Raw genomic sequence first — 56,501 nt, forward strand, 5'->3', positions numbered from 1 at the left:
TGTAGATACCCCAAAAACTAGGGCAGTAAGTTTAATCATTAAATTTACTGAATATGACACGAAGAAAGTTTACCCCGAAGTTCAAGACCAAAGTGGTCCTGGAAGCCTTGAAGGAACGGCATAGCCTTGCCGAACTTGCCCAGAAGTACGAGATACACCCTACCCAGATCAGCGCTTGGAAGCGCGATTTCCTTGATGGGGCCGAGCAGGTGTTCGAATCGGGCAAGAAGGATGCCCGCAGCGAGACCGAAAGGGAGAAGGACAAACTTCTAAAGGCCATAGGCCAGTTGAAGGTCGAGAACGATTTTTTAAAGGACGCCTTGCGCTGAGACCACTCTCCGAACGCAGAAAAATGATACGCAAGGGTCATTCCAAGATGAGCATTGCAAGGCAGTGCAGAACATTGTCGGTCCATCGCTCGGGGCTCTATTACAGGCCAAGGGGCGAGAGCGAACTGAACCTGAGGCTCATGCGCGAGATGGACGAGCATTACCTCCACCATCCCTTCAAAGGGGCCAAGCGGATGCACATCTGGCTGACCAGGGACAGAGGGTACAAGGTGAGCAGGAACCGTATCGAACGGCTCTATTACAAGGTAATGGGCCTCAGGGCCGTCCTTCCGGGAAAACATACCTCCCGAAGGTGCAAGGACCACAGAACGTATCCGTACCTGCTGAGGAACCTGACCGTTGACAGGCCCAATCAGGTCTGGGCCACAGATATTACCTATATCCCCATGCAACAGGGATATCTCTATCTGGTGGCCATCATCGACCTGCACAGCCGCTATGTCCTGAACTGGAGCGTGTCCAATTCCATGGATGCCCAATGGTGCAGGGAAACATTGGAAGAGACCATAGGTGAGCACGGGACACCGGAGATCCTCAATACGGACCAGGGGAGCCAGTTCACTGCCGAGGAGTTTGCCAACTATGTTTTGGGTCAGGGAATACGCCTGAGCATGGACGGCAAGGGAAGGGCCACCGACAATGCCTTTATCGAAAGGCTTTGGAGGAATGTAAAGTATGAGAAAATCTATCTGAACCCTCCAAAGGATGGTATGGAACTCTATCTGTTATTGGCAGAGTACTTTGATTATTACAACCATGAAAGAAGACATCAGTCCATCGACTATGAAAGACCCATCGATCTATTCAAGAGAGCAGCTTGATAATTATATTGGTTTTGTAGAAAAACTGTCCTAAAGATCGGGGTATCTACACATTATATTTTTGAATCTTCCATAATCTTCAAAAGAACTCCAACCATTAGCTTTTATGTATGTATAATTTGGAACATTTCCTAAAAAGTCATTAAAAGTCGTTCCATCAGTAGTCAAAGCATTATTTAAGTCTTTTAAAACATTTTTGTCGGTCAATTTATTTTCTACCTCATTCAATAATTCGTGATAGAGTTCAATTCTTTCCGTTTTTATTGTTTTTTCATCTGCCGAAGCTCCAACTTTTGCCTTTAACAATTTTATGTCAAAACCAACTTCAGATTGAAGCCCACCTTGCTCTTCGATTGCTCGGGTTATTTCGCTTATAATACCACCACTCAACTGACTGTTAAGTGATTTTGCTTTATCATAATCGAAGTAAATTAGATCTTTTACCGAATTCATCATTTTTCTCAAATGTTACCCAACTTATATGCAGGTCTGCATTTCATTATATAGGAAATACACTGAGCGAGCCCAATATTTTGTTTTCTATAGGAATTGGCACCCCATATTGTTTAAAAGTAGGAAATAACCACTTACATTCAAATTATCAGAATAATTTCCAATTTCAATAAGTTTTGATGTACTAGGCTTCATTGGCTGTTCATAACATCGTTAAAAACTATTGCCGCCCCAAAAATTGTACGGTTTTTGAATATGTAACTTTAATAAAACTTACAGCCATGGATTCACGATCCAAGAGTCTTTTGGACATCCGTCCAGACATTCCACAGTCACATTTCAACAATGCAATGGGTTTTGATGAACGTTTTCAGAACCAAACCTTGCGGCCCGTCATCAAGCTTCAGAACTTTTTATTGGTAGAGGCTTTCAAGAACTACATCGCCAAGCACAAGGGGGCATTCCATGACCTTTCCCTTGAGAAAAAACTGCAGTTCATAGAAGGGGCCATCCAAAAGGACATCAAGTTCAGGAATTCCCTAAAGGGAATGGTGATAGGACAATTTACGGTGGAGGAATACCAAGAGTATATTTCCAATTCATCTGCCCTTAACAAGCGGATGATGAACATGGTCATCGAACGGTTGAAAGACCAGGTCCTGTTGTTGGACCATCAGGCCCTATTACAGGATTGATTCTCCGTTCAGGTTGGTGGTAAGGATGTCGCTCATAAGGTCAAAGTACGGCCTTATGGCACGATACGATTGGTCCACCTCCTCCAAAAAAGAATCGGAAAGCACTTCCTTGTCGGTCAGGTCCCTGACAAATACATATTGTTTGTGCTTGATCAGGTCAATGTCAGGATGTTCCCTATCAAAACCTTTTGGAGCTGTTTTTACGGTATCACCCTTTAGGTTGCCCCAAATAGATTTCAAGGATTTTTGTCCGATGACCTCCCTAAATTCGGAAGCATCCATTTCCAGTTCCTTGCGTATACGGAAAAGATCCTCTTTGTTCGGGTCCCAAAATCCGGTGGCCAAAAAAGACCCGCCCGGTTTTAAATGAAGATAATACCCTCCTCTCAAATGACTGCCCAATCGGGAAAAAGATCCTCCAAAGTGGGTCTTGTACGGGGTTTTGTCCTTGGAGAAACGCACATCCCTATAAATGCGGAACATTTTCATCTTTTCGATCTCGTCGTGATGGTTCAACTTGTCCTTAACAGACTCGTAAAAGGCCTTCACCGAAGCCTCATGTTTTTTGAAAACTTTCTTGTTCGCTTCAAACCACTCTTTATTGTTATTCTTTTCAAGTTGCTTTAAAAAATCAAATACTTCTTTGGAAATCGTGTTGTGGGCCGCCATATACCGATAATATGTTATTTTTAAACTAAAGTTAGCCTTTTCCCATAGGGTATGGTAAGGATTTGTCTAATTTTAAGACAATAAAAGTAGTATGGACAAGGAAAAAATTATCTCGGAGCTGAACAGGCACAAGAAGTTGCCCTATCTGGATTTCAGATTGAAGCAAGAAACAGAAGACTTTACGGATACACTTTTTTATACCTTATTTGACGCCAATACCCCAGTTGCAGTGAATCTGGAGCTGTTGGAAAACAAGTTCAATGGGTTGATCGATATGGCTTGTTGGGAATTGGAACGCCCCAGCACACAAGTATGGAACAACTATCTTTCCGAACTTCCAGGGATTTTGGAAAAATTGAACCTGGATGCGGAGGCCATTCTCAATTGCGACCCGGCTTCACTGTCCATACGGGAGATTTACATGGCCTACCCTGGTTTTTATGCCATTGCCATTTATCGATTGGCGCATGAACTTTATGTTCAGGATGTGCCGTTGATTCCAAGGTTGATGACAGAATATGCACACAGACAGACGGGTGTGGACATTAACCCCGGTGCCAAAATTGGGAAGTCGTTCTTTATCGATCACGCTACGGGTGTGGTCATTGGCGAAACCGCCATCATACACGACAATGTAAAAATTTATCAGGGTGTAACGCTTGGAGCCTTATATGTGGCCAAAAATCTGGAAAAGACCAAAAGGCACCCCACGATTATGAGCAATGTTACCATTTACGCCAATGCCACCATTTTGGGGGGCAAGACCGTTATTGGTGAAAATTCCATCATCGGCGGTAACGCCTGGGTGACCGCTTCGGTGCCACCAAATTCCACAGTTTTCCACACACCTGAAATCAAAATAAAGACAGCTCCAAATGTCTAAAAGCATCCTAGACCTTATTGGCAACACCCCTTTGGTGGAGTCCATAGTATTGAATTCCAATCCGAACGTCAAAGTACTTTTTAAGCTTGAAGGCAATAACCCTGGTGGAAGCGTAAAGGATCGCCCTGCCTACAATATGATCAAGAGTGGCTTGGAACGTGGTGATTTTACCAAGGCATCCAAATTGATAGAGGCCACCAGCGGAAATACGGGCATTGGTCTGGCAATGATCGCAAGTCTGTTCGGTTTGGATATTGAATTGGTAATGCCCGAAAACTCAACGAAAGAACGTGTACAGACCATGCGTGCCTATGGCGCAAAAGTTACCTTGACTCCTGCCGATGTAGGGATTGAAGGTGCTCGGGATTACGCTGAATCCAAAGTGAAGAATGAGGGATTCATCATGATGAACCAGTTTTCCAATGATGATAACTGGAAAGCCCATTACAAAACAACGGGGCCTGAAATTTGGAGGGATACTGAAGGACAAATCACCCATTTTGTATCCAGTATGGGAACCACAGGAACCATCATGGGTACTTCTACTTTCTTGAAGGAAATGAATCCGAATATTCAGATTGTGGGAGTGCAGCCCACGGATGAATCCAAAATACCGGGCATCCGCAAATGGCCCCAAGAATACTTGCCCAAAATCTTTGATCCAAGAAAAGTGGATACCGTAATGGAAGTAAGCGAGGCGGATGCTACCCTAATGGCCAAAAAATTGGCCAAGGAAGAAGGCATTTTTGCAGGTATGAGCAGCGGAGGTGCCGCCACTGTAGCCTTTAGATTGGCAGAAATGTTGGACCATGGAACCATTGTATCCATTGTATGTGATCGAGGTGATCGCTATCTGTCTTCCGACCTTTTCGACTGATCTAAAATCAACTTTTATTTGATGAATAATTAGGTTTTATTATCAGATTTTTCTGATTATCTGACATTGCCCACTGTTTGTCGATTAGATTAAATCCTTTCATTTTTATCTGCTTACTTTATATCAAATTAGACTCCCAAATCACAGTTTAATATGAATACAATTTCAAAAATCATCACCTGGAAAAGAAACATACTGGCTTCTTTAGCTATTTTATTGGTCTTGATTGTCCTAAATTTTTATGGTGTGTACACCAACAAATTTTATTTCCTAAAACCGGACAATTACATATTCCCAATTCTTTCCACGGTGCATTTTTTATACCTGTATGTGGTTTGGTTCAAGATTTCTGAAGAAGAATTGCCAGATCCCAAAATGCGTAATATTGAGTATGTGCTCTACGCCATCATGATTGTATACGTCTTCAAGATCTATGACAGTATCATGGTGCTCAATTCCGTTAAGGAATATAGGGAACATGTGATTCCGGCTACCTTTAAACCTATAGCTACGGTTACCTTGGTGCTCTACAGTATATTGCCCATTCTAACTATTTACACTTTTTGGCTAAGAAGGCGATATGTAGGCATCTACAACTTTGAAAACTATAACGACAACCTTAACATTTGGCAATAAAACTAAGGCTATAACCCACGAATATAGCTGCCATATAAGTCTTTGAACTGGAATCCTTGTTCAAAACGGTGTTTGCTGAGTTTTTTATGGATGACCAGTCCCCAAAGTAACAGTTCCTTCAAAAAATAGGAATCCTCTTTGGAAATTTCGGGTTGGTATTGTTTGATAAGTTGATTGAGCGGGCCAATGGAGTCGAGTTTTGATTTATAGGAAGTCTCGGATTCATCATCCAAAAGATCAAAGCCTTCGCTGTCAAAAAACCAATTGACGAGTTCATCATATTCGGTTTCCTGTTCCTTGCGCTGTAGTTTGTCTATCTTCGGAAAAAAATTGGGAAACAACGATTTGATGGCATCTTCGATCAAGGTTTCGGCCACAAAGCCTGCTCCCTCCTGCTCTCCTTCATAAACCAATTCAATTTTTCCGGTAATGGATGGGATAACTCCCATAAAATCACTCAAACGAACAGAGGTTTTAGAATCTCCTGCCAATACGGCTCTGCGTTCTGCCGTGCTCAATAAATTTTCAAAAGCGGTAATGCTCATTCGGGCACTTACCCCACTCTTGGCATCCACGTATTCGCTTTTTCGGGCTTCAAAACTGATTTGCTCTAAAAGGTCCATAGCGAGTTCTGGCACGTAAATGATATCCGATTGTCTGCTGTCCAATTGGGCCTCTTGTTTGGTGATTTTTTTGGCAATTTCCACACTTTCAGGATAATGTGTAAGAATCTGTGAACCGATTCGGTCCTTCAAAGGAGTCACGATACTTCCCCTGTTCGTATAATCTTCGGGATTTGCTGTAAATACAAATTGAATGTCCAAGTGCAGCCTCAACTTAAAGCCACGGATTTGGATATCCCCTTCCTGCAGGATGTTGAAGAGTGCCACTTGAATCCGAGCTTGCAAATCGGGCAACTCATTGATGACAAAAATGCACCGGTTGGCTCTTGGGATCATCCCAAAATGGATTACCCGATCATCTGCATAGGAAAGACGAAGATTTGCCGCCTTGATGGGGTCCACATCTCCGATCAGATCGGCTACGGTAACATCGGGTGTTGCCAGTTTTTCAAAAAAGCGCTCATCCCGATGAATCCACTCCACCGGGGTATTATCCCCGTTTTCCTTGATGAGCTCTATGGCAAATCGTGAAATGGGGTTCAAGGGATCATCGTGGATTTCCGAACCTTCCACGACAGGCATCCACTCGTCCAGCAGTTGTACCATCAAACGGGCCAATCGGGTCTTGGCCTGCCCACGGAGTCCCAATAGATTAATGTTATGTCGTGATAAAATCGCTCGCTCCAATTCTGGGATTACCGAATTTTCATAACCCCAAACTCCTTCAAAAACTTCTTCTTTTTTGGAGATTTTGGCCAAAAGGTTTTCGCGCAATTCATCCTTGATGCTTTTACTTTGGTATCCAGCCAATTTTAATTGGCCTAAGGTCTTTATTTTGGTATGATCCAATTTCATATGGTCTTTATCCTTTAATTCGTCGTTTTCTGTTCTGTTCGTAATCTTCAAATATCATTTCCCCTAATCCCTTTAACCCAGTATAAAATGCCTTGCCCTTATTCGCTTTGGTAAATTCGCGCACAAACTGCATCAAAAATGGATCTTCAGCAATCATAAAGGTGGTAATGGGAATGTGCAATTTTCTGGCCTGTTGTGCCATGGTATAACATTTCTCCACGATATAGTCGTCCAACCCCACACTGTTTTTGTAGTAACTTCCATCGGGAAGTCGGATACAAGAAGGTTTCCCGTCCGTAATCATGAAAATCTGCTTGTTTGTGTTCCGCTTTCTACGGAGTATGTCCATGGCCAATTGCAATCCGGCAACGGTATTGGTATGGTACGGACCTACTCGTAAATAAGGCAAATCTTTGATGGGAATGGGCCAGGCATCGTTCCCAAAAACTAAAATATCCAAGGTGTCCTTGGGATACCGGGTAGTTATCAATTCAGCCAATGCCATGGCTACCTTTTTCGCCGGAGTGATTCGGTCTTCCCCATATAAAATCATGCTGTGGCTGATATCGATCATCAGTACGGTGCTCATTTGCGCCTTGTACTGGGTATCCTCCACCACCAAATCTTCCTCGCTCATGGAAAAAGTGTCCAACCCATGGTTGACTTGGGCATTTTTCAAACTTTCCGTCATGGAAATATGTTCCAAGGAATCCCCGAAGCGATATTCCCTAAACTCTCCGGTATGCTCGTCTCCCCTACCCGATTTTCCGGTGCGATGGTTGCCGGAGCCACTCCGTTTGATCTTACCGAAGATTTGGTCCAAGGCGCGTTGACGCAGCATGCGTTCCAATTTGGCCGTCATGGACAGGCCTCCGTCTGCCGGATTTTCATCACCTTCTTCCCCATCATCGCCGCCCTTTTCGCCATCCATGTCAAATTCTTCGCGGATGTATCCTTTGGCCTTCAGGTCTTCAATAAAATCATCTATGGTGTAATCGTCATCGGTAAGCTCGTATTCTTTGTCCAGCTCACGGAGCCAGTCCAAAGCTTCTTCTACATCACCCGAAGTATGGGTAATCAGTTCCTGGAAAATCTCGAAGAGTTTTTCGAACGGGGTTTGGTCAGGAGCTTCGTACGTTGTAAAACGAAATCCTTTTCTTGTGTTCATAGCCATCACATAAAATTAAAGCATTTCCCTGTAACGGCGAGGGCTTTAGAAAAAACTTAACGCTACGGACAAAAAAAGCGCCGAGCCCTAGAAACCCGACGCCTGGCATCAAGCCAACCTAAACTATTCTTCTACAAAAGTGTAACTGGTCTTTACGACCTGTGTTAACCTGAAATACCCAAACGCATAGTTGTCAGGATTTGTATTATTGATACAGTTACCTTTTACGGCCACTGGGGTGGACTCAAAAAGCCCCACACCGCCCAATTGGGAGATCAAAATCTTGATATAATCGTAATAAGCCCTTGAAATCCCGTGCATTTCAATATTCACTACATCGCCGGGTTTAAAAGGTTCTGTATGGGTATCCTCATCCTTCTCGATTTCATACCACCAGTCAATCTCGTTACCGTTCACGAATTCATCCTCCCCTTCTTCCAAATCAGGCAGCAGATCACCTTCCCGCTGAAATTTTAACAGGTAGTTGTTCCCTTCTTCCTCAGGGTCGGTAAACACTACATGGACTTCCAACACTTCGTCGTCAAATCCATCTTCCCGGTCTTGAAAAACACGGGTGATGTCGGTCACAGGGGTCATGGTCTCGGTTGCGGTATACACCTCCCCATTGTATTCGATCCTAAGGGAATATGTCTGTTCCAGAACGGGTTCAAAATTCGTGGTCAGGTATTCGCCATTGCCCTGATCAGCAAAAATGTAGCTGTCGCCACTACTATTGTTCGTCACCACTACGGAGGCGCCTATTACCCCAGTGTCGGTATCGGTGTTAAAAAATGGAGTGGATTCGCGCAGGCGGATGGTCTGAATATTTCCTTCGGTTCCCTTTTCCCAATCCAAGGATGCCTCCACTACCAATCGTTTTGGGCCTTCTTGTACTTCAACATCCACTACATCTTCACAAGAGGCAAAAGCAATAATAATTACGGGCAATATGATTTTTTTCAATGTTTTCATGATTTAAAATTTAAAGTTGTAGGTCAATGAGGGTACAATGCCAAAAATGGCGGTTCGGGTGGCTTCGTTGGCCCCGGTTTCCAAGTTTTGTCCAAAGGAGATGGAAGCGGCATTTTTTCTGCTGTACAGATTATAAATACTGAGAACCCATTCTCCCTTAAAGCGTTTGTTCTGATATTTTCTTGGTTTGTAATTGACCGAAACATCCAAGCGATGGTAAGCTGGCAAACGATCCGAATTTCGGGGGGCATAACTGGCTATGGACAAATCTTCGTATACGTATTGCCCATTGGGATAAGTTACCGGTCTACCTGTTTGAAAAACCAGATTGGTCCCAAAACTCCATTGGTCGTCCAAACGATAGGCCCCCGATACGGATATGTCGTGGGTCCTATCAAAAGAAGTACTGTACCAGTCGCCATTGTTGATGCCTGGCCCACCAGCCGTTCCTCCCAAGGTCCTTTGTTCCGATTTGGAAAGGGTGTACGCAATCCATCCCGTAAAGTCGCCCTCATTCTTCCGAAGGAGGAGTTCCAGTCCGTAGGCCCGCATTTCGCCATTCAAAACTTCAGTTTCAATGGTATTTTGACCGATCAAATCGGACCCATCTATGTAATCGATTCTATTGTCCACGGTTTTATAGTAAGTCTCTACTTCCAGCGAATACATCTTGTCCGTAAAATTGCGAAAGTATCCCAACGCATATTGGTTGGACAACTGTGGCTTAATAAAGGGGCCGCTGGGGGTCCAAACATCCAAAGGAGTTGCGGACGATGTATTGGACAACAAATGAATGTATTGGGCAGTGCGGGAAAAACCTGCTTTTAGGGACGATTCCTCATCCAGAAGGTAAGCCAATGAAACCCTGGGTTCAAGATTACCAAAGCTTTTAATAACATCACTTTTAGCGAAATTGGTCTCCCCTGTTGCTTCACCCCTTTCATAAATGCCCAATTCAGGATTGTACACCACGGGCTGATCGTTTGCGTAGGTGTTTATGGGTTGTCCGCCCAATCGAGAGAAAGCACTGTATCGCAATCCGTACTGTACCGTGAGTTTAGGGCTGAGTTTGTGCTCCGCACTTAGATACAACCCACTTTCAAAGGCTTTTTTCTGGTCCAGTTTTAACGGATTTACGGGTGATGTTTCGGCGGTGGGACTTACTTCCCCAGGATTGAAATCATAATAAATACCGTTGATTCCAAAATCCAATTTGAAGGCGTCGCTTAAATAATATTTAAAGTCATATTTAAGATTATAGTTGGTGATGGAGGATACCCAATCAAATTCCTCCTGTGCGAACTCCAAGTCGTAGTCATATCGACTTAGGATGGCCGAAAGATTGGAAAACAACCGGTCGTTGAATATGTGGTTCCAACGCAGATTACCCGTGGAATTCCCATAACTACTATCAAAAGTGTTGCCCAGTTTAAAGGCATCGCGGCCAAAATAACCACTCAAAAAAAGCTTGTTATTACGATTGATACTGTAATTGGTCTTGAGGTTCAGGTCGTAGAAACTGACACTGTTTTCTTCTCCCGCAGCCTTGAGCAATAGATCAACATAGGACCGGCGACCGGCGACTAAAAAGGAACCGTTGTCCCCAAAAATAGGCCCTTCTGCCGTCAGTCGGCTCGAAATAACCCCGATACCCCCGTTCAGTTCAAAGTTTTTGCTGTTCCCATCTTTCTGTCGAATGTCCAATACGGAAGATACCCTGCCCCCAAAGCTAGCCGGAATACCGCCTTTGTAGAGTTTCATATCTTTAATGGCATCCGCATTGAAGACCGAGAAGAACCCAAACATGTGCGAAGTGTTGTAAATAATGGCCTCGTCTAGCAGCACGAGGTTCTGGTCCTGTGCGCCGCCCCTCACATGGAACCCTCCGGTCCCCTCTCCGTTATTGGTAACGCCGGGTAACATTTGAAGGGATTTCAGCACATCCAATTCCCCCAAAACCACGGGCATTTGTTTAACGGTACCTATATTCATCTTCACCACACTCATTTCAGGTTTTCGCAATATGGCTCGTTCCGGTTCGTCTGCGGTGACGACCACTTCATCCAGTTCGGTCGAGAATTCGGAAATTTCCACATCGTTTTTAATGTCGTGGTCCAAATGGATCTTCATTCGGATTTCGCTATATCCCATGTATGAAATGCTCAATATATACTCGCCTTCCGGTGCCGTTACGGAATAAAATCCATATTCATTGGTGACCCCACCAATGGTAGTGCCGTTCAAGAACACGGAAGCACCGAATAGGGTCTCCCCATTGCTTTTGTCGGTAATGGTGCCGCTAATGGTGTGGCTGGTCTGGCCTATGGCAAGGATACAGCCCAAAAAGAAAAACCACAGCAACCAAACGGTACATTTGATTGCTGGGTCCAATTGTGATTTACTGTTCATTTTTTGATGTTTTGATGGTTGTACTTGAAATTTTCACCATCATAGACAGGTCAAAAAAGGAAGGGTTGCATACACTGGCTTTTTTATGGGATCTTTCTTTTCATATTTTACAATCGATAGATTTTTACAAGTTTTTTTTCTTCATGGTGCAACCCTTTACTTTTGCGGTTGTCTTTAGCAAGAGACAAGGCATCAACCTAAACTATTGGAAACCGACATCCGATTTACGCATAAGGCCATAGTGGAGCAATGCAAAGCCGGCAATAGCAACTCGCAATACGAGCTGTATTCCTGCTATGTGGATGCTATGTACAACGTGGGGTTCCGCTTTTTGGGCAATGCGGAAGATGCCGAGGATATTGTACAGGACAGCTTTGTGGATGCCTTTAAAAATCTGGACAGCTTTAAGTATGAAAGTAGTTTTGGTTCATGGTTGAAGCGGATTGTCATTAATAAAAGTATTAACCACCTAAAGGCCAAACGTATACCCGTGGTACCGATGGAAGCCCATGAGTTCCATTTGACGGATGACGAACCTGTAGAGGCCGAGGCAACGGATATAAATAAAGTGAAGAAGGGTATCGCCCTGCTCCCGGACGGTTACCGGGAAATCATCAATCTGTATTTGATTGAAGGATATGACCATGTGGAAATTGGGGAGATTTTGGGTATTTCTACCAGTACCTCAAAATCGCAATACCACAGGGCCAAGAAAAAATTATTGGAAATCATCAATGAACTGTAATGGACAATTTTGAAAAACATATTAGGGACCATGCAGCACAATTCAACGAACGAAGGGCGGACAAGGACAAAATGTGGGCCAAGATTTCAGAAGAACTGCATCAAGAAAAACCCAAGGTAATCCCTCTCTGGAAAAGACCCGTGTTTCGCGTGGCTGCTTCGGTGTTATTATTGTTGGGCATTGCTTCTTTTTTTGGACTGGCAGTGTTGAACAACAGTGCCAACAAAACACAGTACGCGTCCAAAGAATTGATGGAAATAGATATGTATTACAAGGATTTGGTCTCCTACCAAGTGCAGTTGGTAAAGAACAACCGGTCCCTTTCCGAAGAAAACAAAGCAGAGTTCCTGTCCTTCATGGATGAACTCGACGCTGAATATGAAGTCCTTAAGAAGGAAATGCAAAAAAACCTTGACAATGAACGAGTGCTGGAAGCCATTGTGGGCAACTACAAGAAGCGTATCGAGCTCATTGAGAATTTGTTGCACCAATTAAATGAATCTAAAAAACCGGATGAAGATGATTATGGATACACGTTATAGAAAGGTCCTATGGATGGCCTTGCTGCTGATTTCGGTGCATTCTGCCAGGTCACAGGAAAAGGTATATAAAACCATTGAAAAGAGTTTCCCGTTCACGAACTCGGGCGAGTTTCAATTGGAGAACAAATATGGGAACATTACGCTTAAGGGATGGGACCAGAACAAAGTTCTGGTGAACATTTCGGTTACGGTAAACCATCGTAAAAAGGAGAATGCAGAGGATTTACTGGAGCGTATCAACCCAAAGATCAAAACCAGTAACGGCTATATTTCCATTGTTTCGGAAATCGCCAATAAAAATACAGGATGGTTTGCCGATATTTTAAATAAGGCCAACCCCATTGACTTTGATCGCAGCCATGTACAAATAGATTATGAGGTCTACCTTCCTGCAAAGGCCGGACTCAAGATCACCAACCGTTTTGGGGATGTGGTCATTGAAAATTGTATGGGAACCCTCAATACCTTGATCGAGCATGGTGACCTGTGGATCGGGGAAAATCTGAACAAGGCGGATATTGTTTTGAGGTATGGGAAAGTCCGTGCCAAGGATTTGAATTATGCGGATATAGACTTGAAAATTGGGGAATTGAACATGGAAAATTCCAAAAACCTACGTTTGCGAAGTGATGGTACGGAAATCCATGCCAATTTGGTGAATTCCTTGGAAGTGTATTCGAACAAAGACCATATCGCTATAAACGAAGCAGGATCTCTATTTGGAAACTTGGAATTCACCACATTCAAATTGGAACGGTTGACGGGCGATGTGGATATGAATATGAAGATTGCGGATTTTCAAGTGTATGCCATCACAAATCCATCTGCTGCAATAGCCATACAGCAGGAATCTGCGGATATCACGCTAACGGTTACCCATTTCTCCCACCGCTTTACGGCAACCTTGGAGCAAGGTGTGGTACGCTTGCCTAAATCTTTTGAGAACGTCAGCTCCGAAATGTTGGACAAAGGCCGCAGGCTTCGAAAAATTGATGCCACTTATGGAAAGGAACGGAAAGGGAGTATTTCCATACAAGGGGAAAAGGGAATTGTGACCATAAACAATTAAAAAAACACGAAATGCAACCTTTTGCCAAATACATTGTCTTTAAAACAGAATCAATCAGAAAATCAATAAAAATGAACAATCAAAAAACAACTTCCTTACTTTTTTTCCTATTGCTTGGTATGATGGGGTTCGCCCAAGATGATGACGGACAATACATTACATTCAATGATCGAAAGAATGTGGTGCACGGTGTCTATCTCGGGTTATCCACCTACTTTGGTGAAATTGAGGGAGAGGACACTTACATCGGAGGATTAAAAGTGGCCTATGTGGCCAACAGACAGTTTGAAGTAGGTTTTATGGCCAACATACTGTATTCCGAGCAAAACATCTTCAATCCGAGAACCAACAACAACGATGATATTGTCGCCATATACGGAGGACTTCATTTGGAACCTATATTGTTTGGCAAGAACAGGGTAAGCCTATCCTTTCCTATACTGGTCGGTGGTGGTGGTGTGGGCTATGTGGACCATAATGCCGTAGTGAATGATGAGAACGTCGATTTGGATGATGATGATATTGATGCCGTATTTGTATTGGAACCGGGTATGAATATATTGTTCAACCTCTCTCGGTACGTTCAATTGGAGGCCGGTTTCAGGTATAGAATGTCCAGCAGGATTGAATTGGCACAAAGCCCAGTGGATAGGATCAGTGGTTTTTCTGGTGGCATTGGGGTAAAGTTGGGTGTTTTTAATATGGGTCGTAACCGCTACAAAAAACATTTGGACTGATGAAAAAGAAGAGTGTGAAAAAAGAACCCATTGAAATTCAACTGGTTTACACCCAGAACAATCAGGTCTTCACAAAGAACGACCAAGAAGAATGGTTACCGGTTTCATTTCAGTGGGTTACGATTCCATTTTCAAAATGATTGGGCCGACCGATGAGTGTCTCACACTAATGCCTTCTTTCTAGGACATTGGAAATATCATCCAATGTATAGCCTTTGGCCTGCAACAAGATCAAATAATGGAACAAAAGATCGGCACTCTCGTTCAAGAAAAGGTCATCATTGGCGTCCTTGGCCTCAATGACGGTTTCCACGGCTTCCTCCCCCACCTTTTGTGCTATTTTGTTGATGCCTTTTCGGAACAATGAAGCTACATAACTATCAGGGTTGTCCTGATTATTTTTTCGGGATTCTATAATCTTTTCCAAGGCGGATAAAAAGCCGTAAGCTTGGGCATTTTCTTCTGCCCAACAGGTATCGGTTCCTTTGTGACAGGTGGGCCCAACGGGATTTACAAATACCAAAAGGGTGTCGTTGTCGCAATCCACTTTTATATCAACCAGGTTCAGGAAATTTCCACTTTCTTCGCCTTTGGTCCAAAGGCGTTGCTTGGACCGACTGAAAAAGGTCACTTTTCTACTCTTCTGCGTTACGTCAAAAGCTTCTTGGTTCATATAGCCCAGCATCAATACGGTTTTGGTCTTCGCATCTTGAATGATAGCGGGCACAAGACCATCTGGGTTTTTGGTAAAGTCAATTTTCATCTGTTCTTTTTAATTTGTTTTTAATGGTCAGATGCAATGCCACATTATTTCGGCTGATAAACCTAATCAGGTGTGAGGGCATTTCATATCTTAAATTCTAACGGGAATCCCTTCCCTCTTCAATTCGTTCTTTAAAACTTGTATTTCAATTTCCTTAAAATGAAAAACGCTGGCTGCCAGGGCAGCATCGGCTTTCCCATCTATGAAGGTATCGGTAAAATGGGAAATGGTTCCGGCACCCCCTGAGGCAATGATGGGAATGTTCACCAATTTGGACAATTGCGCCAAAGCCTTGTTGGCAAACCCATTTTTGGTGCCATCATGGTCCATAGAGGTGAATAATATCTCCCCTGCTCCTCGTTCTTCCACTTCTTTGGCCCAATCAAATAGATTGATTTCAGTTGGAACTTTACCACCTACCAAATGTACTTTCCAGACACCATCAACCTGTTTGGCGTCAATGGCGACCACGATACACTGGGAACCGAATTTAGCCACCAACTCATTGATGAGTTCCGGTCTTTTTACCGCTGAGGAGTTGATAGAAACTTTGTCCGCGCCATTCTTGAGTAATATATCCACATCCTCCACCGAAGAAATGCCCCCACCCACCGTAAACGGAATGTTGATGGTCTCTGCTACGTGATAGACCAATTCCGCCAAGGTCTTTCGTTTTTCCTCAGTGGCCGAAATATCCAAAAAGACCAATTCGTCCGCCCCTTCTTTAGCATAAATGGATGCTAATTCCACAGGATCTCCAGCATCTCGGAGGTCCACAAAATTGACACCTTTTACGGTGCGTCCGTTTTTGATGTCCAAACAAGGAATGATTCGTTTTGTAAGCATAATTTATCGTCACCCTAGCATAATATAGGGGTCTTGTTTGATTTTAATTTATGTTATGCGATGCCGAAACAAGTTCGGCATGACGTTTTCTTCGAAAACCATCTTTGAATTTTAATCGTCACCCTGAACTTGTTTCAGGGTCTCATTTTAATAGTCCAGTGCTTCTAATGTTGGATTCTGTTCTTTAATCAAGTTAACTTTCCAGTCGTGGTGCCAGTTTTTTAATTGTTTTTCTCTTGTAATAGCCTGATTAATATCAGAATAAACTTCAAAGTACACCAAATCAATAACATTGTACTTCACTGTAAATTTTGAGGCAATTCCTTCTTTATGTTCCCCCATTCTTTTGGCCAGATCTGAAGTGATTCCAATATAGAATGTTGTTCTGAACTTGTTGGTCAATATGTAAACAAAACTCTGATTCATCATTTATGATGTCCAAACAAGTTCGGCATGATGTTATTCGTTCTTCACATTCAGGTCTACCCCATCATAAAAACCCAAATTTTTGTTTTCCAATATTTTGGTCCAAAGGGCAATCTGTCCTGTGTGGTATGATAGGTGCTCTGTAACATGGATAATGTTCCCAACCCCTGAAAAATTAAACCCTTGAACGGAACGTTTCCGGAGCAATTCCTCCAACGGAGCCTCATAAAAGGTTCGTTTGGCCTTATCCACGGTATCACTAAGCTTTTTGAACAATTCCTCTTTTGAAAATCCAGAGGTTGCTGAAAATTCCTCATCCCGCTTGCGGTTGTCTTCTTCATTCTTGATGGAAGCAATCCCGTATTGAGTGATATTTCCACATAAATGCAGCATCAAATTTCCAATGCTGTTGCTGGATTCGTTCGGTTTCTGCCAAATTTTGTCTTCGGGTAATTTGTCCAAACAAATTTTGATCATACGAAGGCTTTCGTTCATCCGATAGCCCACGTTCCAAGTCAGTTCATCCTGAAGTTGCTTTTCCTTATCCATTTTCAAGAATATATTGTTCCAATTGTTTTAAACTGATTCTATTTTCATAAATGGCCTTGCCAATTATGGTGCCCTCACAACCAATTTCAGCCAGTTTTGGGAGTTCGTCAAAGGTGGAAATACCTCCACTGGCAATCAATTTCAAACCCGATTCGGTTTGGGACAGAATCTTTCTGTATAAATCGAAAGAAGGTCCTTGTAACATCCCATCTTTGCTAATATCAGTACAAATGACATACTGAATGCCTTCCCTCTGATAGTTCTGTATAAAAGGTATTAATTCCTGTTCGGATTCTTCCAACCAACCTGAAACCGCTACTTTTTCATTGTTGGCATCGGCTCCCAAAATGATTTTTTCTGCTCTATAAGTCTTTAACCATTCCAAGAAAATTTTCCTATCCTTCACGGCTATACTTCCCCCGGTAATTTGGGAAGCCCCACTTTCAAAGGCAATTTTTAGGTCTTCGTCCGATTTAAGACCTCCGCCAAAATCAATTTTAAGGCTGGTTTGGGAAGCAATGCTTTCCAAAACCTTATGGTTTACGATGTGCTTGGATTTTGCGCCATCCAGATCTACTAAATGAAGGTATTGAATGCCGTGTGCCTCAAATTGCTTTGCAACCTCCAAAGGATTTTCATTATAGATTTTTTTGGTCCCGTAATCCCCTTTGGAAAGTCGGACACATTTCCCTTCAATGATGTCTATGGCAGGAATCAATCTCATACGTTAATCATATTTGGCTCGGTCAATAGCTAACCACATTTCTGAATCCCCTACTCTTTTAAATCCGAATGCTTCATAAAAACTATGAGAATCCTTCGTCTTTAAGGCTACCGTTTTAACTGTTTGAATATCTGTTCGTTCCAAAATGTGTTTCACCAACATTTTACCCAATCCTTTGCCTTTATAGGGGTCGAATATGACCACATCCATAATATAAGCGAATATCAAGGAATCTGTCAATAATCTGGCAAAACCAACTTGTTCATCCTTATCGGAATAAACACCAAAACAGACGCATTTGTCAATGGTCATCAAGGTTTGGTCCATAGTCCTGCCACCACCCCAATAGGTAGCGGTGACTTCCTTGTGAATCTTTGGAACATCCAATTTTGTTCTGTCCTCGGAAATATAAAATTCCATTTAAATGAGGGTTAAAAAATTATTTAAAATGGCACTTCCCACATCACTGCTCTTTTCTGGGTGAAACTGAACCCCATAAAAATTATCTTTTTGAAGGGCAGCACTGTAGTCCAATCCATATTCAGAAGTTGCAATGGTTTCCTTGCCCTTTGGGGCATAAAAACTGTGCACCAAATAGATATAGGACTTATCTGGAATACCCTTGAACAAATCTGTTTTTAAATCCGTGATCTGGTTCCAGCCGATTTGCGGCACTTTTACTCGGTTTGAAAATTTCTTCACATCTAGGTCAAAAATCCCAAGTCCACTTGTATTTCCCTCTTCTGATGAATGGCACATAAGCTGCATGCCCAGACAAATGCCCAAAACCGGTTGCTCCAATTCCGGGATGAGGGTATCCAATCCACTGGATCTCAATTTTGCCATGGCTGAACTGGCCTCTCCTACACCAGGGAAAATCACCTTGTCCGCTTCTTGGATTTCTTTGGCATCATGGGACAACACCGCATCATAACCCAACCGTTTCATGGCAAAAATGATACTTTGGATATTCCCCGCACCGTAGTCGATAATCACTATTTTCATTACAGCATTCCCTTTGTTGATGGCAAAACCATTTTTTCCACATCCCGTTTTACCGCCATTTTGATGGATTTTGCAAATGCCTTGAAAATAGCTTCAATTTTATGATGCTCATTGGTGCCTTCTGCCTTGATGTTCAAATTGGCCTTGGCCCCATCAGAGAACGATTTGAAGAAATGTAAAAACATTTCTGTAGGCATTTCACCAATTTTTTCCCTTTTGAACTCCGCATCCCAAACCAGCCAGTTCCTTCCTCCAAAATCTATGGCTACTTGAGCTAAACAATCATCCATGGGCAAACAAAACCCGTAGCGTTCAATGCCCAATTTGTTACCTAAAGCTTTGGAAAACACTTCGCCCAAAGCAATGGCGGTATCCTCAATGGTATGGTGTTCGTCTACCTCCAGATCGCCATCGACTTTTATGGTAAGATCCATTTGTCCGTGACGGGCCAATTGGTCCAACATGTGATCAAAAAAGGCCAATCCGGTTTTGATGTCGCTTTTCCCGGTACCGTCCAAATTTAACTTGATTAGGATATCTGTTTCGTTGGTTTTTCTACAGATTTCAGCAACACGATTTTCCAGTTTCAAAAACTCATAAATCTTTTCCCAATCATTGCTTTCCAAGGCAATGTAGGAACCCAGTTCTTCTCGTTTCACCGTGATTTCTCCGGTTCCCAAATGGGTTTCATCATTGATATAGATGCCTTTTGCCCCAAGGTTTTTGGCCAATTCCACATCGGTCAATCGGTCACCGATCACAAAAGAGTTGGCAAGATCGTACTCTTCCGAAAAATAGGATGTGAGCATTCCGGTTCCCGGTTTTCGGGTCGGGGCATTATCCTTCGCAAAAGTTTTGTCGATAAAGACATTATCGAAAACAACACCTTCAGCTTCAAATGTGTTGACAATGAAATTATGTACGGGCCAAAACGTGTTCTCGGGAAAAATGTCGGTTCCCAAACCATCTTGATTGGTTATCATCACCAGTTCATAATCCAATTCCTTCGCAATTTTCCCCAAATAGGTGAAAGCCTTTGGATAGAAGATCAATTTTTCAAAAGAATCAATTTGTTCATCAATGGTTTCCTTAATAATGGTTCCATCACGATCAATGAATAGTACTTTTTTGCCCATGTTTATAGTTGCTTTAAAATGGCTATCAATGCTTTGTTTTCAGTTGGTGTCCCTACCGTAAACCTTAAGGTGTTCTCACATAGAGGTTGGGTGCTGCGGTTTCGCACCACCACATGTTTCTCGAGTAATTGCTGATAACGCTTATCGGCATTATCTACCTTGGCGAGTACAAAATTGGCATCCGAGGGGAATAACTTTTCCACAAAATCTAAGTTTTGTAAAGCTTGCTCCAGATTTGCACGTTCTTCCAAAATTTGAACCACTTCCTGTTGTACCGCATCCTCGTTCAAAACCCGTTGCAAAGCTTTTTGTTGGGTCAATTGGTTGACATTATAAGGTGGTTTGATCTTATTCAAAATGGAAATAATCGCTTCCGAAGCATAACAAATACCTAACCGGATTCCCGCCAAACCATAGGCTTTGGACAAGGTTTGGGTAACAATTAAATTTGGGTATTTTTTCAAGCTATTCAACCAACTTTCTTGGCCTGAAAAATCAATATAGGCCTCGTCAATGACCACCAATCCGTTGAAGGATTCCAAAAGCTTTTCAATGCCTTCCTTTTTAAAGGAATTCCCTGTAGGATTATTGGGTGAGCAAATAAAAATCAGTTTGGTTTGTCTATCCACGGCATTCAAAATTACTGGGACATCCGGTTCAAAATCGGTAGTCAACATAACTTCCCTATTTTCCACGGCATTGATTCCTGCCAATACTTTGTACATGCCATATGTAGGTGGTAGGGTGATCACATTGTCTTGATTCGGTTCACAGAATGCCCTATAAATCAAATCCAAAACCTCGTCGCTGCCATTGCCTAAAAGCATGTTGGTTTCTGATACCCCTTTCTGTTCTGCAAGAACCGCTTTCAAGCTTCTTTGGTATGGGTCCGGATATCGGTTGACCCCATTATCAAAGGGATTTTCGTTGGCATCCAAAAAAATCATGGTGGACCCATCGGAAACATATTCATCCCGTGCCGAAGAATATGGTTTTAGGGCTTTTACAGAATCCCTAACTATGCTATTTATGTTGAAGGTTTGTGTCATTTCAAACTTTTTAAACGAAGTGTCACTGCATTTTTATGGGCCTGCAAACCTTCGGCCTCTGCCATCCATTCTATGGAAGGGCCAATGGCTTCCATTCCCTCTTTGGATATTTTTTGAAAGGTCATGCTCTTCGTGAAACTGGCCAGGTTCACACCACTATACTGTTTGGCATAGCCATTAGTGGGCAGTGTATGGTTCGTCCCTGAAGCATAATCCCCAGCACTTTCAGGAGTATAATTGCCAATGAATACAGAACCGGCGTTTTGTATCCGTTGAAGGTAAAACGCCTCATTTTTCACACAGACAATAAAATGTTCTGGGCCATATTCATTAATTAAATCCATGGCCGATTCATCATCTTTTACCAAGATCAACTTGCTATTCTCAATAGATTTTTCTGCAGTGGCTGCTCTGGGCAATACTTTTATTTGAGATTCGATTTCCTTTTCAACAGCATTCATCAATTTTTCGGATGTGGAAACCAAGATCACTTGACTGTCAACCCCATGCTCTGCTTGGCTCAACAAATCCGAGGCGACAAAAGCGGCATTGGCAGAATCATCAGCTACAACGAGAAGCTCACTTGGTCCGGCCGGCATGTCGATAGCAATTCCATATTTTGTTGCTAATTGCTTGGCAACCGTTACAAATTGGTTACCGGGTCCGAATATCTTATACACATTGGGTATGGTATCCGTTCCAAAGGTCATCCCAGCAATAGCTTGAATACCCCCTACTTTGAAAATTTTGGTTACCCCGCAAAGTTGAGCGGCGAACAAAATGGTCGGGTTTACGTTACCTTTTTTATCTGGTGGCGTGCACAAAATAATTTCCTCACAACCCGCCAGTTTTGCCGGAATAGCCAGCATTAAAATGGTCGAGAATAAGGGAGCCGTGCCTCCTGGAATGTAAAGTCCCACTTTTTGGATGGGCCTTTTTTCTTGCCAACACAACACCCCTGGCATCGTTTCCATTTCTACTTTGGCCGTTTTCTGGGCGGCATGGAATTTTTCAATGTTGGATTTTGCCAAGGAAATGGCCTTTTTCAAATCGTTCGAAACCGAATCGACCGCTGTTTGAATTTCCTCGTCAGTCACCAAAAGAGAATCCAATTGCACATGGTCAAACTGGTCTGTATACTTTTTGATGGCCAAGTCCCCTCCTTTTTGAACCGCTTCAAAAATGGCCTCCACTGTTTTCTCTATGTCGGCAACCGTTTGGGTAGGTCGTTTGAGAATCTCTCCCCAATCCTGTCTATTTGGATAATAAATCTTGTTCATTTCAATATATTTTGATCAAGTGTATGCCCAAGGCTTCATATCCTTGATTCTCCCAGAATTTTTTGCCTCTTACATTTTTGGCATAGCAATTCACTTCGGCACGATCACAACCAATTTCTTTAGCATAGTCGTTTAAGAAATTCAGCATTAGTTCACCTATACCTTTTCCTTGATATTGAGGTGAAATGATAACATTATCAGGCTCCACGTGTTTACCGGAATATAATTTGTTCAATACCCAAACCCCGCAAATGCCTATCAATTCTTCTTGGTCGTACACCCCGATGCATTTGTACCCCATCGGAATCATTTCATTCAATCGAGCTTGTAGCACATCCATGGGAATGGTTTCCCTGTTCAGGATATAGGCCAGCGGAAGGATGCTGTTGAGCTTTTCCGTTGGTATCCATTTTATGGTGAATTGAGGTTCCATTGTTATTTACATTACCATTTTTTCGATAGGACAAACCAAAATTCCCTCTGCCCCAGCCTGTTTCAAGGCATCGATCACTTCCCAAAAAGTGTCCCTTTTGATGACGGAGTGCACGGAACTCCACCCTTCTTCCGCCAAAGGCAAAACAGTGGGGCTTCGCATCCCTGGCAAAATGGAAATGATCTCATCCAATTTGTCATTTGGGGCATTCAATAAAATGTATTTGTTCTGTCTTGCCTGAAGTACCGATTGTATCCTGAATTGGATTTTCTTCAGGATTTCCCTTCGTTCTTCGGAAATCTTTGGGGAAACGGCCAAAACCGCTTCACTTTTTAAAATCACTTCTACTTCCTTCAAATTGTTTTTGAACAAAGTGCTTCCGCTTGATACAATATCACAGATACCGTATGCCAAACCGATGTTCGGTGCAATTTCCACGGAACCATTGATCAAGTGCAGATCAGCGGTAACGCCTTTGGATTTCAGGTATTCGTTCACAGTATTGGGATAGGAAGTGGCAATTTTCTTGCCTTCAAAATCTTTCACGGAATTATACTTTGCCCCCTTTGGAACAGCCAGTGAAACGCGGCATTTGGAGAAATTCAACTTTTCAGCCACGGCAATGTCCTTGCCTTTTTCAACCAAAACGTTATCGCCGATGATGGCAATATCCACTACCCCGTCCCTTAAATATTGGGGAATATCGCCATTACGAAGATAGAAAACCTCCAAAGGAAAGTTGGCAGCCGTTGCCTTGAGTTGGTCCTTTCCATTGTCAATGGAAATACCACAATCCTTTAGGATCTGAAGGGAGTCTTCATTTAACCGACCGCTCTTTTGTACAGCAATCCGAATTTTTGTCATGTCTTCAACTTTTGTGTTCGAAAAACCAAACGGGTACAAAAACAAAACCCGCTTGATTTCTCAAACGGGTTAGAATATATTTTATATACAACAATACATTTCTATCTCGCTTGAGGGCAAGTATAAAAATGGTGGTGATGTACGTTCTTATTTCTCATTACAGTTCAAATGTAGAACTTATTTTTTTATCAAAAAAGGGGAAATTAGTTATTTCCCAAAATTAAAGGGAGTCCGTCATCACCCGATCCTACTACAACTACCTTGGCATTTGGGGACTGAGCCAGTTTTAAAGTAGCTTCAATACCCTTGTCCTGTAGAATTTTGTCAGTTAGGGATGCACTCAGGATTTTGTTGGCATCGGCCTTACCCTGAGCTTCTATTCTTTGGCGTTCTGCTTCTTTTTGAGCGGTCACTAACCTAAACTCATATTCAAGGGATTCCTGTTCTTGTTTCAATTTACGCTCTATGGCTTCTTTGATAGTCGGGGGCAAGGTCACATCCCGGACCAAGATTTCATCCAATACAATGTATTGATCGTCCACAATCTTTTTGGTCTCTTCAAATATTTCCCGTTGGATGGCATCCCGCTTGCTGGAATACAATTGTTCGGGGGTATATCGACCCACCACACTTCTTGCGGCTGATCTTATGGTTGGAAGAATAATGCGCTCCACATAGTTTTCCCCAATTTTCTGATGTAGTTTCCCCAAATCGTCAAATGATGGCTGGTACCAAGCAGAAGCATCCAGTTGAATGTCCAATCCATTGGAGGATAGCACCTTCATTTTTTCGAAAAGCTCTTGTTTACGTACTTCGTACACATAAACGCGGTTCCATGGGGCCACCAAATGAAAACCTTCACTCAAAGGTGGTTTGTCCGTGACCACACCTCCTCCAAAAGTTTTATAAAGCACGCCCGCCTCACCGGAACCAATGGTCACCGCTGATTTGGAAATGATAATGATCAAGAAAATTATAGCCGCTATTGCCGGCAAGGCAATTTTTGGTAATCTGTCCATATATGTGGTTTTAAATTAATCCGTTGTATTTTCTGATGAACCATTCCAAGGCCAAGGTCAAGGCCATCAGTCCGAGTAAAATACGGAAATCTATTAAAGATACAACATTCTGCCTGCTCTTTTGGACGGGCAAAAATTGTGTTGAAGTGGCCAAGTCTTCAATGAGGGAATCAACCTGATCAAAATAGTACAATTTTCCTTGGTTCTTTTGTGCCAATCGGTCCAATTTCTGGTAATTGGCTGAGGATAATTGTTCCTCAGGATTGAAATCCAAAATTTTAAAACTACCAGAACGCTTGAGGTTTTCCCCTGTAACGGTTACGGTGAAATCATATTCCCCAGAAGCCAAGTCGCTTAGATCCACTTCAAAATAAGATCCTTTTAATAACATGGGAGCTTCGCGGACCAATTGATTTTCCTTTTCTTCCACTTTGATGTTGATTCTTGCATTGGTATCGAACTGGTAACTCTCATCAAAGTAGGAAGCCCTAATTTTTGCCAAACCTGCATTGTCAAACACTAGAGAATAATCCAGTTCCAATCTGCTTCGTTGATTATTCGAACCCAAATAGACCATGAGGTTCCCCATAAATTCATCAAACTTTTGAAAACTTTGGTCATTGCGATACACTTGTGCCCTCCATCTCCATAGATTTTCCCCAAACAGCGCTGCTTCCCTTTGCTTGCTCTCTGTGATAATGGTAAACAAAGGCTTGTCCAAATCAACCCCTCGAATTTGCTGAAACATCAATGGAGATGATTCCTTCAAAATGGATATTTCCCCAAGACTTCCGATAAGTGGTGGAAAGTTGTCCACCGTAAAATCACCCAAATTGAAAATGCCAAACGCATTGTTCAAAACAGGTAGAATATCTTCCGTTTGATTGTTGTTATCCTTGGAAAAACTACCCTGTGCTTGATTCAAAAAACTCCAATCTGTTTTACTTCCCGTAATCGTAAAATAATTGAGTCCCGATCTTTGAAGAAAAGTATACACCTCCCTGAAATTTCGGGTGGGTTGGTACAAGATCAAAATGTCGGCATCTTCCAATTCCTTGGCACCAACATTGGGTTTTACTATGGAAACGGAACGCTGTTCGTTGGCTTCAATAGACTTTTTGAGCGCCCCGATATCAGGATGCAAAATATCGGAAACAATTACCACATTGGTTTGTTCATCAATAACCTCGATGGCCGATTCCTTGAAATTATTCGAAGTGTTCCTTTCATTTTCCAGTATACCCACTTCAACTTTAATGGTTTTAATGCCCACGCTTTCCGCCTCGATCAAGGTGTTCAAGGTCTGGCTGTTTTTTGTTGCATTTAAGTTGACCTGCTCCTGATGCACCCTTTTTCCATTGATGTAAATGGAAACTGTACTGGAAACTGGCCTAGCTCCTCGATAAAGGATGGTCGTTTCAACTGGGAACTTATTTTTTAGGAAAGCATATTTGTTGACATTGATCAAGCCGACCGCCAAATCTTCATACTGGGTGGTGTCGCCTACCACAACAGGGGCAACGGTCACATGATTCAAATGGAGATACTCGTAATCCCGTCCTAAAGTTTGGTTTCCATCCGAAAAAAGGATTGTGGCATTAGTGCCATTCAGAAAAATTTGATCCACCGTGGAAAGGGCCTTGGCAATATCGGTGTTGTTTTGATCAAATCGGATGGAATCCGTTGCTTCCAAATTGGAACCAAAGGCATATTGATGCATGGTAAACCGATCGTTCAGTTGTGGATTTGAACGAATCTGTTCCATTGCTGCGGCAAGGTTGTCTTTTGAGGTACTTTCTTCCATAGAGGAGGAATCATCCACCAATAGCACCAGATTGGTCTTTTCCAAATAATAGTCGTTGTTGACAAACTTTGGATTGATCAGAAGCAAAAGGCCGCAGAATAAGGTCAGGAACCTCATTGCGGCCAATATGAATTTTAGATTACCCTTTCGTGGGTTTTTATAGAAGTATTGATAAAAAACTAGACTGAGCGCGGCAACCGCTGCAAGAACAATAAGGAGTACCGTGCGCAATTCCATCCATTCTATGTTAGCATGCCACCATCCACGTTCAACACCTGGCCGGTAACATAATCAGAAAGATCGGAAGCCAAGAACAAACAGGCGTTTGCCACATCTTCCGGAGATCCACCACGCTTCAACGGAATGGCATCCCTCCAACCTTGTACAGTTTTTTCGTCCAATTTATCGGTCATTTCGGTTTCTATGAAACCAGGGGCAATGGCATTACAACGGATATTCCTTGAACCCAATTCGAGGGCCACAGATTTGGTGAAACCGATCATCCCTGCCTTGGATGCCGCATAGTTGGTCTGTCCAGCATTTCCTTTTACCCCAACAACACTACTCATATTGATGATGGAACCTTTACGCTGTTTCAACATAGTACGTTGTACGGCTTTGGTCATGTTAAAAACGGATTTCAGGTTGATTTCGATCACGGAATCAAAATCCTCTTCGCCCATACGCATCAAAAGGTTGTCCTTGGTGATGCCTGCATTGTTGATCAACACATCGATTCTACCGTCAAAATCCTCCAACACTTGGGCTACAAGAGCTTCCGAATCTGCATAACTGGCAGCATTGCTCTTATAAGCTTTGGCTTTCACACCCATTCCGGTGAGTTCTTTTTCCAGCTCCAAAGCTGGTGCTTCACTGGAACTATAAGTGAAGGCCACATTGGCCCCGTGCTTTCCAAATACTTCGGCAATTCCTTTTCCAATTCCGCGACTAGCTCCTGTAATGATTACATTTTTCCCTTCCAAAAGTTTCATAAGATGATTGTGTTTGAATGGTTATCCACCAAATATAGTTGTTGTTTTAGGTTTAGACGAAAAAAAATCCCGCTAAAAAACGGGATTTAGAATAGATTTAACGGTCGGTTATCCCGCCACTTCTTTTACTTTGGCACCAATTTCAGCTGGAGAATCCACTACGTGGATACCACATTCGCGCATGATTCTTTTCTTGGCCTGGGCGGTATCGTCGCTACCTCCTACAATAGCTCCGGCGTGACCCATGGTACGACCTGCAGGTGCAGTTTCACCGGCGATGAAACCAACAATCGGTTTTTTGCTACCACTTGCTTTGTACCATCTTGCTGCTTCGGCTTCCAATTGTCCACCGATTTCTCCGATCATTACCACACATTCTGTTTCAGGATCGTTGATCAATAGCTCCACCGCTTTTTTGGTCGTTGTTCCTATGATGGGATCTCCACCGATACCGATGGCCGTTGTAATTCCCAATCCTTGACGTACTACTTGATCAGCGGCCTCATAGGTAAGGGTTCCCGATTTGGAAACAATCCCCACTTTTCCTTTTTTGAAGACGAAACCAGGCATGATACCTACTTTGGCCTCTCCTGGAGTAATCACACCAGGGCAGTTAGGACCAATTAAAGTACAATCTTTATCTTGAATGTAGTCGTAAGCTTTCACCATATCTGCCACAGGGATACCTTCGGTGATGGTAATGATCACCTTGATTCCGGCACTGGCAGCTTCCATAATGGCATCAGCAGCAAACGCTGGCGGTACAAAAATAATCGTGGTATCGGCACCAACTTCCTTAACGGCATCTTCCACCGTGTTGAAAACTGGTTTTCCCAAGTGTTCTTGGCCACCTTTTCCCGGGGTAACCCCACCAACCACATTGGTTCCGTATTCAATCATTTGCTCGGCATGGAAGGTTCCTTCGCTACCGGTAAATCCTTGTACAATTATTTTTGAATCTTTGTTTACTAAGACGCTCATAGGTTTAACTTAATATAGGTGCAAAAATATGGTTTACTAAAGTTTTTATCTATTGATTTTTTAATTCTTTTTCAGTTTTTGTAGGATTTCGGGAATCTGCTTAACCGATGCCATTTGTTTTAGTTTTTCACGCGCTTCTTCAGCTGGACTACCAAAATAGGTTTTGCCGCCTTCCAAGGATTTGGCCACTCCCGTTTGGGCCAGAATAACAGCTTTTTTACCGATAGTGGCACCACTGGTGATCCCCACTTGGCCCCAAAGGGTCACTTCGTCCTCGATGACTACACAACCAGCTATCCCTGTATGGGAAGCAATCAAGCATTTTTTGCCGATTACCGTGTCATGCCCCACCTGGATTTGGTTGTCCAATTTGGAACCTTCCTTGATGGTAGTGGCTCCCGTCACTCCTCTATCTATGGTACAGGATGCACCAATGTCCACATTGTTTTCAATGACCACGGTACCTCCCGAGAGCAATTTATCAAACCCTTCGGGCCTATTTTTGTAATAGAATGCATCTGCTCCCAGTACGGTATTCGCATGAATGGTCACGTCATCTCCGATAATGCAGCCATCATAAATGGTAACATGTGGATGGATGACGCAGTTCTTTCCAATTTTCACATGGTTTCCAATGAAAACTCCAGGTTGTATGATGGTGCCCTCCCCTATTTCCGCAGTGGCAGAAATGATATTGTTGGAGTTTACAAATGGTTTGAAATGTTTTGTCAGCTTATTGAAATCCCTAAAAGGGTCGTCCGAAATGAGCAAGGCCTTACCTTCGGGACATTCCACTTTTTTGTTGATGAGTACGACTGTGGCCTTGGAATTCAAGGCTTTGTCGTAATATTTAGGATGGTCCACGAACACAATATCGCCTTCTTCCACTACATGGATTTCATTCATACCAAAAACAGGAAAAACCTCGCTGCCGACAAACTCGGAACCAATGATTTCCGCAATCTCCTTTAAAGTATGGGCTTTCGGAAATTTCATTTTTCCTTACTCTTTAGCGCGTTCCAAATAAGCTCCCTTTTCCGTATCGATTTTAATCTTATCCCCTTCGTTGATGAAAAGAGGTACGTTGATTCGGGCTCCCGTTTCCACAGTTGCAGGTTTGGTGGCATTGGTCGCCGTGTTTCCCTTAACCCCTGGTTCAGTGTGGGTCACTTCCAAGATAACGCTGGCGGGCATTTCCACGGAAAGGGGCATATTGTCCTCGGCGTTGAAAATGATGGTCACCACTTCGCCTTCTTTCAGTAGATCGGGAGCGTCCAAATTATCCTTTGGTAAAGATATCTGGTTGTAATCCTCCGTGTTCATGAAATGGAAGGTGTCTCCCTCAGGATATAAATATTGATAGGTACGGGTCTCCACACGCACATCCTCAATCTTATGCCCGGCTGAAAAAGTATTGTCCAAGACCTTTCCAGTGGTGACACTTTTCAATTTGGTACGAACGAAGGCTGGGCCTTTTCCTGGTTTTACATGAAGAAACTCTACAATCTTGTAGATATCGTGGTTGTATCGGATGCACAACCCTTTTCTAATATCAGAAGTATTTGCCATAAAATTAATTTGAACTAAAATAGCCTTTCATGATACCCCTTTGCGAATCCCTGATGAATTGAAGAATCTCATCACGTTCTGGGGTTGCCTCCATTTCTGCTTCTATAATGGATGCTGCTTGTGTGTTATTGTAATTTTTTTGGTACAGGATACGGTAAACGTTTTGGATTTCCCTGATCTTATCGGCATCGAACCCTCTTCGTCTCAATCCTATTGAATTGATACCGACATAAGATAGGGGCTCCCGTGCTGCCTTAACATAAGGAGGGACATCTTTCCGTACCAAGGAACCTCCCGTTACAAATGCGTGATTTCCTATGGATACAAATTGATGTACGGCCACCATACCCGCCAAGACTACATTGGTGCCAATGGTGACATGGCCCGCCAACGTTGAATTATTGCTGAAAATACAGCCATCTCCCACGACACAATCATGGGCGATATGACAATAAGCCATGATCAAACAGTTATTTCCGATCACGGTCTTCATGCGGTCTGCCGTACCCTTGTTGATGGTGGCACATTCCCGTATGGTCGTATTGTCACCAATTTGTACGGTAGTTTCTTCTCCTTGATATTTTAGGTCTTGGGGCATTGCGGAAATGACTGCTCCTGGAAAAATGTTACAGTTTTTGCCGATACGGGCCCCTTCCATAATGGTTACGTTGGAACCAATCCAGGTACCTTCACCAATGGTGACATTGTTATGGATGGTCGTAAAGGGTTCGATTACCACATTCTTGGCAATCTTGGCTCCCGGGTGAACATATGCTAAGGGTTGGTTCATTTACGAATCTGTGTTTTTTGTTTTAACGATCTGTGCCATCAATTCAGCTTCGGTGGCCAACTTTCCATTAGCATAGGCATAGGCTTGCATATGGCAGATTCCTCTTCTTATTGGAGAAATCAAATCGCATTTGAATATTAAAGTATCTCCAGGAACCACCTGTTGTTTGAATTTCACATTATCAATTTTCATGAATAATGTCAAATAATTTTCAGGATCTGGCACGGTGCTCAATACAAGAATCCCCCCTGTCTGGGCCATGGCCTCTACCTGAAGAACTCCTGGCATTACGGGTGCTCCAGGAAAATGTCCTACAAAGAACGGTTCATTCATAGTCACATTTTTGACCCCAACCACATGGGTGTCGGATAGCTCCAAGATTTTGTCCACCAATAAAAATGGAGGCCTATGTGGCAACATTTTCATGATTTGGGTGACATCCATCAAGGGCGTTTGGTTCAAATCATAGGTGGGAACTTTGTTCCTTTTATCAATCTTAATAATTTTGGAAAGCTTCTTGGCGAACTGGGTGTTTACGAAGTGGCCAGGTTTGTTGGCAATCACTTTCCCTCTGATTCGTGTTCCGGCCAAGGCCAAATCTCCGATTACGTCCAATAATTTATGGCGCGCCGCCTCATTGGGATAATGCAGTGTCAAGTTATCCAGAATACCGTTGGGCTTCACGGAAAGTTTTTCCTTGTTGAAAGCTTTTTCCAATTTTTTCATGGTAGACTCGGAAATTTCCTTGTCCACATAAACAATGGCGTTGTTCAGGTCACCGCCCTTAATCAATCCATGTTCCAAGAGCATTTCCAATTCATGGAGAAAACTGAAGGTGCGTGCATCCGCTATCTCCTCCTTAAAATCGGACATTTTTTCCAAAGTGGCATTTTGGGTGCCCAATACTTTGGTTCCAAAATCAACCATTGCCGTTACTTGATAATAATCGGCAGGGATTACGGTGATTTCGCTCCCAGTGGTCTCATCTTTATAGGAAATGACATCCTTCACAATGTATTCGTCGCGCTCCTGTTCCTGTTCCACAATGCCTGCTTCTTCCAGAGCCTTTACAAAAAACTTGGAGGAACCATCCATAATTGGAGGTTCGGGAGCATCCAATTCTATGAGAACATTGTCGATTTCAAGTCCGACAAGTGCAGCCAAAACGTGCTCAGAGGTATGGATCTTGACACCGTTCTTCTCCAAATTGGTGCCCCGTTGGGTATTCACCACATAATTGGCATCGGCCTCTATGATGGGTTCGCCCTCCAAATCTATTCTCTTGAACGCGTATCCGTGATTTTCCTTTGCAGGCAAAAAACTCATGGTTACATTTTCGCCTGTGTGCAACCCTACTCCCTGTAGTGTTACTTTCTTTTCAATGGTGCGTTGCTTATTGCTTATTTTGCTCACCTTCAACCTTTTTTTCTATGTTGGAGATTTGATTTACCAGTTTTGGCAAATTTTTAAAATGTACGTATGATTTGTTGAAGTCCCCGTAATTTAAAGCTGGCGACCCTTGGAGGACTTCGTCGCTTTTAATGTTTCTGCCAATACCGGATTGGGCCTGTATCCTGACCCTATCCCCAATGGTGATATGGCCTACGATGCCCACTTGACCTCCGATAAGACAATTCTTTCCAATTTTGGTGGAACCTGCAATACCGGTTTGCGCAGCAATGGCCGTATGTTCCCCAATTTCCACATTGTGGGCAATCTGGATCTGGTTGTCCAGTTTGACACCTCTTCTTAATATGGTGGAGCCTAAGGTTGCACGATCTATGGTAGTTCCTGCCCCAACATCCACGTTGTCCTCCAGGATTACGTTACCGGTTTGCGGTACCTTACTATATTCCCCATTGGAATTGGGCGTGAACCCGAACCCATCGGCACCAATAATGGCACCACCATGGATTACACAATTGTTCCCGATAATGGTTTCCGAGTAAATTTTGGCCCCAGCAAATACAATCACATCGTTGCCGATGCTTACATTGTCCCCGATGAAGACATTGGGATAAATCTTTACATTGTCCCCGATCTTTACATTCTCCCCCAAATAGGAAAAAGCACCTAAATAGAATCCTTCCCCGTACGAAGCACTTCCAGATATATAGGAAGGGTTTTCAATCCCGACCTTATTGTTCTTGACCTGGTTGTAATACGCCAATAGTTTGGAAAACGACTTGTATGCATCCTCTACCTTGATCAATGTGGTGGACAAGGTCTGTTCTGGAACAAAGTCTTTGTTCACAATGGTTATGGAAGCCTTTGTGGAGTAGATATAAGCAGTATATTTTGGATTGGCCAAAAAGGTCAACGAACCTTTTTCACCTTCTTCGATCTTGGACAATTTATGGACAGCGATTTGAGGATTTCCCTCAATTTCCCCCTCTAATATTCCGGCAATTTGGGTAGCTGTGAATTTCATTGGTGCAAAAGTAACAAAATTTGTTAAACAGCTTCCTTAGGGTAACAGCTGTAATATTTGGTAACTGTTTTGGAAAGTGCCTTCAGGCTTAGCTGGTCAGATTCCTTGAGCACGTCCGTAATCCTGCCATTCTTTTTAAGAATGTATATGGCCTGCTGTTTTTGATTGTAGGCCTTGTTCGAGATTTCGCCCTGAAACACAAAGTTGGCGGCTTCTTCAGCTGAAAGATCGTATTTTTGGACGACTCCCGATAACTTTTCATTCATTTTTTGTGGTTCAACAGGCTGTTTTTTGATCTTGATGTGCAAGAGTCTGCGATCCAATATCATACTGCACAATTTGGACAGCACAAAATCCTCGTGAGATTGCCAGCCTTTCAATGCGCCAAGAATATCCACGTCATCCAGTTGGGCAAATGTTTCAAGGATCTCTTTATCAAACGATATGGGTTCATTTTGGTTCAAAAAAAACAATAAGGGCCTACTGGCTGGCAGCATTGATCCTTGAGCCAACAACAATCTGGCGCGTTGCATAATGCGGACCAACAATTGTTCCGCAACCAATCCCGTTTTATGAAGGTAAACTTGCCAGTACATGAACCTTCGGGCCATCAAGAATTTCTCCACCGCATAGATCCCTTTCTCTTCTACCACCAAATTACCATCTACCACATTCAACATGGAGATGAGCCGTTCGGAATTGATGTTACCTTCGGTCACCCCGGAATAGAAACTATCTCGTTTTAAGTAATCCAATCGGTCCATATCCAATTGACTGGACACCAGTTGGTTCAAAAAAGGTTTCGGGTAATCTCCCTTGAAGATTGAAATGGCAACGTCCAACTTTCCATCAAACTCCTTGTTCAATTCCATCATAAACTGTAGGGAAAGTTTTTCATGACTCAAATCCTTCACCACAAAACCTTCCAGTGCATGCGAAAAAGGTCCATGGCCAATATCGTGCAGCAAAATGGTACAGAGTAGACCGTTCTCCTCTTCTGGAGTTATCTCAACCTCCTTAACTTTGAGTACTTGAATGGCCTTGGTCATCAAATGCATGCTCCCCAATGCATGGTGGAACCTGGTATGGTGGGCTCCCGGATACACCATGTAGGACATGCCCATTTGGGATATCCGCCTCAACCTCTGGAAATAAGGATGGGAAATCAGCCTAAAAATTAGTTCGTTTGGAGTTCCAATAAAACCGTAAATTGGATCGTTAAAAACGTTAAGCTTATTGGTTTTTACCAAGGATTTTTGTTTTAATGCCACAAAGATAACTACTATATGAACAAGATTACAATTCTTTGGGTCGATGATGAGATAGACCTGCTAAAACCCCACATACTTTTTCTTGAAAGTAAGAATTACAAAGTAGTTACCAGTCAAAGTGGCCAGGATGCGTTGGAAGAAATCAGGGAAAATTTTTTCGACATTGTTTTTTTGGATGAGAACATGCCGGGACTTTCGGGTCTTGAGACCCTCAACGAGATAAAAAAATATGAACCTTCCATTCCTGTGGTGATGATTACCAAAAGTGAGGAGGAGTACATTATGGATGAAGCCATCGGGTCTAAGATTGCCGACTATCTCATAAAACCCGTTAACCCCAATCAAATTTTATTGTCGCTGAAGAAAAGCTTGGACAATTCCCGTTTGGTATCGGAAAAGACCACGGCAAACTACCAGCAGGAGTTCCGTAAGATAGCCATGGACCTATCCATGGTCAACACCCATGAAGAATGGGCCGAACTCTATAAAAAACTGATCTATTGGGAGCTGCAATTGGAGCAGATAGAGGATTCTGGAATGTTCGAGATATTGGAGTCCCAAAAAGTTGAGGCCAATTCCCAATTCAGCAAGTTTGTGGACAAGAACTACAAAAGTTGGTTCAAGGATGGGGATGCCCCCATCATGTCCCATACGCTTTTTAGAAATAAGGTTCAACCTGAGTTGGAAGGCAACAAGACCTTGATGGTGGTCATAGACAACTTACGATATGACCAATGGTTAGCGTTTGAAGAAACCCTTTCCGTGCATTATAAAAAGAAACAGGAGTCTTCCTATTATAGCATCTTGCCCACCGCCACCCAATATGCGCGGAATGCCCTTTTTTCGGGATTGATGCCCTTGGAAATGGAAAAGCGCTATCCCAATTGGTGGAAAAACGATACCGATGAAGGCGGCAAGAACCTTTTTGAAGCCGAATTCTTGGGAGAACAACTGAAACGATTGGGCCTCAACCTAAAATGGGAGTACCATAAGATCAACAATTTAAAACAAGGGAAACAGCTGGCCCAAAACTTCAGGTCGCAAAAAGAGAACGATCTAACCGTGGTCGTGTACAATTTTGTGGACATGTTGTCGCATTCCAAGACTGAGATGGATGTGGTGAAGGAACTGGCTTCCAACGACAAGGCCTACCGATCCCTCACGCTGAGTTGGTTCAAGAATTCTCCTTTATTGGAAATCATACAACAAGCGCAAAGTTTGGGAATGAAATTGATATTGACCACAGATCATGGCACCATCAATGTAAAACAGCCATCCAAAGTGATCGGCGATCGGGAAACCAGTCTAAACCTTCGGTACAAAACGGGACGCAGCCTAACCTATGAGGACAAAGAGGTGTTGGCCACCAAGAATCCACAGGAAATCCATTTGCCCAATATTAACCTGAGCAGCAGTTTCATTTTTGCCAAGAACGACCTGTTCTTTGCATATCCCAACAACTTTAATCACTATGTAAGTTATTATCGGAATACGTACCAACATGGCGGGGTTTCTTTGGAAGAAATGATTGTTCCTTTTGTAGTTTTGGAGCCAAAATAGTTTATCTTGAAAACGACTTTTCAGTTATCGGAAATCAGTGAAGTGGCCAAAACCCTGTTGGCTTCCGTTCCCAATAAGACCATTTGTTTGTATGGGGAAATGGGTGCAGGCAAAACCACCTTGGTAAAACAATTGATACACCAACTGGGTGCCGCAGACATTGCCAACAGCCCTACTTTCGGTTTGGTCAATGAATATCATGACAATAAAGGAAAGCCATTGGCGTACCATTTTGATTTTTATCGACTAAACGATGAAATGGAAGCTTTGGATATTGGCTTTGAAGATTACTTGAATTCGGATGCTTGGCTTTTTATAGAATGGCCGGAGAAAGTCAAGTCGTTGCTGCCAAACGACGCTGTAAGTGTTTTATTGTATTTTATCGATGAAAATACGCGTTCAATCGAGTTAAATGTTTCTTAACGATTGATCCCATTATCTTGAACTCATTCTTTTACAAAGCAAGTCCGATTCGATAAACCGTTCGGTTTTTACGTTAAAAAACCAATTTTATCGTTGAAGCGTAGGTAGGGTTGAGATATTTTCCTACATTTGCTCAGTGAATGAATTCATTTATTAACCAAAAACTCTTTTACGATGAACACTAAAAAAGTTTTTTTTGGATTACTTGCTGTTGCTTTTTTGGCAATGACCGCTGTTTCAACCAGTGTTAAAATTGACAAGAATCAGACTGTAAGTATTGAAAAGCGCAAAATCGTTAAGGTTTAATTGAGCTTTCATCCTTCAAGTATCAATCCCTTTTTTCGAAAAGGGATTTTTTTTTTACAATAATCCCAGGTTTTTTGAGTTAACAAAGTGATGAGCAAAAAATCTACGATAAGAAAGCGTTTCATTATAGAAGGGGCTATTGCATTATTTATTGCAATATCTCCGATAATGTTTTATAGCTATAAATACTTACCTCAAGACGCTACAACTTTAACCATACTGGGAATCACTGTAAATGAAAACAACTTTGGAGACGTAAGCACGGCAATTTACTTTTATTTAAGTAAGGTTGTTCCATTACTCCTGTTGGTCATTTGGTTCGTTACTTCAAAAAATTGGTGGTACCATGCCATATTGATTCCAATTTCCATGTACAGTTTTCAACTGTTTACTGTTTTGAACTACTCCAATAGTGAGCGTATTGATGAAAATGAAATTTTGTATGTCATTGCAGTTACTATGGTGGTAGTGCCAGTGGTATACTTTATAAGGCTTAAATTGGTGGACAAACACGTGCACGGGATCGATCTCGATGCCATGGACACAGAACTTCAGATTTTAAAGGAAAAAGAGGAACTGAGAAAGGAAAGAGAGAAATTGGAAGAACGCCAAAACACCCTTTCGAAAAAAATGTAAATTTGTTCCATTACCAGTTTCGGAATGTTGAACACTTTTGCCACATATGAACCAACCGTCCTCCCCATTTAGCAAACAACAATTGTTGCCCCAAGAAGAAACCTTGGAGGTCATCAAACAAAAAGGGGAACTCTACATAGGCATTCCCAAGGAAAACCAATATCAGGAAAAACGAATTTGTCTTACGCCGGATGCTGTGAACGCTATTACGGCACATGGCCACCGTGTGTTGATAGAATCTGGTGCAGGGGATGCCGCCAATTTTTCGGATATTGAATATACCAATGCTGGGGCCGAAATCACCCGGGATACCAAAAAGATATTTTCCTGCCCCATTATACTAAAGGTAGAACCCCCTACCCTCACCGAAATAGATTTCATCAACCCACAGACCATTGTCATTTCTGCCCTGCAGATCAAAACACAACGGAAAGAATATATTGAGGCCCTTGCCAAAAAACGGCTTACTGCCATTGCATTTGAGTTTATAAAGGATGAGGATGGCAATTATCCTGCTGTTCGTTCCTTGAGCGAGATCGCTGGGATTTCATCGATTTTGATTGCCTCGGAACTGATGGCCAACACCAATAAAGGCAACGGTTTGATGTTCGGCAACATTAGCGGAGTTCCGCCTGTGGAAGTGGTCATTATTGGTGCAGGCACCGTGGGTGAGTTTGCCGCTCGCTCTGCGTTGGGGTTAGGAGCAAACGTGAAGGTTTTTGACAACTCCATCAGTAAGTTGAGGAGTTTGCAGACCAATTTGAACCGAACGCTTTATACCTCCACCATTCAACCTAAAAACCTGATAAAATCCCTAAAGCGTTGTGACGTGGCCATTGGTGCCACACGCGGCAAGGATCGGTCCCCTGTGGTGGTTTCCAATACCATGGTGGAACACATGAAAAAAGGGGCGGTCATCATCGATGTGAGTATCGACATGGGCGGTTGTTTTGAAACTTCTGAGGTCACTACTCATACGAAACCGACGTTTGAAAAATACGGGGTAACACATTATTGTGTTCCCAATATCCCCTCTCGGTATCCCAGGACTTCATCCGTATCCATCAGCAATATCTTCACCCCGTATCTGTTGAAAATTGGTGAAGAAGGAGGTTTGGAACATTCCCTACGGTTCGATAAAGGTCTTCGTAACGGATTGTACATGTACCACGGTATCTTGACCAATAAATCGGTAGGCGACTGGTTCGGGATGAGTTATAACGACATTAATTTTCTTATTTTTTAGGGTAGATGGAGTTTTTAAAGCGATTGGGATGGTACTTGGTAGGATTGTCCATTGGATTGGTATTCTTGGTTTTCTTCTTAAAGAAAAAGTCTGGTGAGGAAGGCATCGATTTTTGCTACCTGCCCAACTGTAGGGTACTTAAGAATATGAGATCTAAAACTTTGACTTTTGGTGAGGCATTGCCCGAAGCCTACCGGGACACAACCCTAATCTTAAAATTCTTGACGGATGGCGATGTGGATTTTGGCAAGAGCGATACCAAATCTGAACCTTGTAAAACGTATGTGGTTTCACATGAGGTAGATGGAAAACCATTGTCACTTCAAATCAAAAACTGCAAAGAATCCATAGTTGTGGAAAATATAGAAACTTTGGATTAATCCTCCAACTTCCTGCGCTTCCGTTCTTTTTGCAGCAAGGCTAGTTCCCGTGAAGTTTGCCCTGCCACGGAGGTGTTCTCCTCTGCCCTTCTGATCAAATAGGGCATTACATCCTTCACCGGACCGTAGGGTACATATTTTACAGCATTGTAGTTGGCGGCCGTTAAGTTGTAGGTGATATGATCGCTCATCCCGAACAATTGTCCGAACCAAACCCTTGGATCATTGGGTTCTAGTCCTTTATTTTCCATTACATCAATCAATTTATGACAGCTCTGTTCGTTATGGGTTCCCGCAAAAACATTAAAACAGTCTAAATGGTCCATGAGGTAGGTGATGGCCGCATCGAAATTTTGATCGGTTTCCTGTTTGTTGCTACAAATAGGGGTTTTATATCCTTTTTCCTGTGCACGCTCGTTTTCCTTTTCCATATAGGCCCCGCGAACAACCTTGGCTCCCACCTTAAAGCCTTCCGCATTGGCAAGGGTGTGTAATTTTTTAATATAATCCAGTCTATCCCATCGGTACATCTGGAACGTATTGAAAACAATGGCCTTTTCTTTATTGTATTTGCGCATCATTCCTAAGGCAAGGTCATCGGCAGCTTGCTGCATCCAGCTTTCCTCTGCATCGATCAATAAGGCCACATCAAGGTCATGGGCCTTTTTGCAGACTTTCTCATATCGGTTCACGATCCTATCCCAGGCCTCGGTCTCCTCGCTGGTTAAATCCAGACCGATGCTCATTTTTTCGAACAGTTTCATGCGTCCAAAACCGGTGGGTTTAAAAACGGCAAAAGGGATAGCGTCCTTTTCCTTGACAAAATCCAAGATTTCTAGCGTTTTCTGCAATGCAAAATCAAATTGGTTGTCCACTTCCTTACCCTCAGCGGAATAATCCAAAATGGAACAGACTCCTTTTTCGTACATTTTATCTATGATCGGAAGACAGTCTTCTTCATTCACTCCCCCGCAAAAATGGTCAAAAACAGTGGCCCTAATCAATCCATCAACAGGTAAATGGGCCTTGATGGCAAAATTGGTCACGGCGGTACCAATCCTGACCAAAGGCTCGCTGGCGATCATTTTGAACAAAAAGTAGGCGCTCTCCAACTGGGAGTCGGATTTCAGCTCAAAAGCTATTGCGGTATTCTCAAAATTAGGTTGCATTATTTGTGTTCCAATTAAAGATTCAAATATAAGTACGGAATCCATAACCTTATCCATAAAATAATCTTTATTTAGCAGTGAAATTTGAATTATGGAATCGGTCAAAGCACAATCTTATGACGTTCACATTGACGAGCTAGCACAAGCCGCACTGAACCAACATATTGCCAAAAATGATTATTCAAAAATCTTTGTTTTGGTGGATACCAACACAAAAAAATATTGTCTGCCGGCCTTTGAAAAAAAGTTTGAAGAATCTATCGATTCCATTTTTGAAATTGAACCAGGGGAAGAGAATAAGCACATACAGACTTGCTTGCAGGTTTGGGAACAACTTTCCAACTTTGATGGGGACCGAAAGAGTTTATTGATCAATCTGGGAGGTGGAGTCCTTACCGATCTTGGTGGGTTTGTGGCCTCTACTTTTAAAAGAGGGATCGACTTTATCAACATCCCCACTACCCTATTGTCCATGGTAGATGCTTCCATAGGAGGAAAAACGGGGGTTGACCTAGGTTCCTTGAAAAACCAAATCGGGGTGATCAACCAACCGCAGATGGTCCTCATCTTTCCAGAATTCTTAAAAACGTTGGATCCCCGGCAAATTAAAAGTGGTTATGCCGAAATGCTGAAACACGGCCTCATTAAGGACAGGGAATACTGGGACGATCTACGGCATGGTAACATTTTTGAGGCAGCTTCAAGCATTCAGAAATCCATTGCCATCAAAAATGATGTGGTATTGCAGGATCCCACTGAAAAAGGACTCCGCAAAATCTTGAATTTTGGACATACCTTGGGTCACGCCATAGAATCCTATTGCCTTGAAAACTACGACAAAAAAACATTGTTGCACGGAGAGGCCATTGCCATAGGGATGATCATGGAAGGTTTCTTGTCCCACAAGCTTACAGGATTGTCAAAACTATGCCTCAACGAGATCAAAGAGACCTTTTTGCAATATTTTGAAAAAGTGGACTTTGATGACAACGACATGGATGCCATTCTAAAACTGCTCAAATACGATAAGAAGAACTCACATGGCAATATCAACTTTGTGCTTTTACAATCCATCGGTGTTGCCGTAACCGACATCAAGGTGCCGGAAGATCTTTTCGTAGAGGCTTTTTCATACTACAAAGAATAAGCGATACATATACTATTTTTTTGCCTTGGCAACTCTTTATGTTGGTCATTTCCAAAAAATCCTAGCTTAGGATTACTTTAATAACTAACCATTATGAAACGGATATTGATTGACTACAAAAAGTTGGACCACAAGGTGGCGGCTATTCTAATCGACTCTTATCCAGATGGGTATGGGGATGACGACATCATTACATTCAGAAAACCGAACGGTGATATCATTGAAGCTGTTGAAGTGCGTACCGAGGATACCATTTACTTGGTAAAGATCAGTAATAGTCTTAGCCATTTTATTTCGAGTTTTGAGGAAACCATGGAGAGGGAATTGGACAAGGACCTAGAACCAGAAGAAGTGGCAGAAACGAATGTGGATGCTCTTGAGACACCTGAATTTGAAGCAGACGATACGGACAACGAAGGTCTGTTCTGATTACACCAAATACCGCTCGTTAATAATTCTGATGTGGTGGGCCTGATGGCCGTTGATGATAAATCCAAGTGCCCCAACGCTCATAGGAAAACCGTTTGCCTTCCCTACCCTTTTCAACATATCTTGATCAAAAGACTTGAAGAGTGTTATGGTGGAGTCCCTGACCGCAGTGTACTCCTCCATTAAATCATTTTTGGTCCTGCTCCCGGCGTTGGAATTGGGAACATAATCATCTTGTTCGAAACCCGGAAGGTCCGTTTTATCGTTCCTTGCAAAACGAAGGGCCCTGTATTGGAAAATACGCTCCGTATCGATCATATGTACCAATGCTTCTGCCAAGGACCATTTGCCCTCGGCATAAGCAAAGCGTAATTTATCATCGGGAAGATGTTGCACAAGGGACAAAAAATCCTTTTTACCCTGTCTCAATTCATTCATCAGGTCAACATTGCCCAATGCATTGATATAGGTTTGGTAAAAAGGATTGTATTCCGAAATTGATAAATCCGAAACCAGCATCTATCTAAAATGAATTACATCTCGTTAAAGATTGTGTGCATCAAACGTTTTTTATCATTGATGCTCTCTTCCAAGGAAATCATGGTTTCCGTTCTGCTGATACCATCAATATCGTCTATTTTGAAGATGATGTTTTTGGCATGTGTAGTATCTTTTGCCCTAATCTTACAGAAAATATTGAATTTTCCGGTAGTGATGTGCGCAACGGTCACATAGGGTATTTGGTTCAGTCGCTCCAACACAAACTTGGTCTGATGGGTTTTCTCAAGAAAAATACCCACGTAAGCTATAAAGGAATAGCCTAGTTTAACATAATCCAGGGTAAGGGATGAACCTTTGATGATCCCAGATTCCTCCATTTTCTTTACACGGACATGGACCGTTCCGGCTGAAATCAAAAGCTTTTTGGCAATGTCCGTAAAGGGAGTACGGGTGTTGTCTATCAACATGTCCAGTATCTGGTGGTCTATCTCGTCTAGCTTAACTTTGCTCATTACATTGAAATTTTCAGCTAAATTAGTTAAAAAAGGAAATTTACGTAATAAAAATGGTTCTTTTTTAAATAAAACGCAAGACCACGATGTAAATACTTCATTTTTCGTTGATTGACAAAAACAAATCCATGATGGTTTTATGGGAAGTGTTAAAGTCAAGACCCACTGTATCAGCAACTTCAATTATTCTGTGTGCGTAAAACCCTTCAAGTGTCCCGACTTCGGCAATCTCTGGAACAAAATTGATTTTAGAGCCTTCCAAAACCTCTTTATAGCGCACACCGACCTTCTCCCCTTCCTTATACTCTTTATTGATGACTCTTGGGTTCTTCACCAAAACATCGAAAAACAATTTTTCGTTCTCTGGAATGTCAAAATAAGTGTCTTTGGTAAAATCGGAGATTTCATCCGTTGCAATGGTTCGTAATGCTTCCACCATGGCCAGGAAAATATATTCCCTTGTTTTTTCCCTTTCATAATCGTTCGGGTAGTGCCCTGCTTCAAACAATACCGTTGGAACCTCAAGCATCTGGAAGGTATCCCCCACGCAATTGTCGTTAAACCCATCATCATATCTTCCGACTTGCCCTGGAATCATTTTTTGCAGAAGGGAATTCATGGCTCCGATCAATTTCATGGCTGTTTCCCTGGAGGGTGTTATGTCCCTTTGTTCATTACTTGCAGGCGACAAAAAAGATACAGTGGCGGGGTTATCGGTTCTTCCTGCGCTAAAGAGGGTGCGCTGGTCGTGTAGGTTAAAACAGAAATCAGGTTCGAATTTTTGGAACAGTGTTCTTAAGGCAACACTTTCAGGCTGGCTTAAATTTTTGGCGTCCCTGTTCAAATCAATTTGGTTGCTATTTACTCGAGTATAGGCCTTTGCCCCATCCGGATTCAACATGGGAACGATCGTGAGGGTGCAGGCTTCCTTTATGCTTTTGGCGGTCTCATGCTGGGACTGAATAAAGTTGACCAAATCCCATACCGCTTTGGTGGTCGTGGACTCATTACCGTGCATTTGGGACCACATCAAAATTTTATGCTTTCCCTGACCTATGGTAAATGCCGGAATGGGAATTCCTTGTACAGAGTTTCCAATGATAATGGTATCCACTTTAAGTTTTGGAAAGCAATTTTCCTGGAGCATTTCCATCGTAATGTAACGCCCGTGTATGGAATCTTCCCTGTATTCTGAATAATCAATCATGTAAAATGCAACTTGAGAGTACAAAAGTAAACATACCTCATTTTACATTTGTAACTATTAACAAGACACAATTGTAAATCCAAAATAGTGCTTGTTTGCACTCACTTTAGGCTAATGGTCACAAATGTAACAGTTGCAAAGTAATTATCATACAATACACTATATATCAATGAATTAATTTATATATAGTGAATTAAAAATTTAAATAGAATCAAGCTTAATGATATTATTTTGCCGCATTTCCCATAACTTGCACTAACTTTGAAATATTATAATTTACAATTGTGAACGAAGAGATTGTTTCTAGGATACAGGCTGTTATCGATTATTATAACCTGACCGTATCGGCCTTTGCTGATAGGATTGGTGTGCAACGTTCCAGCATCTCCCACCTATTAAGCGGTAGGAATAAACCCAGCTTGGATTTTGTAATGAAATTGGCACATGCTTTCCCTGATGTAAATCTATATTGGCTTTTAAAGGGGGAAGGTGATTTCCCTTCTGATCCCGATGCCCCTGCCCTTGGTCCGTCAAAACATCTTGATGTGGATACTGAACCTGCAAAGCTCATTCAAACTGAACTACCATCGCCAGCCACAAGGAATATTGAAATGAAGAAGGAGCCTTTAAAGATTGTAATATTCTATGCTGATGGAACTTTTGAATCATTCCATCCAAAAAATGATTGACCCTTTCAAGTAGTTTCCGTTATTTTGTTGTCATGATGAAACATCTTCTTTACGGGAGTTTTTTTGTGCTGTTCATGGCCTGCAAACAACCTCCCCAACGAAACTGTAGTGATTTTAAAACGGGTAAATTCTCATTTACCACAACTATTAACGGAGAAGAAAAGAAGACCATTTTTTACCGTACTTTGAAAATGGAAGTGGATGAATTTGAAGGAAAAAAGGATTCGTCCAGTATCCGATGGATTAACGATTGTGAGTATGTGCTCAAGAATTTGAACCCTAAAAACATGGCCGAGGAAAAATCCATCCACATTAAAATATTGACCACAACCGATTCTTCATATACTTTTGAATACAACGCCATTGGCGACAAACGAAAATTTAAAGGAACCGCACACAAAATACACTGACCATGTTTGATATTTTTTCTAGCCCCGATGCCTGGATGGCACTGCTTACCCTTACTTTTTTGGAAATCGTATTGGGTATAGACAACATTATCTTCATTTCCATAGCTGCCGGCAAGCTGGAGAAAAAAAATAGAAGAAAAGCCACCAATATCGGTTTGGTTTTGGCCATGGTCATGCGGATTCTATTGTTGTTTGGCATTACGTGGCTGACCAAGATGAAAAAGCCCTTTCTGGTGTTGAACGAATCTTGGGTTACAGGGGGCATCAGCTGGCAAGCCGTGATTTTATTTGGAGGTGGATTGTTTCTACTTTACAAGAGTACCAAGGAAATCCATGAGAAGATTGAAGATAGGGGGCATGATGAGCGGGAAGTTGAAAAATCAAGATCATCTTCCTTGATGAACGCCATAGTTCAGATAACCGTAATCAACATTGTGTTCTCCTTTGATTCTATTTTAACCGCCATTGGAATGACCAACGGAATTTCTCCGAACCCAACGGATGCTCTAATTTTAATGATTACGGCTGTTGTAATTTCCGTTGTGATCATGATGTTGTTCGCCAACCCGGTCGGAGAGTTTGTCAACCGCCATCCTTCCATTCAAGTATTGGGGTTGTCCTTTTTGATATTGATCGGGTTCATGCTGATTGCCGAGTCCGCACACCTTTCCCATTTGGTAGTGTTTGGCAACGAGGTAGGTGCCATACCCAAAGGGTATCTTTATTTTGCCATAGCCTTCTCACTGATGGTGGAATTCTTAAATCTAAGGATTAGGAAAAATCCACAACCAAATGAAGGTCAGGAAATTGTAGAAGAACATTGACAACTCAATTCGGCCTGTGATAAGCCAGTGTCGGGTTGGTTTCTTTGTGCTCTTCGCAAAGTCGTTGCTGTTGTTTTACGGTAAGGGTACTGCCATCATGGCTCCATCCCGGTGGGCCAAAAATGTACATTAATTTGTGTGAGAACTTCTTTACCTTCTTCACATCATTCCAGATATCCTTGAATTCATGGGTCAAGATAACCACTGGATTATAGGAATCGGGTGAATGGATAACACCGTATTTCACATCGATATCATCATCAAGTTCTTTCCAGGTACCGAATACTTTGTCAAAAATATTCAAGAACCCTCCATGGTTTTTATCCAAGTATTCCACGTTTTGGGCATGATGGACTTGGTGCATGGTGTGGGTGTTCATGAACTTTTCCAAAAAGCCCAATTTTGGGATATAGACTGAGTGCAACTGGAATTGCCAAAGGGCTTCAATGCCCAGGCAAACCACTACCATTTCTGGCGGAAATCCAATGGCGGGCATCCATGCATAAAAGAAAGGTTTGTATAAAATGGTAAACCAGCCGTTCCTTACTGCGGTCCCAAGATTAAAATTGTCTGAGGAATGGTGTACGATATGGGCCGCCCACAAAATACGGATTTCATGGTTGGCACGATGGAACCAATAATAGGTGAAGTCGTCGGCCAATTGGCACAGAATCCAAACATACCATGCGTAGCTAAAGGATTGGAAGCCCAGAAAATTGGTGCGGACTCCATCAACTATGGGGTTGCATAATTCGTAAACACCTTCAAAAAGGACAATGGCGAATGCTACTTTGAACAATGGGCCCAAAATAGCGGATCCGATCCCCATAAAACCACTGGCGGCCAAATCCTTCCAATTGTATAGGTGATCGTCCCCGTGGGTTTTGCTATAAGTCAATTCTACTAAAATAAAGGCAATAAAAACTGGTACGCCATATACCAGCGGGTTGGTGAAATCCATATAAATGTATTAAGCGTCTTGTTTAGGTGTGTCTCTTGGGCGAGAATATAGGCAGAAAAAGACTTAAAACAAAGAAGTTTGATCGGAACCTTCATCTTTTGTCCCTATATCAGTATCATCGTCATCTATACTTTCTTCATCTACTACCTCAATGTCCTCAGTTTTAGTCTCTTCGGGCTCTTCATGGGGCAAAGAGTCCAAAACATTAATGTTTTTGATTTTTTCCGCCGTCAGTTGATTGCCCAAAGCCTTTATGCCCTTAACCGCAATAAATTCTTCCACATTGACTTGTTGATTGGGTTTGGCTTCCTTTCCGCGTGGTTTTACAAATTCCAGTTCAATCATGGGTCTCCAATCTGTGGAAACGAGTTCTAAATGAGATTTTGGACTTTCGGAAATGACCACTTCCTCCTTGTTGGGGTTTTCTACCAAAAAGCGTTTGAGGAAATACCGGTCTTTTTCGCCGTCATAATGCACTACAGAAATCGGCTTGTTCGGATTCCATTTTTCAAGAACGATCATATCGTCGTTGAACCTTGCGAGCAAATCAGGTACAATCGTTTTTACAATGCCTTTTTGGTCAATGACCAGTAACAGGTCATCCCCCTTGAATTCCCCGAGCAACTCCCCTCTTCCATCCACATTCAAGCGGCCAACCACGTCATCGAACCAGATTTTTCTGGGTTTAAGGGTGGAAACACCTTTTTCTTTGAGTTCAATACGCTTTACCGGATATTTGGTGACAAGGTTGCCTTTGGATGCCCTTCCTTTGATAAGCACATCGGCAAAATCCAGGTCCCATTTCAATTTTTTAATGCTGCCCGACTGACGAAGCATAACTGTTACCACTTCGGCTTCCCCATTAGGATTGGCTGAAAAATACAATACGTCCGAAGAAGCTTTCTCTCCGGCCAATTGATACATTTTGTCGCGGGTGATGCTGGTCACGTTAAATCGTTTCACGTAACTTGGACCTCCTTTGCCATCCTTGTAGATCATATTATAGATGGTGCGTTTGTCCTTTTTCTTGAACACGGCCACATGGATGATGTTCTTGTCCACAAACACCTTGGAGTCGACTTTGGTGATCATCATTTCCCCTTTTTGGGTAAAAACGATAATATCATCGATGTCACTACAATCCGTCACATACTCGTCACGTTTTAGGGAGGTGCCAATAAAACCTTCCTCTCTATTGACGTACAGTTTTGTGTTGCGGATGACCACTTTGGTGGCCTCAATGTCATCGAAAATCTTGATCTCGGATTTGCGTTCCCTGCCCGCTGCGTATTTCTTCTTCAGCTCTTTGAAATAATCGATAGCGTATTCCACCAAATGCTCTAAATGGTGTTTGGTCTGCGCAATCTTTTCCTCGAGCCCCTCAATAAATTGCTGGGCCTTTTCCAAATCGAATTTGGAAATACGCTTGATGCGGATTTCGGTCAGCCGAACAATATCCTCTTCGGTTACAGCGCGTTTCAAATGTTGGGTATGCGGTTTCAATCCCTTGTCGATGGCAGCGATTACCCCTTCCCAAGTTTCTTCTTCCTCAATATCGCGATAAATCCTGTTCTCAATGAAGATGCGCTCCAAAGAAGCAAAATGCCACTGTTCCTCCAATTCGTCAAGCTGGATTTCCAACTCAGCTTTCAGTAGATCAACAGTATTGTCCGTGGAGCGTTGAAGCATTTCTTTAACCCCAATAAAATTAGGCTTGTTATCCTCAATGATACATCCCAAAGGCGAAATGGAGGATTCGCAGGCGGTGAAAGCATACAAGGCGTCAATGGTCTTGTCAGGAGAAATCCCCGGGGGCAAGTGTACCAGGATTTCCACTTCAGCGGCAGTGTTGTCCTCTATCTTCTTGATCTTGATCTTGCCTTTCTCATTGGCTTTGAGAATGGAATCGATTAAAGTAGAAGTGTTGGTTCCGTAGGGTATTTCGGTGATGACCAAGGTGTTCTTGTCCAAAGTGGAGATTTTGGCCCTTACCCGGACCTTGCCGCCACGCAAACCATCGTTATAATTGGTGACATCAATAATGCCAGCTGTAGGGAAATCAGGATATAACGTAAAACGTTGTCCTTTCAAGTGCTTGATGGAAGCATCGATCAATTCCACAAAATTGTGCGGTAATATTTTTGTCGAAAGTCCAACTGCAATTCCTTCGGCACCTTGCGCCAATAACAATGGAAATTTCACCGGAAGATTGATGGGCTCCTTTTTTCTACCGTCGTAGGAAAGTTGCCATTCGGTGATTTTTGGACTGTACACCACTTCCAGTGCAAACTTGGAAAGTCTGGCCTCAATATATCGGGGTGCCGCGGCACCGTCCCCGGTCAGGATGTTCCCCCAGTTTCCCTGAGTGTCGATGAGAAGGTCTTTTTGACCAATTTGGACCATGGCATCTGCAATACTGGCATCACCGTGGGGGTGGTATTGCATGGTATGCCCCACTACATTGGCCACTTTGTTGTAACGTCCGTCGTCCAATTCCTTGAGGGCATGCATGATCCTACGCTGCACAGGCTTGAACCCGTCCTCAATGGCCGGTACAGCACGCTCCAAAATTACATAGGAAGCATAATCCAAAAACCAATCCTTGTACATCCCCGTTACCTTGACCAGGCTATCTTGGGGCTCTTCATGGTTTTCTAAACCTTCATCATTCAGTTCTTCGTTCTCTTCCATTTAGAAGGGCAGCATTTAGTTGGTTCACAGTTGATTTTCCTCAACTAGATCTAGTTCGACTTTAAGGTTATTTATGATAAATTCCTGCCTGTCCGGCGTATTTTTTCCCATGTAAAACTGTAACAGGTTGTCGATGCTCATCGCTTTGTCCAGCATTACAGGTTCCAAGCGGATATCGTCTCCAATAAAATGTTGGAACTCGTCCGGAGAAATTTCACCCAATCCCTTGAATCGGGTGATTTCGGGTTTACCTGTCAGTTTTTCAATGGCCTGGCGTTTTTCCTCCTCACTATAGCAATAAATGGTTTCCTTTTTATTGCGTACCCTGAACAATGGGGTTTGAAGAATATATAGGTGATTTTCCTTGATCAGCTCTGGGAAGAACTGCAGGAAAAATGTGATCAACAGTAAACGAATGTGCATACCGTCAACATCCGCATCCGTGGCAATTACGATATTGTTGTAGCGCAAATCTTCCATGGATTCCTCAATGTTCAATGCCGCTTGTAGCAGGTTGAACTCCTCGTTCTCGTACACGATCTTTTTGGACATTCCGTAGGAATTCAACGGTTTTCCACGAAGACTGAACACGGCTTGGGTGTTCACATCTCTAGATTTGGTGATAGATCCGGAAGCGGAATCCCCCTCCGTAATAAAAAGGGTGCTATCCAGCCTGCGGTCACTTTTCATGTCTTGAAGATGGATACGACAGTCACGCAACTTTTTATTGTGAAGGCTTGCCTTTTTGGCCCGTTCCCTTGCCAGTTTTCGAATACCGGACAGTTCCTTGCGCTCCCGCTCCGCTTGAACGATTTTGCGTTGCAACGCCTCAGCGGTCTGAGGATTTTTGTGCAGATAGTTATCCAAATAGGTGCCTAAAAAATCGTTGATATAGGTGCGCACCGTTGGCAGATTGCCTCCCATATCGGTGGATCCTAACTTGGTTTTGGTCTGGCTCTCGAAAACAGGTTCCATGACCTTTATCGAAATTGCCGAAATAATGGACTTCCTTATATCGGAAGCATCGTAGTTTTTTCCGTAAAAATCGCGGATGGTCTTGACCACTGCCTCCCTGAAAGCAGCTTGATGTGTTCCTCCCTGTGTGGTATGCTGCCCGTTCACAAAGGAATGGTATTCTTCGCTGTACTGGGTTTTACTATGGGTCATGGCCACCTCAATGTCCTCTCCTTTCAGGTGGATGATTGGGTAGAGAAAATCGTCCTGGTTGTTGTTGTCTTCCAACAGATCCTTCAAACCGTTTTCGGACTGGTACTTCTCCCCATTGAACATAATGGTGAGCCCGGGATTGAGGTAGACGTAATTTTTGAGCATGCGTTCCACATACTCATTTCGGTATTTATAGTTTTTGAATATGGTATCGTCCGGCGTAAAACTGATCTTGGTCCCTCTTCTTCTTGAAGATTCTTCCAAAAGCTCTTCATTGACAAGGTTTCCAATATTGAACTCCGCCGACTTGGATTGCCCATCCCTGTTCGATTCCACCTTAAAAAAAGTGGACAGGGCATTGACGGCTTTGGTACCGACACCGTTCAACCCTACCGATTTCTTGAACGCACGGGTATCGTACTTACCCCCGGTGTTCATCTTGGAAACCACATCGACCACCTTGCCTAATGGAATGCCACGGCCATAATCGCGCACATTTACAACATTGTCCTTTATGGTAATCTCGATGGTCTTTCCTGCACCCATGACAAATTCATCGATACAGTTATCAATGACTTCCTTGAGCAGTATGTAGATACCGTCATCGGCGGACGAGCCATCTCCCAACTTACCAATGTACATTCCAGGACGCATGCGAATATGCTCCTTCCAATCCAGGGAACGAATATTATCCTCTGTATACTGGGTTTCTGCCATTAATCTATAAGGGTTAATCCTTGCTAATATAAAATTTAGGGGCAAAAATAACAGTGCCGGACAAAGAAAGTAATCAACAATGAAAGTGTACAATTGTTAATATACATCATGCCTTAGCCCTCTTTTTTCGCTGTATGGAGAGGTAGGTGACCCCAAAAATCACCACCATCATTCCTAGTAATTGCCAGTACGTCAATCTTTCATTCAAAAATACAAAAGCCAACAGAATTGTGGAAACTGGTCCCAAGCTACCCAATATCGAAAAATTGGAAGCGCCTAATCGTTCTATGGATGCCGAAACCAGAAAAGATGGGATCAAAGTGGCCAAAATGGCCATGGCGAAACCATAAAGATACACCGGTAGCGGATATTCCCAAAGTTGCCAGCTCCCGGCAATGAGGTAATGTGCCATGATACAGGTTGTAGAAATGATCATAGCATAACACGTAAATCGTAACATCCCAAACTTGGGAATCAACCAACCACTGCCCACCAAATACGAAGCATAGGTAATAGCGCTCAGTAGTACCAAAAAACCACCCCACAACACTCCATTGCCTGTGATATCCAATTCGCTCCAAAAGGTGATAACCACTCCAATGTAAGTGATGATAATGGCCACGGATTGCACTTTGTTTATTTTTTGTTTGAAAAAAAGCCAGGAAAGGAATACTACAATCGTGGGATACACAAATAGAATAATCCGTTCCAGACCTGCCTTGATGTAGTTCAATCCCAAAAAATCGAAATAGCTGGCCAGATAGTAGCCCACAAACCCGAAGAGGAACAACCAGGCATAATCTTTAACACTGATGCTTACCGACGGTTTTTTCTTTCGAATCAGAAAAAGAATGAAAAGATAGAAGGGCAAAGAAAATAACATGCGGAATAAAAGTAGATCTAAGGTATCCACATGGTATTCATAGGCCAGTTTGACCATAACCGCCTTGGAGGAAAACAGAATTACCCCCACAATACCATAAAAGATTCCCAAGCTTTTGTTCGACATACATCAAAACTAAACTTGAGCTAAAAATTTAAAGGAGAAAATCAGGTAGAATTACAACGGTCAGCGTTTACACATTGAACCTAAAGTGCATGATATCACCGTCTTTCACGATATATTCCTTGCCTTCTACACGCATACGGCCAGCTTCCTTTACCTTGGATTCGCTGCCATATTTAATGTAATCGTCATAAGAAATCACCTCTGCACGGATAAATCCCTTTTCAAAGTCGGTATGGATCACCCCTGCAGCCTGGGGAGCGGTGGCCCCAACGGGAATGGTCCAAGCACGAACCTCTTTAACACCGGCGGTGAAATAGGTTTCTAGATCCAACAATTTGTAAGCCCCGCGAATCAATTTGGCAGAACCTGGCTCAGTAAGGCCTAAATCTTCCAAGAACATCTGGCGCTCTTCATAAGTTTCCAATTCGGTGATATCTGCTTCGGTGCCAACCGCCAAAAAGATGACTTCTGCATTTTCATTGGCTACCGCTTCTTTTACCTTTTCAACATAAGCATTACCCTTTGTGGCTGAACCTTCATCCACGTTGCATACATACATCACGGGTTTGTCCGTAATCAGTTGCATCGGTCTTACATATTCGGCACGGTCTTCCTCGCTGATTTGAATGGCGCGAACCGAAGTTCCGGACTCCAAACCTTGCTTAACGGCATTGAGCACGGCTTCTTCCTTTTGGGCTTCCTTATTTCCAGTTTTGGCTGCTCTTTTAACTTTTTCCAGTTTTTTGTCCACACTTTCCAAATCCTTCAACTGGAGTTCCATATCGATGGTTTCCTTATCTCGAATTGGGTTTACGGAACCATCCACGTGCACAATATTGTCATTGTCAAAACACCTCAAAACGTGCAGAATGGCATCGGTTTCGCGGATATTTCCCAAAAACTGGTTGCCCAAACCTTCACCCTTGCTAGCCCCTTTCACCAATCCCGCAATATCTACAATTTCCACCGTTGCAGGAACCACGCGCTCTGGATTTACCAACTCTTCCAATTTTTCCAGTCGCTGGTCGGGCACGTTCACCACACCAATGTTGGGTTCAATGGTACAAAAAGGGAAGTTGGCACTTTGTGCTTTTGCATTGGAAAGGCAATTGAACAAAGTTGATTTTCCTACGTTGGGCAATCCTACAATACCGGCTTTCATTGACTAGATAATAGATGTTATATTTTAGAACTCGGATCAAATCTCAGAACAGAAATACCATTGTATTCATTGATTATTGATGACTGTTCATTGATTTAAGGCTGCAAATATAAGTTGAAGTTTTGGTTGAGGGATCAATATTTCCCAATCAAAAGGTAGATGCCCATGATAAACAGGGCAATGATTCCTAAAATGGCCACCAAAGAGAGGATGCATCCCAACTGCATCCAAATGCCTTTGTACTCTTTTTCCTTTTCTTCCATAAAAAAACCCGAACCATTTAAAGTCCGGGCTAAATTACAAGATATTTTATTGATTAGTTGTTGGGATGCATAAAACGCTGCTTGCCCAACAATACATCTTCGCTTTCAACATGGTCCTCATCGGGGACACAACAATCCACCGGGCAAACCGCGGCACATTGGGGTTCTTCATGAAAACCTTTGCACTCGGTGCATTTATCTGGAACGATATAATAAATTTCATCACTTACAGGATCCTGCACATCATCCGCATTCACGGCCTTGCCGTTTGGCAAAACCACATCTCCGGTCAACGATGTTCCATCGCTGTATCTCCACTCATCGGCACCTTCATAAATTGCGGTATTGGGGCATTCTGGCTCGCAAGCACCACAGTTTATGCATTCATCTGTTATAATTATGGCCATAATTTCCTTTTCCTTTTGGGCTGATTCTTTTCAGCATGCTTACTTTTGACAAAAATAAACCCTAGTAATTTAGTGTACAAATTTAATGACACCGTATAACCAAAGAATAACAGCTTTTGTCGAACTTGGAAAATACCTAACGGATTTTTGCGAAAAATGTTATGCGAACGATGATTCCATCGACCTTGAATTCAAGGAAATAGTGGCTCGGGCCGAACATGAAAACGGATGGTTTACCCAAGAGAATATTTTGCACGCTTTAAGGGAATGGGGACATTTGCTCACCAAAGAAAATCTTGAAGATTGGTTGTCTGGATATGATTTGAGCACTGTGGATTATCCAAAAATCATTGGCATCATCATGGCCGGGAACATACCTTTGGTAGGTTTCCATGATTTTCTCTGCGTTATCTTGTCCGGACATAAGGTTTTGGCAAAGCTTTCCTCCAACGATAAAAGATTGTTGCCCCATTTGGTGAAATTTTTGGTTGAACAAGATCCATCATTAGAAGAAAGCATTGCTTTTGTGGAAGGGAAAATGGAAGGTTTTGATGCCGTTATAGCTACTGGAAGCAACAATACAGGACGTTATTTTGAGTATTACTTCGGGCAAAAACCACATATCATCCGCAAGAACCGAAATTCGGTGGCTATCCTGACCGGTAAAGAGACCCAAGAAGAATTGGTGGCTTTGGGCGAAGATATTTTCAGGTATTATGGATTGGGTTGCCGCAATGTTTCCAAAATTTATATCCCCGAAGGATTTGATTTTGACCCTTTCTTCAAGGCCATGTACGCTTACGGAGACATTATCCACCAACACAAGTATGCCAATAACTACGACTACAACAAAGCGGTGTACCTGATGAGCGATTTCAAGATTTTGGACAATGAATTTTTGGTTTTGAAAGAAGAGGCTTCCCTCTCCTCGCCTATTTCGGTATTGTTCTATTCCTATTATAGTTCAGAAGAAAACCTTCAGAAAGAATTGGATACGTTAAACGATCAAATCCAATGTGTGGTTTCCAATCAATATAAGGATGGACATGTCGGTTTTGGAGAGACACAAAAACCTCGATTGAACGATTATGCCGATGGTGTCGATACTATGGAATTTCTGCTTCAACTTTAAGAAAAATCGAAACCCGAGAACCGTTTTCAGATCCAAGAATTTTTAAGACCTTTATCCCGTAAACCAAGGAAATGAAAAAACACAATTTTAGTGCAGGACCCAGCATTTTGCCCAAAGAGGTCTTGTTAAAGGCTTCCGAGGCCGTAATGGACCTCGATGGAATCGGACTTTCCCTAATCGAAATATCCCACCGTAGCAAGGAATTTGTAGCCATCATTGAAAAGGCCCGTTCCCTGGCATTGGAATTGATGGGGTTGGAAGGAAAAGGCTATCAGGCCATTTTTCTTCAGGGTGGTGCGAGCATGCAGTTTTTAATGGCCGCCTATAATCTTTTGGAGAAAAAAGCAGGATACGTGAATACGGGTACCTGGAGTCAAAAAGCCATCAAGGAAGCCCGCTTATTCGGCGAAATTGTTGAAGTGGCCTCGTCCCAAGAAAATAATTTTGACCATATCCCAAAGGGATACAAGGTCCCGAATGACCTGGACTATCTTCACCTGACCTCGAACAACACCATCTATGGCACACAGATCAAAGAATTTCCAGAAACGGACGTTCCCTTGGTCTGTGATATGAGTTCCGACATCTTTTCACGTCAGCTCGATTTCTCAAAATTTGACCTGATTTACGCTGGGGCCCAAAAGAATATGGGACCCGCCGGAACCACTCTTGTAGTAGTCAAGGAAGATGTATTGGGTAAGGTATCCCGAAAAATCCCATCCATGTTGGATTATGCCGTGCATGTAAGCAAGGATAGTATGTTCAATACTCCCCCTGTGTTTGCGGTCTATGTTTCTATGCTTACGATGCAGTGGTTGAAGGATTTGGGAGGTATTCCAGCCATTGAGGAAATCAACGAGCGGAAAGCCAACTTGATCTATTCCGAAATTGAACTGAACCCTGTATTCTCTGGTTTTGCGGCCAAAGAAGACCGTTCCATGATGAATGCCACGTTCAATATTACTGATGATGGACTCAAAGATATATTTGATAATATGTGTAAGGAAGCAGGCATCAGCGGCATCAACGGGCATAGATCCGTTGGTGGTTACAGGGCTTCCATGTACAATGCACTTCCCATTGAAAGTGTTGGGGTTTTGGTCGATATCATGAGCGA

63 protein-coding genes (1 of these 63 running past the window's edge) are annotated in these 56,501 nt (G+C 42.6%); 24 read left to right on the forward strand and 39 right to left on the reverse strand.

The window, feature by feature from the left end; all coding sequences use genetic code 11:
• Positions 1-53 precede the first annotated feature (53 nt).
• Positions 54-329: a transposase gene (locus D2V05_RS04405; RefSeq protein ID WP_072882405.1), complete on the forward strand. Its 276-nt coding sequence runs from the start codon at positions 54-56 to the stop codon at positions 327-329.
• A gap of 23 nt (positions 330-352) precedes the next feature.
• On the forward strand, positions 353-1,171 hold the full coding sequence (locus D2V05_RS04410; protein ID WP_119645567.1) for an IS3 family transposase: 819 nt from the start codon (positions 353-355) through the stop codon (positions 1,169-1,171).
• Between the two features lie 30 nt (positions 1,172-1,201).
• On the opposite strand, the gene D2V05_RS04415 is transcribed toward D2V05_RS04410, so the two are convergent.
• Positions 1,202-1,627 carry a DUF6414 family protein gene (locus D2V05_RS04415; RefSeq protein ID WP_119646328.1) on the reverse strand — a complete coding sequence of 142 codons (426 nt, stop codon included), beginning with the start codon at positions 1,625-1,627 and terminating at the stop codon, positions 1,202-1,204.
• 278 nt (positions 1,628-1,905) lie between these two features.
• On the opposite strand from D2V05_RS04415, the gene D2V05_RS04420 reads away from it, so the two are divergent.
• A complete protein-coding gene (locus D2V05_RS04420; RefSeq protein WP_119646329.1) occupies positions 1,906-2,319 on the forward strand; it encodes a glyoxalase in 414 nt (137 codons plus the stop codon).
• Here the strand turns inward: D2V05_RS04420 and D2V05_RS04425 are convergent.
• The gene (locus D2V05_RS04425; RefSeq protein WP_119646330.1) at positions 2,308-2,988 is read right to left on the reverse strand and encodes a DUF2461 domain-containing protein; all 681 of its coding nucleotides are present in this window, start codon (positions 2,986-2,988) and stop codon (positions 2,308-2,310) included. The genes D2V05_RS04420 and D2V05_RS04425 overlap by 12 nt on opposite strands.
• A 91-nt stretch (positions 2,989-3,079) precedes the next feature.
• On the opposite strand from D2V05_RS04425, the gene epsC reads away from it, so the two are divergent.
• The 3 genes from epsC to D2V05_RS04440 all read left to right on the forward strand — a co-directional run bounded on the left by epsC (position 3,080) and on the right by D2V05_RS04440 (position 5,384).
• Positions 3,080-3,871, forward strand: a complete 792-nt coding sequence (epsC, locus tag D2V05_RS04430; protein WP_119646331.1) for a serine O-acetyltransferase EpsC — start codon at positions 3,080-3,082, stop codon at positions 3,869-3,871.
• Positions 3,864-4,748, forward strand: a complete 885-nt coding sequence (cysM, locus tag D2V05_RS04435; protein ID WP_119646332.1) for a cysteine synthase CysM — start codon at positions 3,864-3,866, stop codon at positions 4,746-4,748. The genes epsC and cysM overlap by 8 nt, the downstream gene beginning before the upstream one ends.
• Before the next feature lie 153 nt (positions 4,749-4,901).
• A complete protein-coding gene (locus D2V05_RS04440; RefSeq protein ID WP_119646333.1) occupies positions 4,902-5,384 on the forward strand; it encodes a hypothetical protein in 483 nt (160 codons plus the stop codon).
• A gap of 8 nt (positions 5,385-5,392) precedes the next feature.
• On the opposite strand, the gene D2V05_RS04445 is transcribed toward D2V05_RS04440, so the two are convergent.
• From D2V05_RS04445 to D2V05_RS04460, 4 genes are all read right to left on the reverse strand, one after another.
• Complete coding sequence (locus D2V05_RS04445; RefSeq protein WP_119646637.1) at positions 5,393-6,862, reverse strand: magnesium chelatase; 1,470 nt, start codon at positions 6,860-6,862, stop codon at positions 5,393-5,395.
• A 7-nt stretch (positions 6,863-6,869) separates the two neighbouring features.
• On the reverse strand, positions 6,870-8,036 hold the full coding sequence (locus tag D2V05_RS04450) for a vWA domain-containing protein (RefSeq protein ID WP_119646334.1): 1,167 nt from the start codon (positions 8,034-8,036) through the stop codon (positions 6,870-6,872).
• Positions 8,037-8,153: 117 nt separating this feature from the next.
• Complete coding sequence (locus tag D2V05_RS04455) at positions 8,154-9,002, reverse strand: DUF4249 family protein (protein ID WP_119646335.1); 849 nt, start codon at positions 9,000-9,002, stop codon at positions 8,154-8,156.
• A 3-nt stretch (positions 9,003-9,005) separates the two neighbouring features.
• Complete coding sequence (locus D2V05_RS04460; protein WP_119646336.1) at positions 9,006-11,411, reverse strand: TonB-dependent receptor; 2,406 nt, start codon at positions 11,409-11,411, stop codon at positions 9,006-9,008.
• Positions 11,412-11,616: 205 nt separating this feature from the next.
• Here D2V05_RS04460 and D2V05_RS04470 point away from each other — a divergent pair, with 205 nt between their 5' ends.
• The 5 genes from D2V05_RS04470 to D2V05_RS19630 all read left to right on the forward strand — a co-directional run bounded on the left by D2V05_RS04470 (position 11,617) and on the right by D2V05_RS19630 (position 14,644).
• Positions 11,617-12,156: an RNA polymerase sigma factor gene (locus D2V05_RS04470; RefSeq protein WP_235855386.1), complete on the forward strand. Its 540-nt coding sequence runs from the start codon at positions 11,617-11,619 to the stop codon at positions 12,154-12,156.
• Positions 12,156-12,698 carry a hypothetical protein gene (locus D2V05_RS04475; RefSeq protein WP_119646338.1) on the forward strand — a complete coding sequence of 181 codons (543 nt, stop codon included), beginning with the start codon at positions 12,156-12,158 and terminating at the stop codon, positions 12,696-12,698. Before D2V05_RS04470 ends, D2V05_RS04475 begins: the two co-directional genes overlap by 1 nt.
• Complete coding sequence (locus D2V05_RS04480) at positions 12,676-13,767, forward strand: hypothetical protein (protein ID WP_147378228.1); 1,092 nt, start codon at positions 12,676-12,678, stop codon at positions 13,765-13,767. The genes D2V05_RS04475 and D2V05_RS04480 overlap by 23 nt, the downstream gene beginning before the upstream one ends.
• 71 nt (positions 13,768-13,838) lie before the next feature.
• Entirely contained in the window at positions 13,839-14,504 is a 666-nt protein-coding gene (locus D2V05_RS04485) for a hypothetical protein (protein ID WP_147378229.1), read from the forward strand.
• Complete coding sequence (locus D2V05_RS19630) at positions 14,504-14,644, forward strand: hypothetical protein (protein ID WP_183114783.1); 141 nt, start codon at positions 14,504-14,506, stop codon at positions 14,642-14,644. The genes D2V05_RS04485 and D2V05_RS19630 overlap by 1 nt, the downstream gene beginning before the upstream one ends.
• 26 nt (positions 14,645-14,670) lie before the next feature.
• Here the strand turns inward: D2V05_RS19630 and hisIE are convergent, their stop codons facing one another.
• The 22 genes from hisIE to D2V05_RS04595 all read right to left on the reverse strand — a co-directional run bounded on the left by hisIE (position 14,671) and on the right by D2V05_RS04595 (position 34,415).
• Complete coding sequence (gene hisIE, locus D2V05_RS04490; protein ID WP_119646341.1) at positions 14,671-15,267, reverse strand: bifunctional phosphoribosyl-AMP cyclohydrolase/phosphoribosyl-ATP diphosphatase HisIE; 597 nt, start codon at positions 15,265-15,267, stop codon at positions 14,671-14,673.
• Positions 15,268-15,357: 90 nt separating this feature from the next.
• A complete protein-coding gene (hisF, locus tag D2V05_RS04495) occupies positions 15,358-16,113 on the reverse strand; it encodes an imidazole glycerol phosphate synthase subunit HisF (RefSeq protein WP_119646342.1) in 756 nt (251 codons plus the stop codon).
• A 147-nt stretch (positions 16,114-16,260) separates the two neighbouring features.
• Entirely contained in the window at positions 16,261-16,542 is a 282-nt protein-coding gene (locus D2V05_RS04500; RefSeq protein ID WP_313786745.1) for a GIY-YIG nuclease family protein, read from the reverse strand.
• A 30-nt stretch (positions 16,543-16,572) separates the two neighbouring features.
• On the reverse strand, positions 16,573-17,088 hold the full coding sequence (locus tag D2V05_RS04505) for a DinB family protein (protein WP_119646343.1): 516 nt from the start codon (positions 17,086-17,088) through the stop codon (positions 16,573-16,575).
• A complete protein-coding gene (gene hisA / locus D2V05_RS04510; RefSeq protein ID WP_119646344.1) occupies positions 17,081-17,812 on the reverse strand; it encodes a 1-(5-phosphoribosyl)-5-[(5-phosphoribosylamino)methylideneamino]imidazole-4-carboxamide isomerase in 732 nt (243 codons plus the stop codon). The genes D2V05_RS04505 and hisA overlap by 8 nt, the downstream gene beginning before the upstream one ends.
• 3 nt (positions 17,813-17,815) lie before the next feature.
• Positions 17,816-18,232 carry a GNAT family N-acetyltransferase gene (locus D2V05_RS04515; RefSeq protein ID WP_119646345.1) on the reverse strand — a complete coding sequence of 139 codons (417 nt, stop codon included), beginning with the start codon at positions 18,230-18,232 and terminating at the stop codon, positions 17,816-17,818.
• Positions 18,233-18,817, reverse strand: a complete 585-nt coding sequence (gene hisH, locus D2V05_RS04520; RefSeq protein WP_119646346.1) for an imidazole glycerol phosphate synthase subunit HisH — start codon at positions 18,815-18,817, stop codon at positions 18,233-18,235. It abuts the gene before it with no gap.
• A complete protein-coding gene (gene hisB / locus D2V05_RS04525) occupies positions 18,817-19,953 on the reverse strand; it encodes a bifunctional histidinol-phosphatase/imidazoleglycerol-phosphate dehydratase HisB (RefSeq protein ID WP_119646347.1) in 1,137 nt (378 codons plus the stop codon). The genes hisH and hisB overlap by 1 nt, the downstream gene beginning before the upstream one ends.
• A gap of 2 nt (positions 19,954-19,955) precedes the next feature.
• Positions 19,956-21,002 (reverse strand): histidinol-phosphate transaminase, encoded by a 1,047-nt coding sequence (gene hisC / locus D2V05_RS04530; RefSeq protein WP_119646348.1) that lies wholly within the window; start codon positions 21,000-21,002, stop codon positions 19,956-19,958.
• The gene (gene hisD, locus D2V05_RS04535) at positions 20,999-22,282 is read right to left on the reverse strand and encodes a histidinol dehydrogenase (RefSeq protein ID WP_119646349.1); all 1,284 of its coding nucleotides are present in this window, start codon (positions 22,280-22,282) and stop codon (positions 20,999-21,001) included. Before hisD ends, hisC begins: the two co-directional genes overlap by 4 nt.
• Before the next feature lies 1 nt (position 22,283).
• Entirely contained in the window at positions 22,284-22,715 is a 432-nt protein-coding gene (locus D2V05_RS04540; RefSeq protein ID WP_119646350.1) for a GNAT family N-acetyltransferase, read from the reverse strand.
• 6 nt (positions 22,716-22,721) lie between these two features.
• On the reverse strand, positions 22,722-23,579 hold the full coding sequence (hisG, locus tag D2V05_RS04545; RefSeq protein WP_119646351.1) for an ATP phosphoribosyltransferase: 858 nt from the start codon (positions 23,577-23,579) through the stop codon (positions 22,722-22,724).
• A 203-nt stretch (positions 23,580-23,782) separates the two neighbouring features.
• Complete coding sequence (locus D2V05_RS04550) at positions 23,783-24,598, reverse strand: prohibitin family protein (RefSeq protein WP_119646352.1); 816 nt, start codon at positions 24,596-24,598, stop codon at positions 23,783-23,785.
• 10 nt (positions 24,599-24,608) lie between these two features.
• On the reverse strand, positions 24,609-26,639 hold the full coding sequence (locus D2V05_RS04555) for a vWA domain-containing protein (protein ID WP_119646353.1): 2,031 nt from the start codon (positions 26,637-26,639) through the stop codon (positions 24,609-24,611).
• A 5-nt stretch (positions 26,640-26,644) separates the two neighbouring features.
• Positions 26,645-27,394 carry a 3-oxoacyl-[acyl-carrier-protein] reductase gene (gene fabG / locus D2V05_RS04560; RefSeq protein ID WP_119646354.1) on the reverse strand — a complete coding sequence of 250 codons (750 nt, stop codon included), beginning with the start codon at positions 27,392-27,394 and terminating at the stop codon, positions 26,645-26,647.
• Between the two features lie 108 nt (positions 27,395-27,502).
• Positions 27,503-28,375, reverse strand: a complete 873-nt coding sequence (gene sucD / locus D2V05_RS04565; protein ID WP_119641640.1) for a succinate--CoA ligase subunit alpha — start codon at positions 28,373-28,375, stop codon at positions 27,503-27,505.
• A 60-nt stretch (positions 28,376-28,435) separates the two neighbouring features.
• Positions 28,436-29,371 carry a UDP-3-O-(3-hydroxymyristoyl)glucosamine N-acyltransferase gene (locus D2V05_RS04570; protein ID WP_119646355.1) on the reverse strand — a complete coding sequence of 312 codons (936 nt, stop codon included), beginning with the start codon at positions 29,369-29,371 and terminating at the stop codon, positions 28,436-28,438.
• A gap of 6 nt (positions 29,372-29,377) precedes the next feature.
• The gene (efp, locus tag D2V05_RS04575; RefSeq protein ID WP_119641642.1) at positions 29,378-29,944 is read right to left on the reverse strand and encodes an elongation factor P; all 567 of its coding nucleotides are present in this window, start codon (positions 29,942-29,944) and stop codon (positions 29,378-29,380) included.
• A 4-nt stretch (positions 29,945-29,948) separates the two neighbouring features.
• Positions 29,949-30,734 (reverse strand): acyl-ACP--UDP-N-acetylglucosamine O-acyltransferase, encoded by a 786-nt coding sequence (gene lpxA, locus D2V05_RS04580; protein WP_119641643.1) that lies wholly within the window; start codon positions 30,732-30,734, stop codon positions 29,949-29,951.
• Positions 30,735-32,147, reverse strand: a complete 1,413-nt coding sequence (locus D2V05_RS04585; protein ID WP_119646641.1) for a bifunctional UDP-3-O-[3-hydroxymyristoyl] N-acetylglucosamine deacetylase/3-hydroxyacyl-ACP dehydratase — start codon at positions 32,145-32,147, stop codon at positions 30,735-30,737.
• Positions 32,128-33,165, reverse strand: a complete 1,038-nt coding sequence (gene lpxD, locus D2V05_RS04590; RefSeq protein WP_119646356.1) for a UDP-3-O-(3-hydroxymyristoyl)glucosamine N-acyltransferase — start codon at positions 33,163-33,165, stop codon at positions 32,128-32,130. The genes D2V05_RS04585 and lpxD overlap by 20 nt, the downstream gene beginning before the upstream one ends.
• A gap of 23 nt (positions 33,166-33,188) precedes the next feature.
• Positions 33,189-34,415: an HD domain-containing protein gene (locus D2V05_RS04595; protein WP_119646643.1), complete on the reverse strand. Its 1,227-nt coding sequence runs from the start codon at positions 34,413-34,415 to the stop codon at positions 33,189-33,191.
• A 36-nt stretch (positions 34,416-34,451) separates the two neighbouring features.
• Between D2V05_RS04595 and porX the strand changes: the two genes are divergently transcribed.
• The 6 genes from porX (at position 34,452) to D2V05_RS04620 (ending at position 38,987) form a co-directional block, all read left to right on the forward strand.
• Positions 34,452-35,996, forward strand: a complete 1,545-nt coding sequence (gene porX / locus D2V05_RS04600; protein WP_119646357.1) for a T9SS response regulator signal transducer PorX — start codon at positions 34,452-34,454, stop codon at positions 35,994-35,996.
• Between the two features lie 6 nt (positions 35,997-36,002).
• Positions 36,003-36,419, forward strand: a complete 417-nt coding sequence (gene tsaE, locus D2V05_RS04605; protein ID WP_119646358.1) for a tRNA (adenosine(37)-N6)-threonylcarbamoyltransferase complex ATPase subunit type 1 TsaE — start codon at positions 36,003-36,005, stop codon at positions 36,417-36,419.
• Positions 36,420-36,593: 174 nt separating this feature from the next.
• On the forward strand, positions 36,594-36,725 hold the full coding sequence (locus tag D2V05_RS19880; RefSeq protein WP_262706546.1) for a hypothetical protein: 132 nt from the start codon (positions 36,594-36,596) through the stop codon (positions 36,723-36,725).
• Positions 36,726-37,094: 369 nt separating this feature from the next.
• Complete coding sequence (locus D2V05_RS19800; RefSeq protein WP_235855387.1) at positions 37,095-37,361, forward strand: hypothetical protein; 267 nt, start codon at positions 37,095-37,097, stop codon at positions 37,359-37,361.
• A gap of 46 nt (positions 37,362-37,407) precedes the next feature.
• Positions 37,408-38,607: an alanine dehydrogenase gene (locus tag D2V05_RS04615; RefSeq protein WP_119641649.1), complete on the forward strand. Its 1,200-nt coding sequence runs from the start codon at positions 37,408-37,410 to the stop codon at positions 38,605-38,607.
• Positions 38,608-38,612: 5 nt separating this feature from the next.
• Complete coding sequence (locus tag D2V05_RS04620; RefSeq protein WP_119646360.1) at positions 38,613-38,987, forward strand: DUF4258 domain-containing protein; 375 nt, start codon at positions 38,613-38,615, stop codon at positions 38,985-38,987.
• Here D2V05_RS04620 and D2V05_RS04625 read toward each other — a convergent pair.
• Positions 38,984-40,156: a proline dehydrogenase family protein gene (locus D2V05_RS04625; protein WP_119646645.1), complete on the reverse strand. Its 1,173-nt coding sequence runs from the start codon at positions 40,154-40,156 to the stop codon at positions 38,984-38,986. The genes D2V05_RS04620 and D2V05_RS04625 overlap by 4 nt on opposite strands.
• Positions 40,157-40,247: 91 nt before the next feature.
• On the opposite strand from D2V05_RS04625, the gene aroB reads away from it, so the two are divergent.
• Positions 40,248-41,303: a 3-dehydroquinate synthase gene (aroB, locus tag D2V05_RS04630; RefSeq protein ID WP_119646361.1), complete on the forward strand. Its 1,056-nt coding sequence runs from the start codon at positions 40,248-40,250 to the stop codon at positions 41,301-41,303.
• Between the two features lie 93 nt (positions 41,304-41,396).
• On the forward strand, positions 41,397-41,732 hold the full coding sequence (locus D2V05_RS04635) for a hypothetical protein (protein WP_235855388.1): 336 nt from the start codon (positions 41,397-41,399) through the stop codon (positions 41,730-41,732).
• Here D2V05_RS04635 and D2V05_RS04640 read toward each other — a convergent pair whose 3' ends face one another.
• The 3 genes from D2V05_RS04640 to D2V05_RS04650 all read right to left on the reverse strand — a co-directional run bounded on the left by D2V05_RS04640 (position 41,733) and on the right by D2V05_RS04650 (position 43,952).
• Complete coding sequence (locus D2V05_RS04640) at positions 41,733-42,251, reverse strand: DinB family protein (protein WP_119646362.1); 519 nt, start codon at positions 42,249-42,251, stop codon at positions 41,733-41,735.
• A gap of 14 nt (positions 42,252-42,265) precedes the next feature.
• Positions 42,266-42,745 (reverse strand): Lrp/AsnC family transcriptional regulator, encoded by a 480-nt coding sequence (locus D2V05_RS04645; RefSeq protein ID WP_119641654.1) that lies wholly within the window; start codon positions 42,743-42,745, stop codon positions 42,266-42,268.
• A 97-nt stretch (positions 42,746-42,842) separates the two neighbouring features.
• Complete coding sequence (locus D2V05_RS04650; RefSeq protein WP_119646363.1) at positions 42,843-43,952, reverse strand: M14 family metallopeptidase; 1,110 nt, start codon at positions 43,950-43,952, stop codon at positions 42,843-42,845.
• A 284-nt stretch (positions 43,953-44,236) separates the two neighbouring features.
• Between D2V05_RS04650 and D2V05_RS04655 the strand changes: the two genes are divergently transcribed.
• From D2V05_RS04655 to D2V05_RS04665, 3 genes are read left to right on the forward strand one after another with little or no spacing between them, the layout of a single operon-like run.
• Complete coding sequence (locus D2V05_RS04655) at positions 44,237-44,641, forward strand: helix-turn-helix transcriptional regulator (protein WP_313786746.1); 405 nt, start codon at positions 44,237-44,239, stop codon at positions 44,639-44,641.
• Between the two features lie 32 nt (positions 44,642-44,673).
• A complete protein-coding gene (locus D2V05_RS04660) occupies positions 44,674-45,051 on the forward strand; it encodes a DNA topoisomerase IV (RefSeq protein WP_119646646.1) in 378 nt (125 codons plus the stop codon).
• Positions 45,052-45,053: 2 nt separating this feature from the next.
• Complete coding sequence (locus tag D2V05_RS04665) at positions 45,054-45,875, forward strand: TerC family protein (protein WP_119646365.1); 822 nt, start codon at positions 45,054-45,056, stop codon at positions 45,873-45,875.
• A gap of 4 nt (positions 45,876-45,879) precedes the next feature.
• Here the strand turns inward: D2V05_RS04665 and D2V05_RS04670 are convergent, their stop codons facing one another.
• The 7 genes from D2V05_RS04670 to D2V05_RS04695 form a co-directional block, all read right to left on the reverse strand.
• The gene (locus D2V05_RS04670; RefSeq protein WP_119646366.1) at positions 45,880-46,836 is read right to left on the reverse strand and encodes a sterol desaturase family protein; all 957 of its coding nucleotides are present in this window, start codon (positions 46,834-46,836) and stop codon (positions 45,880-45,882) included.
• 63 nt (positions 46,837-46,899) lie between these two features.
• On the reverse strand, positions 46,900-49,527 hold the full coding sequence (locus D2V05_RS04675) for a DNA gyrase/topoisomerase IV subunit A (protein WP_119646367.1): 2,628 nt from the start codon (positions 49,525-49,527) through the stop codon (positions 46,900-46,902).
• A gap of 24 nt (positions 49,528-49,551) precedes the next feature.
• Entirely contained in the window at positions 49,552-51,411 is a 1,860-nt protein-coding gene (locus D2V05_RS04680; RefSeq protein WP_119646368.1) for a DNA topoisomerase IV subunit B, read from the reverse strand.
• A gap of 106 nt (positions 51,412-51,517) precedes the next feature.
• On the reverse strand, positions 51,518-52,420 hold the full coding sequence (locus D2V05_RS04685; RefSeq protein WP_119646369.1) for a DMT family transporter: 903 nt from the start codon (positions 52,418-52,420) through the stop codon (positions 51,518-51,520).
• A 67-nt stretch (positions 52,421-52,487) separates the two neighbouring features.
• A complete protein-coding gene (gene ychF / locus D2V05_RS04690; protein ID WP_119646370.1) occupies positions 52,488-53,582 on the reverse strand; it encodes a redox-regulated ATPase YchF in 1,095 nt (364 codons plus the stop codon).
• A 134-nt stretch (positions 53,583-53,716) separates the two neighbouring features.
• Positions 53,717-53,845 carry a hypothetical protein gene (locus D2V05_RS19885; protein ID WP_262706547.1) on the reverse strand — a complete coding sequence of 43 codons (129 nt, stop codon included), beginning with the start codon at positions 53,843-53,845 and terminating at the stop codon, positions 53,717-53,719.
• A gap of 53 nt (positions 53,846-53,898) precedes the next feature.
• Positions 53,899-54,252, reverse strand: coding sequence for a 4Fe-4S dicluster domain-containing protein (locus D2V05_RS04695; protein WP_119646371.1), 354 nt, complete (start codon positions 54,250-54,252; stop codon positions 53,899-53,901).
• A gap of 85 nt (positions 54,253-54,337) precedes the next feature.
• Between D2V05_RS04695 and D2V05_RS04700 the strand changes: the two genes are divergently transcribed.
• Complete coding sequence (locus D2V05_RS04700) at positions 54,338-55,384, forward strand: acyl-CoA reductase (protein WP_119646372.1); 1,047 nt, start codon at positions 54,338-54,340, stop codon at positions 55,382-55,384.
• A 71-nt stretch (positions 55,385-55,455) separates the two neighbouring features.
• On the forward strand, positions 55,456-56,501 hold the 5' portion of the coding sequence (serC, locus tag D2V05_RS04705) for a 3-phosphoserine/phosphohydroxythreonine transaminase (RefSeq protein WP_119646373.1). 19 nt of this gene lie beyond the right edge of the window; the window shows 1,046 of its 1,065 coding nt (coding positions 1-1,046); the start codon lies at positions 55,456-55,458; the stop codon falls past the right edge of the window.

It is taken from the genome of Flagellimonas pelagia (assembly GCF_003584135.1).
Lineage (GTDB): Bacteria > Bacteroidota > Bacteroidia > Flavobacteriales > Flavobacteriaceae > Flagellimonas > Flagellimonas pelagia.

Excerpts from the sequence above, each read along its gene's own strand:
- D2V05_RS04665 (WP_119646365.1), top strand. The coding sequence starts at position 45,054 with ATGTTTGATATTTTTTCTAGCCCCGATGCCTGGATGGCACTGCTTACC.
- efp (WP_119641642.1), bottom strand. The coding sequence starts at position 29,944 with ATGGCAAATACTTCTGATATTAGAAAAGGGTTGTGCATCCGATACAAC.
- hisB (WP_119646347.1), bottom strand. The coding sequence starts at position 19,953 with ATGGGCAAAAAAGTACTATTCATTGATCGTGATGGAACCATTATTAAG.
- aroB (WP_119646361.1), top strand. The coding sequence starts at position 40,248 with ATGGAATCGGTCAAAGCACAATCTTATGACGTTCACATTGACGAGCTA.
- D2V05_RS04685 (WP_119646369.1), bottom strand. The coding sequence starts at position 52,420 with ATGTCGAACAAAAGCTTGGGAATCTTTTATGGTATTGTGGGGGTAATT.
- D2V05_RS04660 (WP_119646646.1), top strand. The coding sequence starts at position 44,674 with ATGATGAAACATCTTCTTTACGGGAGTTTTTTTGTGCTGTTCATGGCC.
- D2V05_RS04480 (WP_147378228.1), top strand. The coding sequence starts at position 12,676 with ATGATTATGGATACACGTTATAGAAAGGTCCTATGGATGGCCTTGCTG.
- D2V05_RS04500 (WP_313786745.1), bottom strand. The coding sequence starts at position 16,542 with ATGATGAATCAGAGTTTTGTTTACATATTGACCAACAAGTTCAGAACA.
- D2V05_RS04540 (WP_119646350.1), bottom strand. The coding sequence starts at position 22,715 with ATGGAACCTCAATTCACCATAAAATGGATACCAACGGAAAAGCTCAAC.
- D2V05_RS04670 (WP_119646366.1), bottom strand. The coding sequence starts at position 46,836 with ATGGATTTCACCAACCCGCTGGTATATGGCGTACCAGTTTTTATTGCC.
- D2V05_RS04485 (WP_147378229.1), top strand. The coding sequence starts at position 13,839 with ATGAACAATCAAAAAACAACTTCCTTACTTTTTTTCCTATTGCTTGGT.
- ychF (WP_119646370.1), bottom strand. The coding sequence starts at position 53,582 with ATGAAAGCCGGTATTGTAGGATTGCCCAACGTAGGAAAATCAACTTTG.
- D2V05_RS19885 (WP_262706547.1), bottom strand. The coding sequence starts at position 53,845 with ATGGAAGAAAAGGAAAAAGAGTACAAAGGCATTTGGATGCAGTTGGGA.
- D2V05_RS04650 (WP_119646363.1), bottom strand. The coding sequence starts at position 43,952 with ATGATTGATTATTCAGAATACAGGGAAGATTCCATACACGGGCGTTAC.
- D2V05_RS04645 (WP_119641654.1), bottom strand. The coding sequence starts at position 42,745 with ATGAGCAAAGTTAAGCTAGACGAGATAGACCACCAGATACTGGACATG.
- D2V05_RS04410 (WP_119645567.1), top strand. The coding sequence starts at position 353 with ATGATACGCAAGGGTCATTCCAAGATGAGCATTGCAAGGCAGTGCAGA.
- D2V05_RS04505 (WP_119646343.1), bottom strand. The coding sequence starts at position 17,088 with ATGGATAAGGAAAAGCAACTTCAGGATGAACTGACTTGGAACGTGGGC.
- D2V05_RS04680 (WP_119646368.1), bottom strand. The coding sequence starts at position 51,411 with ATGGCAGAAACCCAGTATACAGAGGATAATATTCGTTCCCTGGATTGG.
- hisA (WP_119646344.1), bottom strand. The coding sequence starts at position 17,812 with ATGAGATTGATTCCTGCCATAGACATCATTGAAGGGAAATGTGTCCGA.
- D2V05_RS04625 (WP_119646645.1), bottom strand. The coding sequence starts at position 40,156 with ATGCAACCTAATTTTGAGAATACCGCAATAGCTTTTGAGCTGAAATCC.
- D2V05_RS04675 (WP_119646367.1), bottom strand. The coding sequence starts at position 49,527 with ATGGAAGAGAACGAAGAACTGAATGATGAAGGTTTAGAAAACCATGAA.
- D2V05_RS04640 (WP_119646362.1), bottom strand. The coding sequence starts at position 42,251 with ATGCTGGTTTCGGATTTATCAATTTCGGAATACAATCCTTTTTACCAA.
- D2V05_RS19800 (WP_235855387.1), top strand. The coding sequence starts at position 37,095 with ATGTACAGTTTTCAACTGTTTACTGTTTTGAACTACTCCAATAGTGAG.
- D2V05_RS04450 (WP_119646334.1), bottom strand. The coding sequence starts at position 8,036 with ATGGCTATGAACACAAGAAAAGGATTTCGTTTTACAACGTACGAAGCT.
- sucD (WP_119641640.1), bottom strand. The coding sequence starts at position 28,375 with ATGAGCGTCTTAGTAAACAAAGATTCAAAAATAATTGTACAAGGATTT.
- porX (WP_119646357.1), top strand. The coding sequence starts at position 34,452 with ATGAACAAGATTACAATTCTTTGGGTCGATGATGAGATAGACCTGCTA.
- hisF (WP_119646342.1), bottom strand. The coding sequence starts at position 16,113 with ATGCTTACAAAACGAATCATTCCTTGTTTGGACATCAAAAACGGACGC.
- D2V05_RS04635 (WP_235855388.1), top strand. The coding sequence starts at position 41,397 with ATGAAACGGATATTGATTGACTACAAAAAGTTGGACCACAAGGTGGCG.
- D2V05_RS04555 (WP_119646353.1), bottom strand. The coding sequence starts at position 26,639 with ATGGAATTGCGCACGGTACTCCTTATTGTTCTTGCAGCGGTTGCCGCG.
- D2V05_RS04420 (WP_119646329.1), top strand. The coding sequence starts at position 1,906 with ATGGATTCACGATCCAAGAGTCTTTTGGACATCCGTCCAGACATTCCA.
- D2V05_RS19630 (WP_183114783.1), top strand. The coding sequence starts at position 14,504 with ATGAAAAAGAAGAGTGTGAAAAAAGAACCCATTGAAATTCAACTGGTT.
- D2V05_RS04615 (WP_119641649.1), top strand. The coding sequence starts at position 37,408 with ATGAACCAACCGTCCTCCCCATTTAGCAAACAACAATTGTTGCCCCAA.
- D2V05_RS04425 (WP_119646330.1), bottom strand. The coding sequence starts at position 2,988 with ATGGCGGCCCACAACACGATTTCCAAAGAAGTATTTGATTTTTTAAAG.
- cysM (WP_119646332.1), top strand. The coding sequence starts at position 3,864 with ATGTCTAAAAGCATCCTAGACCTTATTGGCAACACCCCTTTGGTGGAG.
- hisC (WP_119646348.1), bottom strand. The coding sequence starts at position 21,002 with ATGACACAAACCTTCAACATAAATAGCATAGTTAGGGATTCTGTAAAA.
- fabG (WP_119646354.1), bottom strand. The coding sequence starts at position 27,394 with ATGAAACTTTTGGAAGGGAAAAATGTAATCATTACAGGAGCTAGTCGC.
- hisD (WP_119646349.1), bottom strand. The coding sequence starts at position 22,282 with ATGAACAAGATTTATTATCCAAATAGACAGGATTGGGGAGAGATTCTC.
- epsC (WP_119646331.1), top strand. The coding sequence starts at position 3,080 with ATGGACAAGGAAAAAATTATCTCGGAGCTGAACAGGCACAAGAAGTTG.
- D2V05_RS19880 (WP_262706546.1), top strand. The coding sequence starts at position 36,594 with ATGAACACTAAAAAAGTTTTTTTTGGATTACTTGCTGTTGCTTTTTTG.
- D2V05_RS04515 (WP_119646345.1), bottom strand. The coding sequence starts at position 18,232 with ATGGAATTTTATATTTCCGAGGACAGAACAAAATTGGATGTTCCAAAG.
- D2V05_RS04455 (WP_119646335.1), bottom strand. The coding sequence starts at position 9,002 with ATGAAAACATTGAAAAAAATCATATTGCCCGTAATTATTATTGCTTTT.
- D2V05_RS04620 (WP_119646360.1), top strand. The coding sequence starts at position 38,613 with ATGGAGTTTTTAAAGCGATTGGGATGGTACTTGGTAGGATTGTCCATT.
- D2V05_RS04405 (WP_072882405.1), top strand. The coding sequence starts at position 54 with ATGACACGAAGAAAGTTTACCCCGAAGTTCAAGACCAAAGTGGTCCTG.
- hisH (WP_119646346.1), bottom strand. The coding sequence starts at position 18,817 with ATGAAAATAGTGATTATCGACTACGGTGCGGGGAATATCCAAAGTATC.
- D2V05_RS04415 (WP_119646328.1), bottom strand. The coding sequence starts at position 1,627 with ATGATGAATTCGGTAAAAGATCTAATTTACTTCGATTATGATAAAGCA.
- lpxD (WP_119646356.1), bottom strand. The coding sequence starts at position 33,165 with ATGAAATTCACAGCTACCCAAATTGCCGGAATATTAGAGGGGGAAATT.
- hisIE (WP_119646341.1), bottom strand. The coding sequence starts at position 15,267 with ATGAAAATTGACTTTACCAAAAACCCAGATGGTCTTGTGCCCGCTATC.
- hisG (WP_119646351.1), bottom strand. The coding sequence starts at position 23,579 with ATGACAAAAATTCGGATTGCTGTACAAAAGAGCGGTCGGTTAAATGAA.
- D2V05_RS04700 (WP_119646372.1), top strand. The coding sequence starts at position 54,338 with ATGACACCGTATAACCAAAGAATAACAGCTTTTGTCGAACTTGGAAAA.
- D2V05_RS04445 (WP_119646637.1), bottom strand. The coding sequence starts at position 6,862 with ATGAAATTGGATCATACCAAAATAAAGACCTTAGGCCAATTAAAATTG.
- D2V05_RS04695 (WP_119646371.1), bottom strand. The coding sequence starts at position 54,252 with ATGGCCATAATTATAACAGATGAATGCATAAACTGTGGTGCTTGCGAG.
- D2V05_RS04475 (WP_119646338.1), top strand. The coding sequence starts at position 12,156 with ATGGACAATTTTGAAAAACATATTAGGGACCATGCAGCACAATTCAAC.
- D2V05_RS04570 (WP_119646355.1), bottom strand. The coding sequence starts at position 29,371 with ATGAAATTTCCGAAAGCCCATACTTTAAAGGAGATTGCGGAAATCATT.
- D2V05_RS04460 (WP_119646336.1), bottom strand. The coding sequence starts at position 11,411 with ATGAACAGTAAATCACAATTGGACCCAGCAATCAAATGTACCGTTTGG.
- D2V05_RS04550 (WP_119646352.1), bottom strand. The coding sequence starts at position 24,598 with ATGGACAGATTACCAAAAATTGCCTTGCCGGCAATAGCGGCTATAATT.
- lpxA (WP_119641643.1), bottom strand. The coding sequence starts at position 30,734 with ATGAACCAACCCTTAGCATATGTTCACCCGGGAGCCAAGATTGCCAAG.
- D2V05_RS04440 (WP_119646333.1), top strand. The coding sequence starts at position 4,902 with ATGAATACAATTTCAAAAATCATCACCTGGAAAAGAAACATACTGGCT.